The sequence below is a fragment of the Cupriavidus sp. 86D6 genome, from assembly GCF_057815095.1.
This window is the reverse complement of record NZ_JBYPSB010000002.1, coordinates 398,762-454,889: the sequence shown is the minus strand read 5'-3', so window position 1 is coordinate 454,889 and position 56,128 is coordinate 398,762. Positions and strand designations below refer to the sequence as shown.

Here is a 56,128-nt window from a genome sequence, read left to right as displayed (position 1 = left end):
TTGTCCTTGTCGGCGGTACGGATGGCGATCAGGTTGGCGTAAGGACCCTTCGGGCCTTCCATGGCGATGGCGTCACGCGTAGGCGACAGGCCGGCCGATTCGGCGTAGTTGCCGTTGATGGCAGCGGCGTCCAGGTCGTCGAGCGAACGCGGCAGCTGTGCGGCGTCCAGTTCCACGATCTTGATCTTCTTCGGGTTCTCGACGATGTCCAGCGGCGTGGCCTTCAGGCCGGCGTCCGGGCGCAGCTTGATCAGACCCTTGGCCTGCAGCAGCAGCAGACCGCGGCCACCGTTGGTGGGGTCGTTCGGCACACCCACGCGGGCGCCCTGCTTGATCTGGTCGAGCGACTTGATCTTCTTCGAGTAGACGCCCATCGGGAACGTCACCGTGAAGCCGACATGCGTGAACTTGTAGCCGCGATCCTTGATCTGGGCTTCCAGATACGGCAGATGCTGGTAGCTGTTGGCGTCGAGATCGCCGGCGGCCAGCGCCGCGTTGGGCTGGATGTAGTCGCTGAATTCCACCACCTGGATATTCAGGCCGTCCTTGGCCGCCACCTTCTTCACCTGCTCCATGATCTGGGCGTGCGGCCCCCCCGTGACGCCGATCTTGATCGGCTTGTCCTGCGCAAACGCGCCGGCCGACACCACCACACCCAGCGCGACGATGGCGCTCTTGATCACACTACGACGTTGCATTGCGATTTACCCCTGAGTTTCCCTGCGTAGAAATTGTTATGGCTCAACGATGGCTCACCGATGGCTGATCCGGCGCACCAGCCAGTCACCAAAGCTCTGCACTGCCTGGACGAACACGATCAGGATCAGCACCACGGCCACCATGATCTCGGTGATGTACCGCTGGTAGCCATAGCGAATGCCCAAATCCCCGAGTCCGCCGCCGCCGATGGCGCCGGCCATGGCCGAATAGCCAACCAGGCTCACGAACGTGATCGTCAAACCCGCCACGATGCCGGGCATGGCTTCCGGCAGCAGCACCTTCCAGACAATCTGGCCGGTGGTGGCGCCCATCGATTGCGCGGCCTCCACCAGGCCCTTGTCCACCTCGCGCAGCGCGGCTTCCACCAGGCGCGCGATGAACGGCACGGCGGCGATCGTCAGCGGCACGATGGCCGCCGTGGTGCCGATCGACGACCCGACGATAAAGCGCGTGAACGGGATCACCACCACCAGCAGGATGATGAACGGGATCGAGCGCACCGCGTTCACGACCACGCCAATCGTGCGGTTGAACAGCGGATGCGACAGCACGCCGCCACGATTGGTCAGGTGCAGCAGCACGCCCAGCGGCACGCCCAGCAGCGATCCGACCACGCCCGAGATGGCCACCATCAGCAAGGTCTCGCCGAACGACGACAGGAACAGGTCAAACATTTCAGACCACATGTTCGATCTCCTCCACGACCACGCCCTGCGTCTGCAGATAGTCCATCGCCGCGCGCACCGCGGCAGGTTCGCCCGTGGCCATGATCGCCAGCGAGCCAAATGCCTGGCCCTGGATCTCGTCGATATGGCCGTGCAGGATGTTGAAGTCCAGACCGTGCTGGCGAATGGCTTGCGCCAGCACCGGCTGGTCCACGTTGTCGCCGGTGAATGCCAGGCGGTAGACATGGTCGCGGCCATTGCCCAGGCGGCTTTCCACACGCTTGAGCACGCTGGCCGGCAATTCCTGCGCAATCACGTCGCCGATCATCGCGCGGGTGACCTCATGCTGCGGGCGCAGGAATACGTCGATCACGCGCCCCGATTCCACGACCTGCCCGGCTTCGAGCACGGCCACGCGGTCGCAGACCTGCTTGATGACCTCCATCTGGTGCGTGATCATCACGATGGTCAGGCCCAGTTCCCGGTTGATCTGCTTGAGCAGTTCCAGGATCGAGCGCGTGGTCTCCGGGTCCAGCGCCGACGTGGCTTCGTCCGACAGCAGCACCTTGGGCTTGCTGGCCAAGGCGCGGGCGATGCCCACACGCTGCTTCTGCCCGCCGCTGATCTGCGCGGGATAGCGGTCGCGCAGCTTCGACAGGCCGACCAGTTCCAGCAACGGCTCGACGGTCGCGGCGATGTCCTGCTTCGACTTGCCCGCCAGTTCGAGCGGCAGCGCCACGTTGTCATACACGGTGCGCGACGACAGCAGGTTGAAGTGCTGGAAGATCATGCCGATCTCGCGACGCGCCTCGCGCAGCGCGCCGTTGTTCAGCGCGGTGAGATCCTGGCCGTCGACGATCACGCGGCCGCTGGAAGGCCGGTTCAGCAGGTTGATGGCACGCACCAGCGTGCTCTTGCCGGCGCCGCTTCGGCCGATGATGCCGAAGATCTCGCCGGCGGCGATGGAGAGGCTGACATCGCGCAGGGCATGCACTTCCCCCGACCCGCCGGGGAACCGCTGCGAGAGTCCTTGCAGTTCGATCATGAAGAGAAAAGAAAACGGCAACAGCGCGGGGTCTCCTGCGGTGTTGCCGGGTCTTATTTTTGTGAAGCCCGCATTTTATGCGATCCGCTTCATACCTCAAACGAGATTTTTCCGATGCCTTTATGCGCTCACGTCATATAGGGCGTCATTTTGGGCCGAATAAAGCATATTCAGGCTTCCATTAGCACCTTGAGATGGGCGAAGACACTACGCGCGAGCGCGCTGAGGTTATAGCCGCCCTCCAGACAACTGACGATGCGGCCCTGCGCGTGGGTCTTGGCCACCTGCACCAGTTGCTCGGTGATCCAGGTGTAGTCCTGCTCGACCAGCCCCATCTGGCCCAGGTCGTCCTCGCGGTGCGCGTCGAAGCCCGCCGAGATGAAAATCATCTCTGGCTTGAACTCGTTCAGACGCGGCAGCCAGATGGTTTCCACCACCTCGCGCACGGCCATGCCGTTGGTGTACGCCGGCAGCGGAATATTCGACATGTTCGCCGCCAGGTGCTCGGTGCCGCTGTACGGATAGAACGGATGCTGGAAGAAGCTGCACATCATGACCTGCGGGTCGTCGCGGAAGGCCGCTTCGGTGCCGTTGCCGTGATGTACGTCAAAATCGACAACCGCCACGCGCTGCAGGCCGTGGGCCGCGATGGCGTGCCTGGCCGCAATGGCCACGTTGTTGAAGAAACAGAAACCCATCGCATGGTCGGGCTCGGCGTGATGGCCCGGTGGACGCACGCAGCAGAATGCGTTTTCGAGCTGGCCCGCGATCACCGCGTCGGTGGCGGCCACGGCTGCACCGGCCGCATGGGTGGCGGCGGTGAGGGTGTGGCAGTTCATGGACGTGTCGGGGTCGATCGGGTAGTAGCCGGTCGATGGACTGTTGGCGCTCAGGCTGGCAACGTAGTCGTGCCGATGCACGCGCTCGATCTGCTCGTCGGTGGCGGCCGGGGCATCGCGCCGGTCGAGCAGGCCGTCCATCCCGTGCGAAATCAGATGGTCTTCGATGGCCTGCAGGCGTTCCGGGCATTCGGGATGGAAAAACCCCATCTCGTGCTGCAGGAACGACGGATGCGTGTAATAACCCGTTGGCATTTTGGATTGTGGGTCAAGTTTGTCTCCAGCCATTACGTTAGCACAGGACGTACCCGGACTCGGCGACGCCCGAACTTCGTAACCAATCCCCCCGGAACGGGGCGTCGCGTGTATCGCATCCGCTATACTCGGTGCGACTTGCAAAGGACATCATGACCGACCAACAGCGTTCCTTGCGCCGCCCGCTATTGGGCGCCGCACTCACCGCTGCCGCATTGGGCCTGTGCGGCGTTTCTCCAGGACTCCTGGCCGCCGGCCGACGCGTAAGTGTCCGGGAAGAGGAAATCGAACCGGGCCGCTACCGGAATCATCCGAAGACGCAGGCATTCATCGACGAGATGGTGGCGCGCAATGGCTTTCAGCGGGCCGAACTGGAATCGTATTTCAGCCAGGCCGTGTATTCGGCCACGGTCTCGCGGCTGATCATGCCGCCGACCACGCCGGGCAAGAAGAGCTGGCGTGCGTACCGGTCGCGCTTTATCGAGCCGATCCGCATCAATGCCGGTGTCCGCTTCTGGCAACAGAACCGCGAGGCGCTGCGCCGCGCGGAGGCCGAGTTCGGCGTGCCGGCATCGGTCATCGTCGGCATCATTGGCGTGGAAACGATCTACGGCCGCGACATGGGCACATTCCGCGTGCTCGACTCGCTGTCCACCCTGGCGTTCGACTACCCCGACACGCCGAATCGCGACGCCCGCACGACGCTGTTCCGCAACCAGCTTGCCGATTACCTGGTCTGGTGCCGCGACACCAGGACCGACGTGTACTCGGTCCTGGGCTCCTACGCCGGTGCCGTGGGCATCCCGCAATTCATGCCGACCAGCCTGCGCGAATACGCCATCGACTACGACGGCGACGGCCATGTCGATCTGCGCAACAGCCCCACCGACGCCATCGGCAGCGTTGGCCGATTCCTGCAACTGCATGGCTGGGAACAGGGCCGGCCCGTGGTCTGGCGGATCGCCGGCGACGCCGGCAGCCTTGGCGTGGCCACGGCCGCGGCCGACGGCGAACCCTGGCCGACGCGCACGCTGAACCAGCTGACCAAGGCCGGGCTGCGCGTGGACGAACCGATCGACGTGCAGCGCGAAGGCGAAACAGGGGTGCTGGTCGTCGATTTGCCGACGCCGGACCAGCCGACCGAGTACATGATCGGCCTGCGCAACTTTTATGTCCTGACGCGCTACAACCGCAGCTTCTTCTATGCGCTGGCGGTGTATCAGCTGGGCGAAGCCGTCAAGGCCGCCATGGGTTGAGCGCCAAGGCCCCTGTCAGGCAAAAAGCCCCGCGGCGATGCCGGCGGGGCTTTTTGTTGGGTGGCGAGTCCCTGGGGTCAGGCGCTGGATTCAGGCCGGGAAGACCCCGGTCGACAGGTAGCGGTCGCCACGATCGCACACCACGAAGACGATCGTCGCATTCTCCACTTCCTCGGCAATGCGCAGCGCCACGCACAGGGCGCCAGCGGCCGAGATTCCACAGAAAATGCCTTCCTCGCGGGCCATCCGGCGTGCCATGTGTTCCGCATCGGCCTGCGTGACAGGCTCCTGGCGATCAATGAACTTCGGATCGTAGATCTTCGGCAGATACGCTTCGGGCCACTTGCGTATCCCCGGAATGCGCGACCCTTCAGCGGGCTGGGCACCGATGATCTGGATGGCGGGGTTCTTTTCCTTGAGGAAGCGCGAAACACCGGTGATGGTGCCGGTCGTGCCCATGGCCGAGACGAAGTGGGTAATACGGCCCTCGGTGTCCTGCCAGAGCTCCGGTCCCGTGGACTCGTAGTGTGCCAGCGGATTGTCCGGGTTGGCGAACTGGTCCAGGATCACGCCCTTGCCCTCGCGCTCCATGGCATCGGCCAGGTCGCGCGCATACTCCATGCCGCCCTTGACCGGGGTCAGGATGATTTCCGCGCCATAGGCCGCCATGCTCTGGCGACGCTCCAGGCTCAGGTCCTCGGGCATGATCAGCACCATGCGATAGCCGCGGATGGCGGCTGCCATGGCCAGTGCGATGCCCGTGTTACCCGACGTGGCTTCGATCAGCGTGTCGCCAGGCTTGATGCGGCCACGCTCTTCTGCGCGGCGGATCATCGACAGCGCGGGGCGGTCCTTGACCGAGCCGGCCGGGTTGTTGCCCTCGAGCTTGCCAAGGATCACGTTGCCGCGCGCTTCGATGGCAGCGCCGGGAATACGCTGCAGTCGTACCAGCGGCGTGTTGCCAATGGTGTCTTCAATCGTTTTGTAGGCCATGGTGCGGGGAGGTCGGTTTTCGTCGGCCATTGTAATGCACCAACCTTACCCGCACCGGCGGCCGGGCCATTCCGCCCCGTGCCGGCGCGCGCCGGTTCAGTGCGTCAGACCCTGGTCTTCCGGATGACGGCTGCCCAGCAGGTGGTACAGCAGGATCGCGCCGAACGTGGCCGTCCCGATGCCGCCCAGCGTCATGCCGCCGAATTTCAGCGTCAGGTCGCCAGCGGCCACGGTCAGCGTCGCACCGACCGTGATCAGGTTGCGCGAGCTGGAAAAATCCACGTGGTTCTGCACCCAGATGCGCCCCGCCGTGGCCGAGATCAGGCCGAACACGACGATGGTCAGCCCCCCGATGACCGGACCGGGAATCGTCAGGATCAGCGCGCCGAACTTGGGCGAGAAACCGAGCAGGATCGCCACCGCCGCGGCCACCACGAAGATCAGCGTCGAGTAGATGCGCGTGACAGCCATCACGCCCATGTTTTCGGCGTACGTGGTCACGCCGGTGCCGCCGCCGGATGCCGACAGCATCGTGGCCACGCCATCGCCGATGAATGCGCGGCCGATGTACGGATCGAGATTGCGACCCGTCATCACGCCAATGGCCTTGATATGGCCCAGGTTCTCGGCCACCAGCACGATGGCCACCGGCGCGATCAGCAGCATCGCGTTGGCCTGGAAGACCGGCGTGGTGAACGCCGGCATGCCGAACCAGCTGGCTGCGGCCACGCCGGAAAAGTCGATGGGGTGGCCCAGGCCCATCAGGTTGGTCGCCACGAAATACGCGAGGTAGCCCGCCAGGCCGCCAAGCAGGACCGGCAGGCGCCCCAGCATGCCCGGCGCCCGTACCGCGATCAGCCCCACGGCCAGCACCGTCAGCAGGCCCACCCAGGTATCGAGCGCCGCCCCGCTGACCGCCTTGACGGCCACCGGCGCCAGGTTCAGGCCGATGGCAGCGACGATGGCACCCGTCACCACCGGCGGCATCAGTTTTTCCACCCACGCATAGCCCACGGTCTGCACGATCAGTCCGATGATGGTGTACACGGCGCCCGCGGCGATGATGCCACCAAGGGCGACCGGGATATTCGCGTTCGGGCCGCTACCGCTGTAGCCGGTCGCCGCGATCACCACCGCGATGAACGCGAAGCTCGATCCCAGGTAGCTGGGCACGCGGCCGCGCACGCACAGGAAGAACAGCAAGGTGCCGATGCCGGAGAACAGGATCGCGATATTGGGAGGAAAGCCCATCAGGATCGGGGCAATCGCCGTGGAGCCGAACATCGCCACCACGTGCTGAATGCCCGCCAGAATCGTCTGACCTGCCGGCAGGCGTTCGTCGGGAGCGATCACCCCCTCGGTCTTGAGCCGCCATTTCGGCAGGAAACTCCCGTCGTCAATGCTGTCCTGGCCATTCGCCATGTTGTTCTCTCCCTGTCAGCGGCACGGCTGCGTTGCCGGTTGAATGATCGGTATGGAATCTCGGGTTGCGGGCCGGCGCCAGGCGTCGGGCCGCAACGGCGATGCGCATGATACCCCGCACCCCCGGTGGTGCAAATCGGGGCTGCGGCGCGCATGCCACGCCAGCGAAGCACAACGCATACCAGCCCCGGGCTGTTGACCCGGGGCGCGAGCGCCGGCCTCAGCGCGCTGGCGTGGTCTTCGGCGCGGCCTGCGGCGACGGCTTCGGCGCGGGCTTGCCATCCTTGCGGGCGCCCGCCGTGTTAGCGGACGGCTTGCCGAACGTCAGGCCCGCTTCCTGGAGATTGGCCGCCGATTTCGCCCCTACTCCCGGCACGCGGTCTGCAAGGTCAGCCGCGTCCTGGAACGCCCCGTTCTTGTCGCGCTCCGCCAGAATCCGCTTGGCCGTTGCCGGGCCAATGCCCTTGATCGTGGTCAGCGCCACCTCGTCGGCGCTATTCACGTCGACCTCGGCGTGCGCCGGCCCCATGCCAGCCATGGCCAGCGTGAACGCAAGGGCCAGGCTGGCGCGCCGCCACGCGCGGTGCGCGCTTCGGGATGTGCTGGTCAGAAAGTTGCCGGTCCGGGCCGCCGGCGCATTTGCCTGGGCAGCGTCGTACGTCTTGTGCATCGATGAAACTCCTTTCCTTTCGGGTTGCTGTCCGCCGCCGGATGGCAACGGAAGCGGTCAGGATAGGAGTCCGATCGGACGTCAGAAATGGCTGGACACATGAGTTCACAATATCCGCGCGTTTGTGTGTCCAAGCGCAATATTGGTGATGTACTGCCGGACTTCTACGAGTCCGGCCAGGTTGGACCGTGGCGCGGGCGCGACACGGCCATGCGCGGCCGCGCGCTTCAGCTACGGTCGAGCAACCACTTGCAGTAGCGGCTCACGCCTTCCTGCACCGTCAGGAACGGCGCCTCGTAGCCGGCCGAGCGCAGGCGCGAGACGTCGGACTGCGTGAAGCACTGGTACTTGCCGCGCAATGCATCGGGAAACTTCACGTATTCGACCAGCCCTTCCTGCACCATGTCTTCCAGCGACAGGGGTGGCTTGTCCTCGGACTCGCGCAATGCATTCACCACCGACACCGCAATATCGTTAAACGGCTGCGAGCGGCCGGTGCCAAGGTTGAAGATGCCGGACTTTTCCGGATGATCGAGGAAGTACAGGTTGACCTTGACCACGTCTTCCACCGACACGAAGTCGCGGCTTTGCGTGCCCGGCGCGTAGCCGTTGTACTCGCCGAACAGCTTGACCGAGCCTTCGGCGCGGAACTGGTTGAAATGGTGGAACGCCACCGACGCCATGCGGCCCTTGTGGAATTCGCGCGGGCCGTAGACGTTGAAGTAGCGGAAGCCGACGATCTGGGAATGCGCGGACGGCAGCCGGCGGCGCACCACCTGGTCGAACAGGAATTTCGAATAGCCGTAGACGTTCAACGGTTTTTCGTACTCGCGATCCTCGCGGAACATCGTAGAAGCGCCATAAGTGGCGGCCGACGACGCATAGAGGAACTGGGTGCCCTGCTCCAGGCAGGCTTCCATCAGCGCCAGCGTGTAGCGGTAGTTGTTCTCCATCATGTAGCGGCCGTCCGTTTCCATGGTGTCGGAGCAGGCGCCCTCATGGAATACCGCGCGCACATGGCCGAAATCGCCGCGCTTGAAACGCTCGACGAACTCGGCCTTGTCCAGGTAGTCGGCAATCTCGCAGTCCACGAGATTGTTGAATTTCTCGGCTCGCGTCAGGTTGTCGACGGCGACGATATGCGATTCGCCGCGTTCGTTCAGGCCCTTGACGATGTTGCTGCCGATAAAGCCGGCAGCGCCGGTCACGATGATGGTCATGGCGGATTCAGGCTGGCAGGCGCGCCTCAGGCAGCGCCAAACAATTCGGGATAAGTGACAACAGCGGTACCCAGCTTGCCGACGACGATGCTGCCGGCGCGGTTGGCATGCTGCACGGCTTCCTTGAGCGGCACACCGGCGCCCAGCATGGTGGCCAGCGTGGCAATTACCGTGTCGCCGGCCCCCGATACATCATAGACTTCGCGCGCCTGGGCCGAGACATGCAGCACTTCGGCCTCGGTATAGAGCGTCATGCCCTCTTCCGAGCGCGTCAGCAGCAACGCTTCGAGCTGAAGCGCGCGGCGCAGGTTCTGGGCGCGGATGGTCAGGTCGGCCTCGGTCTTCCAGGCACCGACCACGGCGCGCATTTCGGCGCGGTTCGGCGTGATCAGCGTGGCGCCGCGGTAGCGCGAGTAATCGTCGCCCTTGGGGTCGATCAGCACGGTGCGGCCGGCCGCGCGGCCCGCGTCGACCATGCGGCCGACATGGGTCAGGCCGCCCTTGCCGTAGTCCGACAGCACCAGCACCTGGTAGTCGTTGACCAGGGTCTGGTAGCGGTCCTGTACCGAAGCCAGCACTTCGCTGGCCGGCGCGTTCTCGAAATCCACCCGCAACAGCTGCTGCTGGTGTGCCACCACACGCAGCTTGATGGTGGTGTTCAGGCTGGCGTCGCGATGCAGGTACGGCTGGACGTGGCTCTCGTTGAGCAGCGCCTCCAGCGTGCGGCCGGGCTCGTCGTCGCCCACCACGCCGAGCATGCCCACGCGGGCGCCCAGCGCGGCGGCGTTGCGGGCCACGTTGGCGGCGCCGCCCAGGCGCTCGTCGCTGCGCTTGATCTGCACCACGGGCACGGGCGCTTCCGGCGAGATGCGCTCCACATCGCCGAACCAGTAGCGGTCCAGCATCATGTCGCCCACCACCAGCACCTGAGACTGGCGGATCTGGTCCTGCGGAATCGTGTTCTTGCTCATGAACTTCCCTTTGCGACGCGCCGTGCCGGGACGGTGCGGCGGGTCGGTCTGGTTACGCGGTTGAAACGAATCAGTGCGCGGCGGTGGAGCGCCCGATCGCGTGATATTCGATGCCGGCCTGCGCCATGGCATCCGGTTCATAGAGGTTACGGCCGTCGATGATGACCGGCGTCCTGAGCAACGCGCGGATCTGCGTGAAATCGGGGCTGCGGAACACTTTCCACTCCGTCACGATCACCAGCGCATCGGCGTCCTTCAGCACGTCCATCTGGGCGTCGCAGAATTGCACGCGATCCATGCCGCCGGGGATGTCGGCCAGGTCGGTCTCCAGCACGCGGCGGGCCTCGTGCATCGCCACGGGGTCGTGCACGCGCAGCGACGCGCCGCGCGATACCAGTTCACGGGCCAGCACGCGGGCCGGCGCCTCGCGCATGTCGTCGGTATTGGGCTTGAATGCCAGGCCCCAGATGCCGAAAGTCTTGCCGCTCAGATCCTCACCAAAGCGATTGACCACCTTGCGGCCCAGCACCTGCTTCTGTGCATCGTTGACGGCCTCCACGGCCTCCAGCACCCGCATCGGCTTGCCGTAGGCGCTGGCCGTGCGCATCAACGCCTGCACGTCCTTGGGAAAGCAGGAGCCACCGTAGCCGGCGCCCGCGTACAGGAAGCTGTAGCCAATGCGAGGGTCCGAGCCGATGCCCATCCGCACCAGTTCGATGTCGGCGCCCACTTCGTCGGCCAGGTTGGCCAGTTCGTTCATGAACGAGATACGCGTGGCCAGCATCGAATTGGCCGCGTACTTCGTGAACTCGGCCGAGCGCACGTCCATGTAGAACGTGCGCTCGTGGTTGCGGTTGAACGGCGAGTACAGCTGACGCATGATGGCCTGCGCGTGGCGGCCGGCGACGTCGGGCGCGCAGCCCAGCACGATGCGGTCCGGACGCATGAAGTCTTCCACGGCCGCGCCTTCCTTCAGGAACTCGGGGTTGGATACCACCGAGTACTGCAGGTCTTCCAGCCCGCGCGCCGTCAGTTCCTCGCGGATCACGGCGGCCACGCGGTCGCCGGTGCCCACGGGCACGGTCGACTTGTCCACCACCACCTTGAAACCGGTCATATGGCGGCCGATGTTGCGCGCGGCGGCCAGCACGTACTGCAGGTCGGCCGAGCCGTCCTCGTCGGGCGGGGTGCCCACGGCGATGAACTGGACGTCGGCATGTTCGACGCTGGCGGCGACATCGGTGGAAAACGTCAGCCGGCCCGCCGCGCGATTGCGGTCGATCAGTTCCTTCAGGCCCGGTTCGTAGATGGGCACGCCACCGGCGTTCAGCAGGGCGATCTTCTTTTCGTCGACATCGAGGCAGAACACGGAATTGCCGAGTTCGGCCAGACAGGCACCGGTCACCAGGCCAACATAGCCGCTGCCGATAATCGTAACTTTCATTGCGGAAGCTCCAGGGAATTCAGGGTCGCTTGAGATGGATTAGCCAAGCGCTTCGGAGCGGCGCGGCGCATAGGTCTCCCAGCGGTTGCAGCCGGGGCACTGCCAGTAGAAGAGCCGGGCGCGGAAGCCGCATTCGCGGCAGGTATAGCGCGCCAGGTTACGGGTGCGAAGTTGCAGCAGATCGCGGATCGCCTCGATTTCCTTCGTCTGGTCGTCCGGATCGGTGTCTGCATCCGCGCCATCGGCCGGCGCCGCGCCATCGGCACCGACAGGCTGCTGCGCCTTGGTCTCGGCCGCCTGCGCCTCGAAATACCGGGTCAGGGCCAGCAGCGTCGGCTGGCGGCGCAACTGGTCGCGCATCAGCGCGGTGGCGGCCACCGGGCCGTTCGCTTCGAGTTCGGTGCGATAGGCGGTATCGAGCAATTCCGGCGCCAGCTTGGTCTTGAGCAGGTCGCGCAGCCACTGCAGGGCCTTGCCCTGCTCGCCCAGCGTCGCGTAGGCCTTGACCACCCGGTCAGCCACCAGCGGCAGATAGGCCGCATCCTGGCTTTCGATGCCGAGCCAGTGCTCCAGCGCGCCGGTCTGGTCGCCGGCCGCGGCGGCCACATCGCCCAGCAGGATCGGCGCACGTACGTTGGCCGGGTTTTCCTCGCGGGCACGACGCAGCCATTCGACGGCTTCCTCGGGCTTCTTCTTCTGCAGCGCGTCCTGCGCCAGTTCACAGCAGAACTGAGCAATCTGCACGCGGTAGTCCTTCTGGTCCAGCGTCTGCAGTTCGCGTGCGGCGTCGATGGCCTTGGACCATTCCTTCTCGACTTCGTACAGTTCCAGCAGCACGCGCTTGGCCGATGCCGCGTATGGGCCCGACATCAGCCGGCGCAGCGACTCCTCGGCACGGTCCAGCAGGCCGGCACGCAGGAAGTCCTGCCCCAGTTCATAGAGTGCGTGCTCACGTTCGGGCTCGGGGAGGTCTGGCCGGGTGGCCAGGTTCTGATGCACGCGGATCGCGCGTTCGGTCTCGCCGCGTCGGCGGAACAGCGCGCCCAGCGCAAAGTGCAGCTCGGTGGTCTCGGGGTCGAGACGCGCCACCTCGACAAAGGCGTCGATGGCCTTGTCGGGTTGCTCGTTGAGCAGGAAATTAAGGCCCTTGAAATACGAACGCGGCAACGCGCCCTGTTCGCTCATCAGCTGGCGCAGGTCGAAGCGCGCAGCCATCCAGCCAAGGCCAAATACAAGTGGCAGCGCCAGCAGCCACCAGGTTTCAAACATCATGGGTCAGACTTTCGGACCGACTACGTTATAAGGTACGCCCGGCTTGGCCTCGGGCGGCACGACATCCACCGCCGGCGTGGCCCGCACCGCGCCCAGGGCACGACGCAGGCGCGACGCTTCCATGCGCTGGCGCATCAGCCCCGGCGCCACGGCAGCCAAGGCAGCCACGATGCCCAGCCCGAACGCGGCCAGCAGGATCAGGATCAGCGGGGCATGCCAGACCGCCCCGAAGAACAGCTGCAGGTCGGCATCGCCGGTATTGCGCAGTGCCAGCACGAACAGCAGCACGAACAGGACGATGCGGAAGATCCAGGTGATGAGTTTCATGCGGTGAATGCCATCGGATCAGGGGTGCACAACCGGTCACACAGCAGCGATCCGGCGCACCCGGCCAAGGATTCCCGGCATTGTAGCGGAATCACTTCTCGCAAACGGTAACGATTGGTCGCTTGGGCGCGCCGCCCACCGCGGGAGGCGGCCGTCATCCGCGCGCAAACAAAAACGCCCCCGAAGGGGCGTTTTTGCACAAACTTGCCAGTATGGCGAGCATGCATCAGGAACGGACCAGATTGAGCTGATTGTCCTCGTGCAGGCCGGCCGGAGCCGGTTGCGACGGGGCCAGCGACTGCCCTGCCTTGCCGTGCGGCGCCTGACCGTTGACGGTCGCGACGCCACCCTGTGGCGATACAGGGCGGTCTACCCGCTCCCGCAACTCCTTGCCCGCCTTGAAATGCGGCACCCGTTTTTCGGGCACCAGCACACGTTCGCCGGACTTGGGGTTGCGGCCCACGCGAGGCGGCCGCCGGTTCAGACCAAAGCTGCCGAAGCCACGGATCTCGATGCGATGGCCATCGGCCAGGGCTTCGGACATCGCGTCGAGTATCGTTTTTACCGAGATGTCCGCATCCCGCAGCAGCAACTGCGGAAAACGGGCAGCCAGTTTTTCGACGAGCTCGGACTTGGTCATGGGCGGTCTCGCTTCGCGCGGCGCTCTAAATTACTGGTTTTCCTGGCCCAGCTTGGCCTTCAGCAGCGCGCCCAGGTTGGTCGTGCCAGCCGTGCCGGTGTCAGCCTGGAACTTCTGCATCGCTTCCTGCTGCTCTGCGCTGTCCTTGGCCTTGATCGACAGGTTGATGTTGCGCGACTTGCGGTCGACGTTCACCACCAGGGCGGTGATCTGCTCGCCTTCCTTCAGCACGTTGCGGGCATCTTCCACGCGGTCAGCGGAGATTTCCGATGCGCGCAGGTAGCCTTCGACGTCGTCAGCCAGTTGCACCACGGCGCCCTTGGCATCCACAGCCTTGATCGTGCCGTTGACGAGCGAACCCTTGTCGTTGGCCGAGATGAAGTTGTTGAACGGATCGCCCGACAGCTGCTTGATACCCAGCGAGATGCGTTCCTTGTCGACGTCGATGCCCAGGACGACAGCTTCCACTTCGTCGCCCTTCTTGTACTTGCGCACGGCTTCTTCGCCCGACTCTTGCCACGACAGGTCCGACAGGTGCACCAGGCCGTCGATGCCGCCCGGCAGACCGATGAACACGCCGAAGTCGGTGATCGACTTGATCTGGCCCGTCAGCTTGTCGCCCTTCTTGTGGTTGCGGCTGAAATCGTCCCACGGATTGGCCTTGCACTGCTTCATGCCCAGGCTGATACGACGCTTGTCTTCGTCGATATCCAGAACCATGACTTCGACTTCGTCGCCCAGCTGGACAACCTTCGACGGGGCCACGTTCTTGTTGGTCCAGTCCATTTCCGACACGTGGACCAGGCCTTCGATACCGGCTTCGATTTCCACGAATGCGCCGTAGTCGGTCAGGTTCGTCACCTTGCCGAACAGACGCGTGCCTTGCGGGTAGCGGCGCGAGATGCCCACCCACGGATCTTCGCCCAGTTGCTTCACGCCCAGCGAGACGCGGTTCTTTTCCTGGTCGAACTTGAGGATCTTGGCGGTGATTTCCTGGCCAACCGACAGCACTTCGCTCGGGTGACGCACACGACGCCATGCCAGGTCGGTGATGTGCAGCAGGCCGTCGATACCACCCAGGTCCACGAACGCGCCGTAGTCGGTGATGTTCTTGACGATACCGTTGACGATCGCGCCTTCCTTCAGCGTTTCCATCAGCTTCTGACGCTCTTCGCCCAGCGTGGCTTCCACCACGGCGCGGCGCGACAGCACGACGTTGTTACGCTTGCGGTCGAGCTTGATGACCTTGAATTCGAGGGTCTTGCCTTCGTACGGCGTGGTGTCCTTGATCGGACGCACGTCGACGAGCGAACCGGGCAGGAAGGCACGGATGCCATTGACCATGACAGTCAGGCCGCCCTTGACCTTGCCGGTCACGGTACCCGAGATGATCTCGCCGTCTTCCAGCGCCTTCTCGAGGTTCAGCCACGATGCCAGGCGCTTGGCCTTGTCGCGGGACAGGATGGTGTCGCCATAGCCGTTCTCGAGCGCATCGATGGCCACGGAGACATAGTCGCCGGCCTGCACTTCGAGCTCGCCCTGGTCGTTCAGGAACTCCTCCACCGGCACAAATGCTTCGGACTTGAGGCCGGCGTTGACGACCACGAAATTGTGGTCGATGCGCACGACTTCAGCGGAAATCACTTCGCCAGCTTTCATATTGGAGCGGGCGATCGATTCCTCGAACAGTGCGGCAAAGGATTCGTTAGTTTGCAGGTCGGACATAAACGTAAAGTAGCAATCCGCAGTACGTAGGCCGGCACGCGTATCGTGCACAGTCTGCCTTACGCAGCGGGGTCAGGTTGAACAACCTGTACCGGACGGGTTGGGTTCCGATACAGGCCCGGTTCGGCGCCTCATGGTTTTACTCACCGCACCGCGGCGAACCACTCCAGCACCTGCGCCACCGCCTCGTCCACCGTCATTTCGGAGGTGTCCAGGCGTTGCGCGTCTTCCGCGGGACGCAACGGTGCGGCGGCACGGGAACGGTCCCGCGCGTCGCGCGCCTCGAGGTCACGCAAAAGGTCTTCGATATTAGCAGAAATTCCCTTATCAATCAATTGTTTATAGCGCCTGCGGGCGCGCGCCTCGACACTCGCCGTCAGGAACACCTTGAGGCGGGCCTCCGGGAAGATCACCGTGCCCATGTCGCGGCCGTCCGCCACGAGGCCAGGCAGCTTGCGAAAGCCGCGCTGAAGTGCGGTCAACGCATCACGCACGGGCTGATGGACGGCCAGCGCCGACGCCCGGTTGCCGATCGCCTCCTGGCGAATCAACTGGCTGACCTCTTCGCCTTCGAGCCAGACCCGGTCCGGGCCGAACTTCACATCGAGGCGCAAGGCGATCTTTGCAAGGGTATCGACGTCGCCGATGTCCACGTCGGCACGGTCGCTGGCCAGCGCCACCAGCCGATACAGCGCGCCGCTGTCCAGCAAATGGAAGCTCAGGGCATCTGCCACCTTGTGGGCCACCGTTCCCTTGCCGGAAGCGGTTGGTCCATCTATGGTGATGACGTCAATGATAGTCATTCTTAATTGGTTAGCTTGAAACTATTGATTTTCGACTTTGATTGAGAGTCGTTATCATTTGATCCATGGTTGCGCGGCTGCAGCGTTCCCGTTCCCCACAAAAGGCGCTGCGCGACCATCCCGACATTTTTCGAGCGAGCAATCCACCATGGCCAAAACCCTGACCTTCGGCATCATGCACCTGGGCATCGCCTTCAGCGTGACCTACGCGCTGACCGGCAGCCTGGCCATCAGCGGCGCCATCACCTTCATCGAACCGGCCGTCAACACGGTAGCCCACTATTTCTTCGACAAGTACTGGGAGCGCCGTGAACGTCGCGGAAATCCCGCAACGGCCGAAGCCAGCCATGAAGCGCCGGCGGCGCCCCACCTGGCCGCCGCCTGAACACTGCTATTGAACCGGAGTGGCCGCTTACCGCGCCACCCCGGCAAACACCGAGAAATACTCCGGGAACGTCTTCGCCACGCAGCCCGGATCGTTGATCCGCACCGGCAGCGGCCCAAAAGCGGCCAACGAGAAACACATGGCCATCCGGTGATCATCATAGGTGCCAATGCCTTCGGCCGGGGTCTGCCACGCGTTTGATGCCGGAGGCGTCACTTTGAGGTAGTCGGCGCCTTCTTCCACCGTGGCGCCCAGTTTGCGCAGCTCCGCCGCCATGGCGGTAATACGATCGGTTTCCTTGACGCGCCAGCTGGCGATATTGGTCAGCGTGGTCGTGCCTTCGGCGAACAGTGCCGCCACGGCCAGCGTCATCGCGGCGTCGGGAATATGGTTGCAGTCGAGTTCGATGCCATTGAGCCGGCCGTCGTCGCGCTCGGTGCCGCGAACCTCGATCCAGTTGTCGCCGGCCATCACGTTGGCGCCCATCCGGTTCAGCGCATCGGCAAAGCGCACATCGCCCTGGATGCTCGACAAACCCACGCCTTCGACCCGCACCGGACCGCCGCCAATCGCACCGGCAGCCAGGAAATACGATGCGGTCGAGGCATCCCCCTCGACGTAGATCTCGCCCGGCGAGCGGTACTGGGCGCCGGCCGGCAGGATGAATCGTTCCCAGCCCTGCCGCTCGACCACGATGCCGAAGCGCGCCAGCAGGTTCAGCGTGATCTCGATGTACGGCTTCGAGATCAGCTCACCCACCACTTCGATCTCGATCCGCCCGGACGGCGCCGACGCCATCGGCAGCGTCATCAGCAGCGCGGTCAGGAACTGGCTCGACACATCGCCACGCACGCGGATCGGCGTTTCGATGCGGATCTGCGCGGGCTTGATCTCCAGCGGCGGATAGCCGGGTGTGCCCAGGTATTCGATCGCGGCGCCAACCTGCCGCAGGCCGTCCACCAGATCGCCGATCGGCCGCTCGTGCATGCGCGCCACGCCGCTGAGCTTGTAGGCGCCGCCCTGCAGCGCCAGCGCCGCTGTCAGCGGACGAATCGCCGTACCGGCATTGCCCATGAACAGGTCGGCGGCCTTGTTCGGAAAATGGCCACCCACGCCGGTCACGATGCAGTCGCCGCCTTCACGGCGCCAGGTCACGCCCAGCACCTTCAGTGCTTCGAGCATGACCTGGGTGTCGTCGGAATCGAGCAGATCGCGAACGCGTGTCTCGCCGGTTGCCAGTGCGGACAGCAGCAGCACGCGGTTGGAGATGCTCTTCGAGCCGGGCAGGCGCACGGTGCCCGATGCGCGGGTCAGCGGGCCGAGGGTCAGATGTTCCATGGTCTTTGCAGCGTCGGCCTGGCGCCCGGAAAGGCGCCACGGCATCAGGGTTCTACGTTATGGGTGGCGGCGCGCGCCGCGCCCCACTTCAGGCGCGTGTCGCTGGCGCGCGCGAAGATCCGCTCCAGCGCGGCACCATCGCCCGCCTTGATCTGGGCCTTCAGGTGACCCAGCACGGCTTCGTACGTGTTGATCTCGCGCAGCAGCGCCTCCTTGTTGGCGATGCAGATGTCGCGCCACATCTCCGGCGACGACGCGGCAATGCGCGTGAAGTCGCGGAAGCCACCGCCGGCGAAATCGAGCTTCAGCGCCGCGTCCTCGGCATTGGCCACCTGCGCCACCAGCGCATACGACAGCACGTGCGGCAGATGGCTGACCGATGCGAACACGGCGTCATGCTGCACGGCCGACATCACGTGGACATCGGCACCCGTGGACTCCCACATGGCGCGCACCGCCGCCACATCGACGCGGCTGTTTTCCTGCAGCGGGCACATCACCACCTTCTTGCCCAGGTACAGGTCGTTCAGCGCGGCCTCCACGCCGTGCAGCTCGCGGCCGGCAATCGGGTGGGCGGGCACGAACTGCGCCACCTTGTCACCGAGCGCCGTCTTGGCGGCCATGATCACGTCGGACTTGGTGCTGCCGGCATCCGTCACGATGGTGCCGGGCTGCAGATGCGGCTCCAGCGCATGGAGCAGCGCAAAGTTCTGCGCCACCGGCGCGCACAGCACGATCAGGCTGGCGCCGCGCGCGGCTTCGGCCAGCGATTCGGCGGCCTCGTCGATGACGCCCAGCATCTTGGCCTTTTCGAGCGACGCCGCCGACCGGCCCACCCCCACCACGGTGCCGACCACGCCGGCACGCTTGAGCGACAACGCCAGCGATCCGCCAATCAGGCCGACGCCGACAATCACAACACGGGAAAAATGCAGAGCACTCACGGCTTCAGATCGATTCGGTTTCACATCAATGCCTGTTCGAGCGCCGCGATGCAGGCGGCGTTCTCGTCAGGCAGGCCAATCGTGATACGCAGCCACTGCGGCAGACCGTAGTTCGCCACCGGGCGCACGATCACGCCCTGCCTGAGCATGGCCAGGTTCACACGAGCGCCGGCACCGTCGTCCGTGCCCACGCGGACCATGACGAAGTTGCCCGACGACTTCACGTACTCCAGCCCCATGCGTTCGAAAGCGGCCACCAGCTGGGCCTTGCCGGCACGATTGAGTTCGGCGCTGCGCTGCAGGAATGCCGCGTCGCCCAGCGCCGCCACGGCTGCGGCCTGCGCCAGGCTGTTGACGTTGAACGGCTGCCGCACGCGGTTGAGCAGGTCCGTCAGCGGCAGCTGAGCCACGCCATACCCGACCCGCAGCCCGGCCAGCCCGTAAGCCTTCGAGAACGTGCGCGACACCATCAGGTTCGGATACTTGCGCACCCAGGCAATCGATTCGTACTGCTGGCCGGCGTCCAGATATTCGTTGTACGCCTCGTCCAGCACCACCACCACGTGCGGCGGCACCTTGGCCAGGAACGCCTCGATCTCGGCGGCCGACACGAAGGTGCCGGTCGGGTTGTTCGGATTGGCGATAAACACGAGCTTCGTGTCCGGCGCAATCGCGGCGGCCATCGCGTCGAGGTCATGGCCGTACTGGCGCGACTTCACCTCGATGGCGCGCGCGCCCACTTCCTGCGTGGCCAGCGCGTAGACCGCGAACGAGTATTCGGCGTAGACGATCGACTCGCCGGCACGCACCAGCGCATGCGCGGCCAGCTCCAGAATGTCGTTGCTGCCGTTGCCCAGTGTCAGCCACTCGGCCGGGACATCGAATTTTTCCGAAAGCTTGGCCTTCAGTTCGAAGCCGTTGCTGTCCGGATAGCGCCCCAGGTCTGCCGTGGCCGCCGCGATGGCGGCCCTGGCCGATGCCGGCATGCCGAGCGGATTCTCATTCGAGGCCAGCTTGACGATGCGTGCTTCGTCGAGCCCGAACTCGCGTGCCACTTCCGAAATTGGCTTTCCTGCGATGTACGGAGAAATCTTGCGGACGTAGGTCGGGCCGAAATAATCGGCCACATTGGCCGCCATATTCGCCGCCCCGCTTTCCTGTTGTGCCATGCGTGTCTCCTGCCTGCGTTATTTGCTCGACGGGTAGGACCCGAGCACCTTCAGGTACGCGGCGTTGGCGCGCAGCGCCTGGATTGCGCGTGCCACGGACGGGTCGTGCTGATGGCCTTCCACATCGACATAGAAGTAGTACTCCCACGCGCCGCTACGCGCCGGCCGCGACTCGAACCGGCACATCGACACGCCGTTGTCCGCCAGCGGCGCCAGCAGCTGGTACACGGCACCGGCCTTGTTCGGCACGGACAAGATCATCGACGTCTGGTCGCTGCCCGACGGCTCGGTCTCGTAGCGGCCGATCACGGCAAAGCGCGTGCGGTTGTGCGGATCGTCCTGGATGTTCGCCCGCACGATATGCAGGTGATAGCGGTTGGCGGCCGTTTCGCCGGCAATCGCCGCCACCGTGGGGTCCTCGCTGGCCATGCGCGCGGCCTCGGCATTGCTGGACACGGCCTGGCGCTCCAGATGCGGATAGTTGGCGGTCAGCCAGTGCTGGCACTGCGCCAGCGCCTGCGCATGCGCGCGCACCACGGTCACGCCCTTCATGTCGGGCGACGATGCCATCAGGTTGTGATGGACCTTCAGCGCGATCTCGCCGCTGATCTTCAGCGACGTCTGGAGGAACAGGTCCAGCGTGCGCGACACGGCGCCCTCGGTCGAATTCTCGACCGGCACCACGCCGTATTCCACCGTCCCGGATTCCACCGACCGGAACACCTCGTCGATGCTCGGGCACGGCACGCCCGAGACCTCGTGGCCGAAGTGCGCGTACAGCGCCTGCTCGGAAAACGTGCCGGCCGGGCCGAGGAAGGCAATCTCCAGCGGCTTTTCCAGCCCGCGACAGGCGGACATCACCTCGCGCCAGATCGACGCCACGCTTTCGCCAAGCAGCGGGCCCGGATTGGCGCCCTGCACCTTGCGGATTACCTGCAGCTCACGTTCGGGGCGAAACACCGGCGCGCCGTACTTCTTCTTGACCTCGCCCACGTCGAGCGCCAGCTGCGCGCGACGGTTCAGCAGGGCCAGCAGTTCGCGGTCGACGGCATCGATCTGGTCGCGCAGCGGCGCCAGGTCGGCGGACAGCGCCTGCTCCTGAGGGCTTGGTGCGGCATTGTCATGGCCGGAGGCGGCCACCCCCGGCTTGTCTTGCTGTGTCATAGGCCTGTGGGCCGCGCATCGCGCAGCCGCGAAAAGTCTGGGCTGATGCCGGGCCCCAGCGCTGCAAGGGCCGCGACAGAAAGCACCACCGTCAGGCGGCGGTGCGCTCGAACTCGCGCATGAATTCCACCAGCGCGGTCACACCTTCGAGTGGCATCGCGTTATAGATGCTGGCGCGCATGCCGCCCACGGACTTGTGGCCCTTGAGCTGTACCAGGCCATTCGCGCGCGCCTGGGTCAGGAACGCTTCGTTGCGCGATTCATCGCGCAGGAAGAACGGTACGTTCATGCGCGAGCGGCTGCCGGGATCGATTTCGTTACGGTAGTAGTCGCTTTGGTCCAGGAAGCTGTACAGCGCGCGCGCCTTGGCAATATTGCGCTGTTCGATCCCGGCCACGCCGCCCTGGGCCTTGAGCCACTGGAACACCAGCCCGGCGATGTAGATCGCATAGGTGGGCGGCGTGTTGTACATCGAGTCGTGCTCGGCCACCAGGCGCCAGTTGAACGCCGAAGGGCAAAGCGGATGCGCGAAACCGATCAGGTCTTCGCGCACGATGACGATCGTCACGCCGGCCGGGCCGATGTTCTTCTGTGCGCCGCCGTACACCACCTGCACGCGCGACCAGTCGATGGGGCGCGACAGGATATGGCTCGACGCGTCGGCCACGACGATGCGGCCCTTGTCATGCGTGCCGGTCTGGCCGATGTCGGGAATGTCCTGGAATTCCACGCCGACGATGGTCTCGTTCGTGCACAGGTGCACATAGGCGGCATCGTCCGACAGATTCCACGTCTTCACGTCGGGAATCTTGTGCCACTTCTGGTCCTTGCTGGACGCGGCGATATTCACCTCGCCATAGCGGCGCGCTTCCTGCTCGGTCTTGACCGACCACGTGCCGGTCACCACGAAGTCGGTCTTCGGCTTGGCGGCATTGACGCGATTGGCCAGGTTCAGCGGCACGATGCCGTTCTCGCCGATGGCGCCACCCTGGAGGAACAGAATCTTGAAGTTCTTCGGCACATGCAGCAGTTCGCGCAGATCCGTCATCGCTTGATGATGGATGCTCTCGAATTCCTTGCTGCGGTGGCTCATCTCCATCACCGAAACGCCAGTTCCGCGCCATGACAGCATTTCCTCGGCGGCCTGCTGCAGGACTTCGGTCGGCAACGCGGCCGGGCCAGGCGAGAAATTGAAGACGCGCTCGGCCAGGGAACGTTGCAGGCCGGCGAGGGCGGGGTTCTGGGGATCGTTCATGGAGGGAGAAAAGAAAAATGGCTGCCGGATGGAACCAGGCAGCCATTATCGCCCAAAACCCGCGCCCCTTGGACACCCAGGGCATCCGGAGCGGGTCTGGACCTGCGACCTCCCCGGCACGAAGGGCCCGAGAGGTCAGCCGTCGATCACTTCGAAGCGGCGGCGATTTCCTTCTCGGCGGCGTCGCGCATCGACTTGCCAACCTGCGGGCCGTACTTCTGCATCATCGAACCCCAGATTTCCTGGGTGGCCTTGCCCTGGTTGGCCATGAACTTCTGGCCCGTCGGCGACTTCAGGAACGTGGTCAGATCCTTGATTTCCTGAGTCGAGTAGTACTTGCCGAAGGCATCGTAGTGCGCCTTGATGGCGTCCTGACGGAAGCCGTCGGTGTTGAACGCCGTACCGGCGCCGTCGACCATGCGCTGCACGGCACCGTTCTTCTTGAGCTTGTCGACAGCGGCCTGCTTCTGCTTGTCGTTCAGCGTCTTGTTCTCGACAAGAACCTGCTCCAGCACCAGCGGCGCTTCCTGCTTGGCGCCCTGTTGCCAGTTGTCGGCCTGACCCTTGACAGCCTGGTCGGCCTGCATGACGGTCAGCAGTTCCTTGATGGCCGCGGTCTTGTCCTTGTCTTCCTGAGCGTGCGCGCCTTGCGCCAGCATCATCATCGGAGCGAAAGCAGCCAGAACAGCGATACGTCGATAGGTTTTGAGCATTATGACTCCCTGGTAAATACGTCCGGATTAGTCCGAACGGCCGTCTGGCGAGTTCCGGCCGTCGTCCCGTTGTTGCAACAAATTACGAATTCGCGTCCGCGTCGGCGGCGCCCGCTCCGGTATCGCCATCGGCATTGGCCGCGCCGCTGGCATGGTCCGCCACGTCTTCGTCTTCGCCGTTGCTGCTGTTATCAGCATCTGATTCGACGATGCGCTGCAGGCCCGACAGCTTCGTACCCTCGTCCACGTTGATCAGCGTCACGCCCTGGGTGGCCCGACCCATCTCGCGAATCTCGGCCACGCGGGTGCGGATCAGCACGCCACCCGTGGTGATCAGCATGATCTCGTCTTCGGGCGAAACCAGCGCCGCGGCCACCACCCGGCCATTGCGCTCGCTCGTCTGGATCGCAATCATGCCCTTGGTGCCACGGCCGTGTCGAGTGTACTCGGAGATCGGCGTGCGCTTGCCGTAGCCATTCTCGGTGGCGGTCAGCACGCTGCCCACCGCGCTGATCGAAACGCCGTCGGCCGCCGCGCCCTCGCCCTCTGCCGTTTCGGCCGGGGCCACGAGCATGGCGATCACAGCCTGGCCTTCGTCGAGGTTCATGCCACGCACGCCACGCGCCTGACGGCCCATCGGACGCACGTCGTTCTCGTCGAAACGCACCGCCTTGCCGGCATCGGAGAACAGCATCACGTCGTGCTGGCCATCGGTGATGGCGGCGCCGATCAGGAAGTCGCCCTCGTCGAGGTCGACCGCAATGATGCCGGCCTTGCGCGGATTCGAGAAATCGGTCAGCACCGTCTTCTTGACCGTGCCGCGAGCGGTAGCCATGAAGATGAAGTGCTCGGCGTCGAACTGGCGCACCGGCAGGATCACGTTGATCTTCTCGCCGTCGGCCAGCGGGAACATGTTCACGATCGGACGGCCACGCGAATTACGCGACCCTTGCGGCACTTCGTAGACCTTGAGCCAGTACAGGCGGCCGCGATTCGAGAAGCACAGGATGTAGTCGTGCGTGTTGGCCACGAACAGCGTGTCGATCCAGTCGTCTTCCTTGGTCGCCGTGGCCAGCTTGCCGCGGCCGCCGCGCTTCTGCGCGCGATATTCGGAAATCGGCTGGCTCTTCATGTAGCCCGAGTGAGACAGCGTCACCACCATGTCCTGCGGGGTGATCAGGTCTTCCGTGTCGAGTTCGGTCGCGTTGTGCTCGATCTGCGAGCGGCGCTCGTCGCCGAACTCGGCGCGGATGGCGCCCAGTTCCTCGGTGATGATCGTGGTGATGCGCTCCGGGCGGGCCAGGATGTCGAGCAGGTCGGCAATCAGGCCCATCACTTCGCGGTATTCCTGGACGATCTTGTCCTGCTCCAGGCCCGTGAGGCGTTGCAGGCGCATTTGCAGGATTTCCTGCGCCTGGCCGTCGGACAGGCGATACAGGCCATCGGGCTGCATGCCGAACACGGCCGGCAGGCCATCCGGGCGATACGAGGCGCGGCCGCCTGCAGTGTCGCTCTCGGCACGCGACAGCATTTCGCGCACCAGGCCCGAATCCCAGGGCTTGGCCATCAGTTCCTGCTTGGCCAGCGGCGGCGTCGGCGCAGCCTTGATGATCGCGATGAACTCGTCGATGTTCGCCAGCGCCACGGCCAGGCCTTCCAGCACGTGCCCGCGCTCGCGCGCCTTGCGCAGCTCGAACACCGTGCGGCGCGTCACCACTTCGCGGCGATGCGACAGGAAGGCATCCAGCATCTGCTTCAGGTTCAGCAGGCGCGGCTGGCCATCGACCAGCGCCACCATGTTCATGCCGAACGTGTCCTGCAGCTGGGTGTTCTTATATAGGTTGTTCAGCACAACCTCGGGCACTTCGTTGCGCTTGAGCTCGATCACCACGCGCATGCCTGACTTGTCAGACTCGTCGCGGATGTCCGAGATGCCCTCGATCTTCTTCTCGGTCACCAGCTCGGCAATGCGCTCGAGCAGGGTCCGCTTGTTCACCTGGTACGGCAGTTCGTCGACGATGATCGCCTGGCGCGCGCCACGGTCGATATCCTCAAAGTGCGTGCGCGCGCGCATGACCACGCGGCCCCGGCCCGTTCGGTAACCCTCACGTACGCCCTGGATACCATAGATAATGCCGGCCGTCGGAAAATCAGGCGCCGGTACCAGTTCGATCAGTTCGTCGATCGTGGTATCGGGATTACGGAGCAGATGCAGACAGGCGTCGACAACCTCATTGAGGTTATGCGGCGGGATATTGGTTGCCATACCCACGGCAATACCCGACGAACCATTGATCAGCAAATTCGGGATTCGCGCCGGCAAAATACCGGGCTCTTTCTCCGAACCGTCATAGTTCGGTTCGAAATCGACAGTTTCCTTGTCGATATCGTGAAGCATTTCATGGGCGATCTTCGCCAGGCGGATTTCGGTATAACGCATCGCCGCAGCGTTATCTCCATCCACCGAACCGAAGTTACCCTGGCCGTCGACCAGCATATAGCGCAGCGAGAAATTCTGCGCCATGCGGACGATCGTGTCGTAGACAGCAGTATCACCGTGCGGGTGATACTTACCAATCACATCACCGACGATACGCGCCGATTTCTTGTAGGCCCGGTTCCAGTCGTTATTCAGCTCATGCATCGCAAAGAGCACGCGCCGGTGTACCGGCTTCAGGCCGTCCCGGACGTCGGGAAGCGCGCGCCCCACGATAACGCTCATTGCGTAATCGAGGTAAGAGCGGCGCATTTCCTCTTCCAGCGAGACCGGAAGGGTTTCTTTGGCGAATTGATCCATTGCGGCGTGGTTTATGCGGCGGGTTTAAGCAAATGAAGCCCGTGAATCTGACGGCATGAAGTGACCATGCCGGCGACGGGCGAACATGGCATTCTATCACGCGCGGAACCCCTTCCCGCCCCCGCCGGAACCACCCCTCCACCGCCCCCGCCGACGCACCACCCGTCCACCCCCGATGCCCTGCAACCCATACAGGACAAGGGTTTGCAGGCGCCGCAAGACCGATGTTGCACAAACACCACAGGCCTAAAACCACGTGGTTGAATCGAATATATTTACTTCTTAGGAAACGAGCCTTGTGGCACAATTCCCCAGCGAAGAGCCAGACATTGTTCGAAGTGGAGCATCCACCACATCGAGAATGTTATACTCCGAAGAATGTATGACTTGTTTTCGTCCATTTGCTCGCAGTAACCCTGCGGTGATCTCATCCTGAGAGGAGAAATATGAAAAAATTTGCCAAGCTCGCGCTCGTTGCAGCTACCGCAGTAATGGCTGCATCCGCTCAAGCCCAGTCCGTCCCCTACGAAAAGAAGGCCGTGAACGATAACTGGGGCAACGGTACGAGCGAGTACGTGTGGAAGAATGGCACGAACGAGCTCTGCTGGCGCGACAGCTCCTGGACCCCGGCAACGGCCAATGCCCTGTGCGATGGCGCACTGGCTCCGGCTGCTGCTCCGGCTCCGGCACCGACCCCGGTCGCTCCGCCGGTTGTGTCCAGCGAGAAGGTCACTTTTGCTGCTGACACCCTGTTCGACTTCGACAAGGCTGTTCTGAAGCCCGAAGGCAAGGCCAAGCTGGACGACCTGGTCTCGAAGCTGCAAGGCATCACGCTGGAAGTCATCATCGCCGTTGGCCACACCGACTCGTTCGGTTCGGACAAGTACAACGATCGCCTGTCGATCCGTCGTGCCGAATCGGTCAAGGCTTACCTGGTGAGCAAGGGCGTCGAAGCCAACCGCGTGTACACGGAAGGCAAGGGCAAGCGTCAGCTGAAGGTGGATCCGAAGTCGTGCAAGGGCAACCGCACCGCTCAGATCGCCTGCCAGCAGCCGAACCGCCGCGTGGAAGTCGAAGTGGTCGGCACCCGCAGCGCACGTTAATCGGATCCTCTCCGATGAAGAAAAGCCCAGCGTATGCTGGGCTTTTTTTTCGCCCGGCCTCCGGCGGTTTTCGCCGGCAGCGCGTCAGACCCGCCATATTCGGCGCGGCACCGTTTTTTTGGTAAAGTTGCCGCAGCCTTCTCATCAGACCTGCCGCCTGCGCGGCGCCAACGATGTCGCATTCGACCACCCTCAACGTCTCGCCCCAAACCGGCCGCAATGCCGATCCGAAAGAGATCGACAAGTTCAGCGAGCTGGCCCACCGCTGGTGGGATCCCAACAGTGAATTCAAGCCGTTGCATGATCTGAATCCGCTCCGCCTGGGCTGGATCGACGGTATCGCGCACCTGTCGGGCAAGCAGGTCGTCGATGTGGGTTGCGGCGGCGGCATCCTGTCGGAAAGCATGGCGCGCCTTGGCGCCACGGTCAGGGGCATCGACCTGTCCAGCAAGGCCCTGAAGGTGGCCGACCTGCACAGCCTGGAATCGGGCGTGGCAGTGACCTACGAGGAAATCGCCGTGGAAGACCTGGCGGCCCGCATGCCAGCCAGCGTCGACGTGGTGACCTGTATGGAAATGCTCGAGCATGTGCCCGATCCGCAATCGATCGTTCGCGCCTGCATGACGCTGGTCAAACCGGGCGGACACGTGTTTTTCTCGACGATCAACCGCAACCTGAAAGCCTACCTGCTGGCTATCGTCGGCGCGGAGTACGTACTGAACATGCTGCCGCGCGGCACGCACGACTATCAGAAATTCATCACGCCCTCGGAGATGGCACGCTTCGCGCGCAACGTCGGCCTGGAGATGGTCGAGATGCGCGGCATGACCTTCAATCCTTTGACGCAGATCTATTCGCTTAGCCGCGATACCGACGTCAACTACATGATGGCGTTCCGGAAGGTGGCATGACGATGGCGAAGTTCGACGCGGTTTTCTTTGATCTCGACGGCACGCTGGCCGATACGGCCCCCGACCTCGCGGCAGCGGCCAACCGGCTTGTCGTGGAGCACGGCATGGCACCCGTCGCCTACGAAAAGCTTCGGCCCGTGGCCTCGCACGGCGCGCGCGGGCTGATCGGCGCGGCCTTCGGCAAGCGTCCGGAAGACCCCGAATTCCCCGCGCTGCGCGATACCTTCCTCGATTACTACGAGGCCGACATCGCGGTGCATACCCGACTGTTCGAGGGCATGGATGCGGTGCTGGCCAGGCTCGAGGCCGATGGCGTGCCCTGGGGCATCGTCACGAACAAGATCGCGCGCTTCACGGTGCCGCTGGTCCGCGCCATCGGTCTGGCACCGCGCGCCTCGGCCGTGGTCAGCGGCGACACCACGCCCCACGCCAAGCCTCACCCTGCCCCCCTGCTGCACGCCGCCGAACTGAGCGGCGTGGCCGCGGCGCGCTGCCTCTATGTCGGCGACGACCTGCGCGACATCCAGGCCGGCAAGGCCGCAGGCATGGCGACGGTCTCCGCCGCCTACGGCTACTGTGGCGACGGTGAGCCGCCCGAAACCTGGGGCGCTGACTACCTGATCCATCACCCGGCCGAACTGCTTGAATTGCTGGGATAAGCCCCCAGCTTGGCACTACGGAACCGGACGCACGCCATGGGCGTCGAAACCGGGTACAATCCGTTTTCTTCGCGTTTCACAGCGCACATTGGGGCCGACCTGGTTTCGACGTGGGTTACGAAGCAGTGAGGGCATACCGAGGACCCGTCACCTCGTTAATCAATGGGAATGCAATAACTGCTAACGACGAACGTTACGCACTGGCAGCCTAAGGGCCGCCGTCCTCGCACTGGCTCGCTGACGGGCTAGGGTTCGCAAGAACCAGCGAGGTCATTTACGTCAGATAAGCTTCGGGAGTGTCACGGGCCCGAGGACGAAAACCTAGTGACTCGCCGTCGTAGAGCGTGTTCGTCCGCGATGCGCCGGTTAAATCAAATGACAGAACTAAGTATGTAGAACTCTCTGTGGAGGGCTTGCGGACGCGGGTTCGATTCCCGCCGGCTCCACCAGTACACCGCACCGCTCCGGGCACGCAGGACGTCCGGGGGCAAAGAAAAACGGGCCTTGCGGCCCGTTTTTTTAATGCTCTGCGGTGCCGTTCAGTGCACCACCACGCCGTCGACCGGCATGCTTTCGAGTCGGGCGGCGTAGTAGCGGTCCACGGGCAGGCTGACGCCCAGGTGCAGGTACAGGCTTTTCGCGTAATCCACCGAGCCGATCATGCCTGGCATCCATAGCCGCTGCAGCCGCGCGTGCGACTCCCCCGAGTGTGCCGCGAAGGCCTCGACCCCGAATTCCTGGATGGCCTTGAACAGCACCAGCCCAACCAGGTACATGTCGCCCGTATCCAGCGCGATGGCTGCCTGGGCAGCCCAACGCTCGGCGCGATCTTCGATTTTTTCCGCCTCGGCAAACCGTTCCGTCATGGTCGGCATGAATACGTCGCCTGGCGGGAGAAAGGTAAAACTCATCAGACGGCTCCTAACCCCGTATGCCAACAATGACGGCCAATTTCGCCGAAAACTGAAGCGATCGGAACAGATTCGAACAGTTCCGGCGAAAAAACAACACTTAGCGGATCAAACGCCACAGGGCCGGTGTCACGGCAGGGGTCCATCCTGCACCGCGCCAGGCGGTATGACGTTGCAGGCAGACGTAGCGTTTGCCTTGGTACGTGACGGCCTGACCGATTTCATAGGCCGGCCCCTCGCGCCACGTATCAAGCGTGCTCCCGTCCGGCTGGCCCGTCGAAGCGGCGCCACCGCCGCCACTGCCCGAACGGCCGCTTGCGCTGGGCGCCTCCTTGTCGATCTCGAAGCGGTATCCGGGATACGACTTGCTCAGGTAGACGCGGTTGGCCGTGGTGGAACTCAGCGGCACGATACTCGACGCGCCATTGCGCGCCTGCAGCTCGCCGATGCGGAAGATCTGGGATTCGACATTGACCTTCTGCGCCAGCTGATACGCCCACGTGCGCGCCCTGGCATTGGCGGCGTTGATCGTCAGCACATGCTTGCCTGCATCGCGCCCCATGGCGTCCATGGCCCGGAACGTCAGCTTCGTGCCCACCACCAGGTCGCCCTTGGCTGCCAGCACACCTTGATCCTCCCAGCCAATCTCGCGCACCGCCAGACCGTCTCCGGGGAACTTGACGTCGGCGCACGCATAGAACGCCTCGGGGCTGTCGCCGCGCTGCCAGATGCTGTAGAGGCTGTGGCTGCCCTTCTTGCCCGCCGGCAGTTGCACTTTCATGCGGTACTTGCCGCTTTCCTGCACAGCCTGCGCGCCAGACACCGTCGCAAATTCTTCAAGATCGGCCCAGCGCAGCGGCATGCCGGGGTCCCAGTCATCGCGGGTGATGTAGTACTTGAAATACTGCGTGGCATGCGGCGCGGAAGCTCGCCAGACGAATGTGTAATCACCGCTGGCAGTGGGCACGATCGAGGTTTGCGGCCAGTCGAGCCGCGCAAGGTCCAACCCGCGGAAGCTTGCCGATCCGCCCGAGCAAAGCTCGCCATCGGCGATCAATGCGCGGTGATTGCCGGCGGCATTGCCCTGGCGCACGCCGTTCCAGTCGTAGAACTGCTGCGCACCGCCGACCGCGCGAGCCGCCTGGCAGGCTCCCGATTTCGGTTGCTCGGCACCTTCGTTGTAGCAGGTCAGCACCCGGCTGGCGGGCAGCTCCATCGTGCCGTGTGCTTGGGCGGAAAGCGGCACAGCGGTCGCGGCAAGCGCCAGACAGGCGATACCGATTGCTTTATGGGACATCGCGATTTTCCTAGAAGACGTGGTTCAACGTCCTCGCCCGGGGCGAGAACGGCTGCGCGATTTGACGCGCCACAAAACACGTTGGAAATCGGAATCGTCCTAAAATGGCCAGTGCCATGCCGACGATCAATCCGTCGGCAAAATCGAATCCATGCGGTTGCCGCCGGCATGAACGCTACAATAGGCCGTCGCTGTCCTACGCCCTGCCCTCATGTCCGACCACCCCCGTTTCACTGTCAGCCGATCCATGGTCATGCTCCTGCCCGAGCAACCCTTTCTTGACTGGATCCAGGCGGTGGACCCCGACCCCGTCCCCACGCTGACGCTCAGTGACGTGCGCGACGATGCGAGCGTTTTCCTGTTGCCCGCGGAGGTGGCCGACACGCCCGAGAATGCACTGCGCTGGGTGGAAAAGCGGTGGCGTCCGTTTTTCGAATTCATGCTGGGCGAGTGGTTCGACGATTCGGTCTGGCCCGAAGCGCTGTCGCTGGCCATGTTCCGCGACTGGTTCACGGTCCGCTTCCACTCGATGGTCTGGGACATGGCACCCGATGCGCCGCTCGAATACGAGGACTGGGACGACGAGGAAGACGACGACGCGCCCACGGTCCTGCACTGACCGCCCGCAAACAACAACGGCACGCCCAGGCGTGCCGTTGTTGTTTGCGACCGTAGGTGCGATCAGAGGAAGCGATCCAGAATCTTCCGGCTGTGCTTGTCCAGCGCGAACTGGTCGCGGATCAGGTAGTGAATGCCATGGCTGTCCGAAATCAGCAGCGTGGTACCCGTCAGCCGCCGGATGTTCTCTTCGCCGCGCAATACCAGGTCGGTCTGGCCGCGATCGGTCTGTACGGTCCACACGCTGGGCGTGGCGTAGGTCGATACACCCAGAATCTTCTGAATCTCGGGCATGAACTCGCGCGATGCCAGCTCGGCTTCGATCAGCTCACGGGTCTGCGCCGGCAGTTTGTCCAGACGAGGAATCCAAGCCAGTTCCTTGCCATCGGTGCTCATCATCCCCACGCCATCGTCGGCAGCGGAAATCGGAAACGCGCGCACGGGCACCACGCCCTCGTGCTGCGCACCGTCACCCGTTGTCAGCACGAGCTTGCCGAGGCTGTTGCGGGACAGGTGGAATTCGGGCGTTTGCATAGCCGTTTCTTTCACTGATGGATTACTGGGCACTGACGGCCTCCGCCACTTCGGCACGGTTGCCGGCGCTGGTGTCATCGGGGTCGGTATCGACATTGCGCGCCTGCGCCTGATACAGCCTGTAGTACGCACCCTCGCGCGCCAGCAGTTCGTCGTGGCTGCCCACTTCGACGATCTGGCCGCGGTCCATCACCACGAGTCGATCGGCCTTGCGCAAGGTGGAGAGCCTGTGCGCAATGGCGATGGTGGTGCGACCCTGCACGAGGTTGTCCAGCGCCTTCTGAATCTCCTTCTCCGTGGACGTATCCACCGACGACGTGGCCTCGTCCATGATCAGGATGCGCGGATCGATCAGCAGCGCGCGGGCAATCGAAATACGTTGCCGCTCGCCGCCGGACAGCGCCTGGCCGCGCTCGCCGACGAGCGAGTCATAGCCGTGCGGCAGCCGCAGGATGAACTCGTGCGCATGCGCGGCGCGTGCGGCGGCGATGATCTCCTCGCGCGTGGCCTCGGGCTTGCCGTAGGCGATGTTGTCGGCAATCGTGCCGAAGAACAGGAACGGCTCCTGCAGCACCAGGCCAATGTTCTGGCGAAAATCCGATACCGGCAGCGAACGGATATCGACACCGTCCACCCGGATCGCGCCTTCCGAGACATCGTAAAAACGGCAAATCAGGTTCACCAGCGTGCTCTTGCCCGATCCGCTGTGGCCGACCAGGCCGATCATCTCGCCTGGCTCGATGGTCAGGTTCAGGCCGCGGATCACGGCGCGATTGCCATAGCGGAAGCCGAGGTCGCGCATCTCGATGGCGCCTCGTACATTCTCCAGGCGCACGGGTTTCTGCGGCTCGGGCACGCTCGACACGTGGTCGAGGATATCGAAGATCCGCTTGGCGCCGGCGGCGGCTTTCTGGGTCACCGACACGATCCGGCTCATCGAATCGAGGCGCGTATAGAACCGGCTGATATAAGTCAGGAACGCCACCAGCACGCCGACGGTGATCGCGTTGTGGCTGACCTGCCAGATACCGAAGATCCAGACCACCAGCAGGCCCACTTCGGTGAGCAGCGTCACGGTTGGCGTGAACAGCGACCACACGGCGTTCACCCGGTCATTGATCGCAAGATTGTGACGATTGGCCTCGCGAAAGCGCACCACCTCGCGCTTTTCCTGCGCGAACGCCTTGACCACGCGGATGCCCGGAATCGTATCGGCCAGCACGTTGGTGATTTCGGACCAGATGCGGTCGATCTTCTCGAATCCGTGACGCAGGCGGTCACGCACCATGTGGATCATCCACGCGATGAACGGCAGCGGCACCAGCGTGACCAGCGCCAGCCACGGATTGATGGAAATCAGGATGATCGACGTCATGGCGATCATCAGCACATCGGTGGCGAAGTCAAGCAGATGCAGCGACAGGAACACGCTGATGCGGTCACTCTCGGACCCGATGCGGGCCATCAGGTCGCCAGTGCGCTTGCCGCCGAAGTATTCGAGCGACAGCTTGAGCAGGTGTTCGTACGTGGTGGTGCGCAGGTCGGCGCTGATGCGCTCCGACACGCGCGCCAGCAGGTAGGTACGGGCCCAGCCCAGCGCCCAGGCCACCAGCGCGGCGCCTAGCAGGCCGGCCAGATAGAGCTTGACGAGGTGGTAGTCGATCGGCACGCCGTTCTGATACGGGATCAGCACCTTGTCCATCAGAGGCATGGTCAGGTAAGGCGGCACCAGCGTGGCGGCCGTACCCAGCAGCAGCAGCGCGAAACCGCCCAGCAGTTCCCAGCGGTAGGGCCGGGCAAAACGCCACAGGCGCAGCAGCGCCCAGGTGGAGGGCGGGGTCTCCAGCTCCCGGCTGCATTGCGGGCACTGCTCTTCTCCCGGCGGGATGGGCGCCTTGCAGGTCGGGCAGATCTCGGCATCGGGCTCGGCGGAATGGCCGGTGGCCACCAGATTGCGGCGTGCATCGAACTGGTCGGCCAGCCGCAATGCGTCAGGATTGTAACCAAGCGTGTAGCGCCAGGTGGCCAGGCGCTCCCGGCCATCGCCCAGTTCCAGCGTGCCCACGCCGGCATGGTCGCCGTGGGCAAGCGTCAGGTCAGGCGTGATGTCCCAGCTTCGCAGGGCGGTTTCGCCGGGGGCGCGACAGATCAGACGACGATCCGTCACAACCAGCCACCCTTGGGTAAAATGCAGCCTTGCGTCCAGGTCCAGCATGAGCCCGGCCAGGACGATTTCCCGGGGCAGCAGGCCGGCGCCGAGTTCGGCGGCCCAGGGACCTTGCGGGCCGGGGTGGTTGGAAGCAGACGGGGAGGACTGGGTCATTATTGGCGCAAAAAGCGATAAAAGCGCGTCCGCAGACCCAAAAACAGATCAAATACGGACATAACTTGAAACAATTAAGCGGTTCGCCAGGCTGGCGGCCCGCAATTTTGCCCGCAAGTATACATAACGCAAACAGGCGGGCACCTTGGTGCGCTGCACAATGCGTTGCCGGTCTCGAAGGGTAATGACGGGTCAACCCTGAGGCTACAGTAACGTTAACGAAAGATTAGCTTTCCATTTCCCGGGCACTCGCCCACAGCCTCAAGCAAATTCAATGAAAAAGAAGGACATTGAGATTTTCGATGTCATGTCGCTACGCGGCCCGAATATGTGGACATATCGGCCAGTGCTGGAGGCATGGGTCGATATCGGCGAACTGGAGGATTTTCCCTCCAACAAGATTCCGGGGTTCTACGAGCGCCTGTCGGCGTGGCTGCCCACGCTGATCGAGCACCGCTGCAGCCCGGGCGTGCGCGGCGGCTTCCTGATGCGGTTGAAGGAAGGCACCTGGCCCGGCCATATCCTGGAACACGTCACGCTTGAGCTGCAGAACCTGGCCGGGATGCCCGGCGGCTTCGGCAAGGCGCGCGAGACCCCGGTCCGTGGCGTCTACAAGGTCATCGTGCGGGCCTGGCACGAGCAGGTGACGCGCGCCGCGCTGTTTGCCGCGCGCGACCTGGTCATGGCCGCCATCGAGGACCGCCCGTACGACGTGGACGCCGCCGTGGAAACGCTGCGCGACCTCGTCGACGAACACTGCCTCGGACCCAGCACCGCCTGCATCGTCGATGCCGCCGACGACCGCGACATTCCGTCGATCCGCCTGTCCGACGGCAACCTGGTGCAGCTTGGCTACGGTGCGCGCCAGCGCCGCATCTGGACGGCCGAGACCGACCGCACCAGCGCCATCGCCGAATCGATCTCGCGCGACAAGGACCTGACCAAGTCGCTGCTGGAATCGTGCGGCGTGCCCGTGCCGGAAGGCCGCATGGCCGATAGCGCCGAAGACGCCTGGGACGCCGCCGAAAGCATCGGCCTGCCGGTGGTGGTCAAGCCGTACGACGGCAACCATGGCCGTGGCGTGTTCACCAACCTGATGACGCGCGACGAAGTGCTGACCGCCTACGCCGTGGCCATCGAGGAAGGCAACGGTGTCATCGTCGAGCGCTTCGTGCCCGGCAACGAGCACCGCCTGCTGATCGTGGGCGGCCGCATGGTGGCCTGCGCGATGGGCGAGACCGCCTCCGTGGTGGGCGATGGCAAGCAGACCATCGACGAACTGATCGAATCGCAGATCAATTCCGACCCGCGCCGTGGCAGCACCGAGGATCATCCGCTGAACCGCGTGCGCCTGGATTCGGCTGCCCGCCTGGAACTGAAGCGCCAGGGCTATGCCGATGGCAGCGCGGTACCGCCCGAGGGCCGCACCGTGCTGATCCAGCGCAACGGCAACGTGGCCTTCGACGTGACCGACCGCGTGCACCCGAGCGTGGCCGCGCATGCCGCGCTGGCCGCGCGGATCGTTGGGCTCGACATCGCCGGCGTGGACCTGGTGGCCGAGGACATCTCGCGCCCGCTCGCCGAGCAGCGCGGTGCCATCGTCGAGGTCAATGCCGGCCCCGGACTGCTGATGCACATCAAGCCCGCCGACGGCGAACCGCGCCCCGTGGGCCCCGCCATCGTCGAGCACCTGTTCCCGACCCGCAACGGCGTGGCCGACGACGGCCGCATTCCCGTGGTGGGCATCACCGGCACCAACGGCAAGACCGTGGTGGCCAAGCTCGTGGCGCGCCTGCTGCAGTTGTCGGGCAAGCATACGGGCCTGTCGTGCAGCGATGGCCTGTTCCTGGACCGCCGCCAGGTGGAAAAGGGCGACCGTGGCGAAAAGGCTAACTGGGACGCCGGCCACCGCATCCTGATGAACCGCGCCGTGGAAGCCGCCGTGTTCGAGAACGACAGCGGCATGATCCTGTCGCAGGGCCTGCCGTACGACCGCTGCCAGGTAGGCGTGGTCACGAACTTCGGCCAGCCCGATCACCTTGGCGACTACTACGTCGAGGATGAAGACCGCATGTACAACGTGCTGCGCACGCAGATCGACGTGGTGCTCAAGACCGGCGCGGCCGTGCTCAACGCCGCCGATCCGCGCCTGGTCGAGATGGCCGAACTGTGCGATGGCGACGTGATCTTCTTCGGCCTGTCCGCCGACCTGCCCGCCATCGTCGAGCATCGCGCGGCCGGCCGCCGCGCCGTGTTCGTGCGCGATGGCAAGGTGGTGATGGCCACAGGCGCCAGCGAAAGCGCGCTGACCGACGTGTCGGCCATCCCGCTGACCTACGCCGGCCGGGTCGCCTTCCAGATCGAGAACGTGCTGGCCGCCGTGGCCACCGGCTGGGCACTGGGCATTTCCAACGACCTGATCCGCGCCGGCATCGTCACCTTCGACGTGGGCCAGGTGGATGTGCCGGGCCGCTTCACGTTGTTCGAGCGCCAGGGCGCCACGGTGATCGTGGACGACGCGCACAACGCGCCGGCGCTGGAAGCCATGGCCGCCGCGCTGGACCGCTTCCCGGCCGAGCGCCGCATGCTGGTGTTCGGTGCCGGCGTGCAGCGCCGCGACGAAGACCTGGTGCAGCAAGGCAAGGTCATCGGCAAGACGTTCGACCGCGTGTTCCTGTGCGAAGACCACAGCGTGCGCCGCGACCTGCCCGACGCCGAAGCCCGCGCGCTGCTGAAGAAGGGCCTGTACGAAGGCCGCCGCGTGACGAAGATCATCGACGAAGCCGGCCGGCGCGAAGCGGTGGAAGCCGCGTTGTCGCAACTGGTGGCCGGCGACCTGCTGGTCCTGCAGTGCGACGAGGCCTCGACCGAGAGCACCGTCGAGCAGGTACACCAGTGGATGGGCCGCAGCGGACGCCGCGCGTAATCCCGCCCGGAAGAACAACGGACAAACGATTCTATGGAAGTCTCTCGTATCCGGGCTCTGCGTGGCCCGAATCTCTGGTGCCGGCATACCGCCATCGAAGCCATCGTGGCGTGCTCGGACCAATCGCATCTGCTGGCCGAACTGCCGGGCTTCGAGGATCGGCTGCGCGCCCGCTTTCCGGCCATCCCCCCGATGCGCCCCGACGACGAGGCCGGCTCGCCGTCGATGGCCCACGCGCTGGAAGCCGCCGCGCTGGGCCTGCAGGCTGCCGCCGGCTGCCCGGTGACGTTCAGCCACGCCGCGCCGACGCTGGAACCGGGCACCTACCAGGTGGTGGTGCAGTACAGCGAGGAAGAAGTGGGCCGCCTGGCCTTCGAACTGGCCGAGCAGCTTTGCCTGGCCGCGCGCGACGACAAGCCCTTCGATCTGGACGATGCGCTGCACCGCCTGCGCGAACTCGACGAAGACGTGCGGCTGGGGCCCAGCACGGGCTCGATCGTCTACGCCGCCGTGGCGCGTGGCATTCCGTATCGCCGCCTGACGCAGGGCTCGATGGTGCAGTTCGGCTGGGGCAGCAAGCAGCGCCGCATCCAGGCCGCCGAGACCGACATGACGAGCGCGGTGTCCGAATCGATCGCGCAGGACAAGGAACTGACCAAGGCGCTGCTGCATGCGGCAGGCGTGCCTGTGCCGCTGGGCCGGTCGGTGCGCAGCGCCGAGGAAGCCTGGGCCGCCGCGCAGGAGATCAACGGCCCGGTGGTGGTGAAGCCGCGCGACGGCAACCAGGGCAAGGGCGTGGCGGTGCGCATCCGCACGCGCGAGGAAGTGATGACGGCCTACGAAGTGGCCGCCGACATTTCGTCTGACGTGCTGGTCGAACGCTATATCCCGGGCCACGACTTCCGTCTGCTGGTGGTGGGCAAGCATCTGGTGGCTGCGGCGCGCCGCGATCCGCCGCAGGTCATTGGCGATGGCACGCATACGGTGCGCCAGCTCGTGGAGGAAGTGAACCGTGACCCGCGCCGCGGCGAAGGCCACGCCACGTCGCTGACCAAGATCCGCTTCGATGACATCGCGCTGGCCACGCTGGCCAAGCAGGGCCTGAGCGCCGATGCCGTGCCGGCCAAGGGCGCGCGCGTGGTCCTGCGCAACAACGCCAACCTGTCCACTGGCGGCAGTGCCACCGATGTGACCGACGACGTCCACCCGGACATCGCCGCGCGCGCGGTGGCCGCCGCCCAGATGGTGGGGCTGGATATCTGCGGCGTGGACGCCGTGTGCGAGACGATGCTCAAGCCGTTCGAGGAACAGGCCGGCGGCATCGTGGAAGTGAACGCCGCGCCGGGCCTGCGCATGCACCTGCAGCCGTCGTACGGCAAGGGTCGCGCGGTCGGCGAAGCCATCATCTCGACCATGTTTGCCGATGGCGACGATGGCCGCATTCCCGTGGTGGCCGTATCGGGCACCAACGGCAAGACGACCACCGTGCGCCTGATCACCCATATCCTGGCCTCCAACGGCCTGCGCATGGGCATGACCGGCACCGACGGCGTGTACATCCAGGGCCAGCGTATCGACACCGGCGACTGCAGCGGCCCGCGCAGCGCGCGCAACGTGCTGCTGCATCCCGACGTGGACGCCGCCGTGTTTGAAACGGCCCGCGGCGGCTTGCTGCGCGAAGGCCTGGCCTTCGACCGCTGCGACGTGGCCGTGGTGACCAACGTGGGCGAAGGCGACCACCTGGGACTGTCGTACATCAGCACCGTGGAAGACCTGGCCGTGCTCAAGAGCGTGATCGTGCAGAACGTCGCGCCGCATGGCATGGCCGTGCTGAATGCGGCCGACCCGATGGTGGCGCGCATGGCCGATGCCTGCCCCGGTTCGATCACGTTCTTCGCGCATGATGCGGGCCTGCCGACCATGGCGTTGCACCGCGCCCAGGGCAAGCGCGTGGTGTTTGTCGAGGGCGCCGAGATCGTGGCCGCCGAGGGTGACACCAGCGTGCGGTTTGCGCTGGCCGACATCCCGCTGACGCGCAACGGCTCGATCGGCTTCCAGGTGGAAAACGCCATGTCGTCGATTGCCGCCGCCTGGGCGCTGGGCATCGACTGGAACGTGATCCGCCGGGCGCTGACCACGTTCGTCAACGACGCCGCCACCGCGCCGGGCCGCTTCAACGTGTTCGACTACAAGGGCGCCACGCTGATTGCCGACTACGGCCACAATCCCGATGCCATCCAGGCGCTGTGCAACGCCGTGGAGACCATGCCGTCGAAGAAGCGCGTGGTCGTCATCAGCGGGGCGGGCGACCGTCGCGACGAGGACATCCGCAAGCAAACCCAGATCCTGGGTGGCGTGTTCGACGACGTGCTGCTGTATCAGGACCAATGCCAGCGCGGCCGTGAAGACGGCGAAGTGCTGGCGCTGCTGCGTGAAGGCCTGGTCGGTGCGCAACGCACCAGCCATACCGAGGAAATCCGCGGCGAATTCCTGGCCATCGACACGGCGCTGGCACGCCTGCAGCCGGGCGACCTGTGCCTGATCCTGATCGACCAGGTCGAGGAAGCGCTGGACCACATCGCCAAACGCGTCGCCGGGCAGTAATCCGGCCCGCCCTCTCCGCCCTCTTCCGCCCGCCGGGAGAGGGTTTTCTCCCCCGCCTCGCCCCTTGCCGTCCACCCTCATTCGGTGCGACAGTATCCCGTACCGACTCCCCATCGCCACGCCCACGGCCGCCGCCCCGCCCGTCGAAGAGGAGACCCCATATGTCTACGCCGCAAACCGTTGTCGTCACCTATATCGCCGCGACGGCGGAACAGGTATGGCAGGCCCTGACGGACCCCGTGCTAAGCGTGAAGTACTTTTTCGGGCGCCGCGTCGAATCCGACTGGCAGGTGGGCAGCCCGTTCGTGCTGCGCATGGACGACGGCAAGGTCGATTCGCAGGGTGTTGTACTGGCCGCCGAGCCGCCCTACCGGCTGTCAGTCACGTGGCGCGTGGAATGGCTCGAAGCGTTCCGTCAGTTGCCCGAGGTGGTCGTCACCTGGCAGATCGACGCGCTTGGCGACGAAGCCGTGCGGCTGACGGTCAGCGAACGGCATCAGGAACCGGTGGACGAGCAGATCCTGCAGGGCGGGCGCAACGGCTGGCCGCTGATCCTGGCCGGGCTGAAGACGCTGCTGGAAACGGGGCGCCAGCTCAATGTCGAGGCACCCAAGCCGCCGCCGGCCCCCTCGGCGAAATCGCCGGCGATGCAGGATCAGTGACGCGTCGGCAGCGACAGGCGCCGTTCCAGCACGTGCTGGAATGCCGATAGGGCCGTACTGAGGATCCAGTAGATCGCGGCGGCCGCCAGATACAGCGGCAGCGGCTGGTAGGTGGCCGCAATGATCTCCTGCGACGTGCGCAGCAGTTCCGTCACGGTGATCACCGACACCAGCGACGTATCCTTGATCAGGCTGATAAGGCTGTTCGACAGGCTCGGCACGGCCAGCCGCAAGGCCTGCGGCCCCACCACGTGGCGCAGCGTCTGCACCGGGGTCATGCCCAGGCTGTAGGCGGCCAGCCACTGGCCGCGCGGCACGCCCAGGATGGCCCCGCGCATGCTTTCCGACAGATAGGCGCCTACGTTGAGGCTCAGCGTCAGCACGCCGGCGGGCGTGGGCTCCAGCGCAATGCCGATGCCCGGCAATCCGTAATAGACGACGAAGATCTGCACCAGCAGCGGCGTGCCGCGCATGATGCTGACGTACACGCGCGCCATCACTTTGAGAATCCGCTGATTTCCAATCCCCATCAGCGCCACCAGAATGCCGATTACCAGGCCGAAAGCCATCGACAACACGGCGAACTTCAGCGTGAGCAGCGTGCCCTGCAGCAATACGGGAAGCGAATCAATGACGAGCTGGAGGGCGGACATGGCTGGGCTGGGATCGGTCAATCTGGGGCCGGAATGCCGCGATCATACGTGAAACGCGGCGCCGGGCGACAGGTTGGCAGTTTTCGTCTTACGGGAATGATGCAGACGGAGGTGGTCATGAAGATGAAGGAAACGTACCTGCAGGTCGACGACCTGTCGGGAAACGGCGGCTACGCGCCGGGGGCAGGCGCCATGCAGGACGACGTCCCGGTGCCGCGTATCAAGGCAAGCGAAGTCGTGGCGCTGGCGCGGGACATGGGGGTATCGAAGAAGAAGCTCATCCGGGCGCTGGGGTTCGATCGGGGGGAGATCCTCCACAAGGCCTATAGCGACGGCTATCTCGATTCAACGCAGAGCGAGCTGGTGATCCACTTCCTCGGGATTATTGCCAAGGTCAATGAGCTCTACTTCGACGGGACACCTGACGCCCTGTCATTGGTGGCTCGCCGCGAGATGGCGAGATTTCTTGACTGGCGGCCATTCACTCTGGGATGTCGGCGGGCGTCAAGTTACTTCAGCTCGCTGGAAGGCCAGGCGCTTGTCAAACAGGAAATCGTTGCTGATTTTTTCGGAGTCTGCCCATGATCACGGCATGGAGAATTGCCTCGGAAACTCCGTCCTACACCGCGGACGACATCAGCGGCGCGGGTGCCTCCATGGACGGCGGGCGCTGGAATAGAACGGGATCAGCGGTGCTCTATTGCACCAGCTCTGTGGCGCTGGCCTGCCTGGAAACGCTGTCGCGTGCGGGAGAAGGACAGATTCCAGCAAATCGGTATCTCGTACAAATCGAAATACCCGACGACATCTGGCATCAGGCACACCACTTCCCGGCCGACACCATCCCGGTCGGCTGGGACGCCGTGCCGCCAGGCAAGACCAGCCACGACTTTGGCGAACAATGGATTGCCGAGGCGCGGTCGGCAATCCTGGTCGTGCCGTCGGTGATCGCGCCAGAGGAATGCAACATCCTCATCAACCCGTATCACGTTGACTGGCAGCGCATCCGGAGCCGGAAGCTCCGCAAGTGGGTCTATGACTTCCGGCTGTTGCGGCGGCTCTTTACTTGAGCGGCCTGGTCACGTCCGAGCCGAACCACTTGTTCGAGAGCTTGGCCAGCGTGCCATCCTTGCGGAGGTCGTCCAGCGCCTTGTCGATGGCTGCGGCGAACTTCGGGTTGTCCTTGCGGAACGGGATGGCCACTTCGCTGTTGGCGCCCGGCAGCACGGCACCGGGGCGCAGCGGCAGGTTGGCCTGCTTGATCAGGTAGTTGACCATCAGGCGGTCATTGAGCGCAGCGTCCACGCGCTGGGCGGCCAGATCGCGCAGGTATTCGGGGGCGCCCGGGTAGGTCTTGACGTCGATGCCCGGCACGGACTTGGCCAGGTCGTTGTAGTTGCTGCCCAGGCTCACGCCCAGCTTGTGGCCCTTGAGCGCGTCCAGCGATGCAAACTCGCGCTTGTCGTCCTTGCGCTGGATCAGTTGGGCGGCCGAATAGACGTACGGCGTCGAGAAGTCCAGCACCTGCTTGCGCTGGGGCGTGACCGAGACCTGGTTGACGATGATGTCGAACTTGCCGGCTTGCAGGCCAGCGATGATCGCGCTCCATTCGGTCGTCACGAATTCGGGCTTGACGCCGAGCTTGCCGGCCACGGCGCGCGCGACTTCGACATCGAAGCCGTCCAGTTCATTGTTGGCGCCGCGATATCCGAACGGCGGGTAGGTTCCTTCCAGGCCGACCTTGAGCACGCCCGCCTGTTTGACCGTGTCCAGCAGGTCGGCAGCTTGCGCGGCCGTCGCGGCCAGGCCAGTGGCGCCAGCTACCAGGGCGGTAGCCAGCAGGGACTTGAACCAACCCGATCGAATCGTTCGCATATGTTCTCCAGTGGGATGCGGTTTGCGTGCCGGCGCCCCTTTTGAGGGAAATCCGACGGCTCTATGAGCCTATAACGGGCTCCAAGGTACCGCAAATACTATCGATGGAGAAATAACGATTCGATATGGCTATATAACCAATTCTGCACAGCGGGCAGCCCGCCCCCCTGCGAAAGGCGGGAGGCGGGCCACCGGCTGGCTGGCGACTTACTGGAATGCCTTGTCGTTCGGCTCCGCAAACAGCTGCTTCATTTCCGGCGACAGCGCGTAGTTCATATTGATGTTGCGCGGCGGGATCGGCTGCAGGAACCACTTGGTGTAAAGCTTTTCGGCACGGCCGCTCTTCTGGATATCGCTCACCACGCCGTCCACGAGCTTCTTGAACGACGGATCGTCCTTGCGGAACATGCAGGCATAGTTCTCGGTCTGCAGCGGTGTACCGGCCACGACCCAGTCGGCGGCGTTCTTGGCCTTGGTGCGTTCGCCGTACAGCAGCGGTTCGTCCATCACGAACGCCACGGCGCGGCCCGATTCCAGGATCAGGAAGGCCTGGCCATGGTCCTTGGCGCTGGTCAGGTTCATGTTCATGCCTTCGCCGTTCATCTTCACCAGCAGGCGCTCGCCGGTGGTGCCAGCCGTGGTCACCACGTTCTTGCCCTTGAGCTGCGGGAAATCCGTCACGCCGGAGTCCTTCTTCGTCAGCATGCGGATGCCGTAGATGAACAGGCTGTTCGAGAAGGCCACCTGCTTCTGGCGCTCGGTGTTGTTGGTGGTGCTGCCGCACTCGATGTCGATCGTGCCGTTCTGCACCAGCGGGATGCGGTTCTGCGACGTGATCGGGGTCATCTTGACCTGCAGGTTCGGCATGTTCAGCGTCGATTTCACCTTGTCGACGATGGCCAGCAGGTAGTCGTGCGAATAGCCCATCACCTGGTTGCCATCCGAATACGAGAACGGAATGGACGATTCACGATATCCCAGCGAAATCACACCGCTGTCCTTGATCTTCTTGAGCGTGTCGCCATCGGCGGCGTGGGCGCCGGCGGCGGCACCGGCCAGCACGGCGGCAGCCAGCAGGCGGTGGATGGGGGTCGAACGGACAGACAGTGACTTCATGGTTCGCTCCTTCAAGGGGCTTGGTTTAATAGACTTCAGATCGAGGCAATCTCACTACCCAACGTACTGCTCAACTTCCAGCACAACCCGTGTTGCGTCCGCCTGGCCCCAGGGCCTCAGGCCGCCGCTGCACTGAAATCTTCCGCGTCGATGGCCGGCGTGCGGCCTGCCAGCCGGTCGGCCAGCAGGCCCGCGCTGCCCATGGCCAGCGTAAAGCCGAGCGCGCCATGGCCAAGGTTCAGCCACAGGCCGCGCAGGCGCGATTCGCCGATCATCGGCAGGCCGGTCGGCGTGGCCGGGCGCAAACCGGCCCAGGGCTGCAGCCCATCGAGGTCGGCGCCGTTCATCACATTGCCGAACACCGAGCGCGTCTGCGTGACCAGCGTCTGGGCCCGCTCGCGGTCGATGACCGCGCCGCCGCGCACGATATCGGCCATGCCTGCCACGCGCAGCGTATTGCCGATGCGCGCGTAGACGATCTTGTTGGCGAAGTCCGTCACGCTGATGTGGGGAGCCCGCGCGCCATCGGCAATCGGCACCGTGATGCTGTAGCCCTTGAGCGGCCACAACATCGGCCGGATGCCGGTCGGCCTCAGCAGCGGCACGCTGCCGATACCGCCGGACACGATCACCACATCGGCGACGATATCGCCATGATCGGTGCGCAGCCCTGTCACCCGGTCGCCGCTGCGCACCAGTTCGGTCACCCGCGTGCCAAACTTCAGCGTCACGGCCGGGTTGCCTTGCAACAGATGGGCCAGCGACACGCAGAACAGGTGGCAATCGCCCACTTCCTCGCTTGGCGTATAGATGGCCCCGGCGATGTCCTGACGGATGCCCGCCAGCGCCGGCTCCAGCGCCACGGTGGCATCACGGTCCAGCGCCTGCTGCTCGCAGCCCAGGCTGGCCTGGTAGTCCAGCAAACGGCATGCCGACGCGTACGCTGCCGCGTCGCGATGCACCACCAGCTTGCCGCGCCGCGCAAAATCGAATCCGCCCCCCTCCTCGCGCGCCTCGGGCCGGTTCACGAACGCCTGCATCAGGTCGCGCGAATAAAAGGCCAGCCGCAACAGCTTGCGCGTGGTGGCCTCGCTGGTCGTGGCATTGCACGCCTGCACGAAGGCCATCAGCCAGCGCCATTGGTCCGGGTCCATCGACGGCCGGAAGCGCATCGGCGAATCGCGGTCGAGCAGCCACCCCGGCACCTTCGACAGCACGCCCGGCCCGGCCAGCGGCGCCACATAGCTGTAGCTGAGCTGGCCACCGTTGGCAAAGCTGGTTTCCTCGCCGGGACCGTCGTGGCGTTCGACCACGGTCACCTCATGGCCATCATTGGCCAACCGCCACGCGGTAGTCATGCCCACCACCCCGGCACCCACGATCGCTACGCGCATCTGACTTCGCCCTTGCCTTCCCTTTCAAACGATGGGGCAGAGCGTAGAACACTGCGCACGGCTTGCCCAATGCCAATACGTGCCAGAATATGTCTCCAGGCTATAGGTAGCGCCACCCGGGTCTACCCGTAGTGCAAAGCACCATTTTTCGCACCAAACCGGTCATTTTCGGGCACTACAACGATGCGTTTGCGTCAGATCGAGGTTTTTCGCGCCGTCATGCTGACCGGCACCGTCAGCGAGGCTGCGCGCCTGCTCCATGTCTCGCAACCCGTGGTGACGCGCGTCCTGCAGCATGCCGAGGCCTCCCTGGGCTTCCGGCTGTTCGACCGGCAGCGCGGCCGGCTGCAGCCTACCCCCGAAGCCCAGGCCCTGTATGGGGATGTCGAAAGGCTATATGGCGAGATCGAACGGGTGCGGCGCGTGTCCGAAAGCCTGCGCCACAAGGGCGCGGGGCGCCTGCGCGTGGCCGCCACGCCCAGCCTGGCCAACCCGCTGCTGGTGCCCGCCGTGCGCCGCTTCTGCGCGCGGCACCCCGACACCCAGGTGCAGGTGCTGACCCACCACACCAATGAAATCGTGGCGGCGCTGCTGGCCAACCAGATCGACGTGGGTTTCGCGTTCTCGCCGCCCCGGCACGAGGCAATATCGAGCGTGCCCGTGGCCACCGGCCGTATGCTGCTGGCCGCGCCGCGCGCCCAGCCGCTGCCGGCCGGCGGCAAACGCGGCGTGGTGCCGATCCGCAAGGTGCTGGAGCGTCCGTTCATCGGCTATGACGACGACAGTTCGCTTGGCCTGCTGGTGCGCCAGACACTGGCCCGCCATGCGCTGGAGCCCCATTCGACGCTGGAGGTGCAAACCTATTCGCTGGCGCTGGCCCTGGTGGACGCCGGCCTGGGCCTGACGTTGCTGGACCAGTACACGGCGCTCAGTGCCAATCCGGCCCACGTGGCGCTGCACGATGTCCAGCCCGAGCTGGGTTTCGAGATCCAGATGCTGCGCGCCAGCCATCGTGGCGCCTCAAGCCTGGTGGACGATATGCATGCCCAGTTCGCCGCGGCGGCCCAGGCCCTGGATGCCACGCTGGATCACAGGCTGGAAGCCCCGGCCGCGCAGTTCGACGCGACGGTCCGGCAGGCGCCATGACATCGAGCAGACGCCGGACAGGCATTGCGCAGACAATTGACAGCGCACCACGGCGTACACCATCATTAATCCGCCCCGACGGGCGCGTGACCTTCCTATGTTCGTCCTGACCCTAGTCCTGCTGGTGCTGGTGAGCGCGTTCTTCTCGATCTCCGAGATCGCCCTGACCGCAGCCCGGCGTACCAAGCTCCAAGTCCTCTCCGATCGCGGCGATCGCCGCGCCACCAAGGTATTGCTGCTCAAGGAAGAGCCCGGCAACTTCTTCACCGTCGTGCAGATCGGCGTGAACAGCGTGGCGATCCTGGCCGGTATCCTGGGCGAGAAACACGTCTCCGACCTGCTCTTCGACGCCCTGCTGCCCTGGCTCAGCCCCGACATCGCCCAGCGCGTGGCCAATATCGGATCATTCCTGGTGGTGACGCTGCTGTTCATCCAGTTTGCCGACCTGATTCCCAAGCGTGTGGCCATGACCTTCCCCGAGACCTGCGCGGTCCATGTGATCGGTCCGATGCTGACGATGCTGAGGCTGTTCAAGCCCGTGGTGTGGGTGTTCAACGCGGCCGCCGACGCGATGCTGAAGCTGCTGGGCATTCCGACCAAGCCCGTGGACCAGATCACGACCGAGGACATCGCGGCCATGGTCGATGCCGGCGCCGAGGCCGGCGTGCTGCACAAGCACGAGCTGCACCTGATCGAAAACGTGTTCGAACTGGACTCCAAACCGATCACCGCGATCATGACCCCGCGCGACGACGTGGTGTTCCTGACGCTCGACGAATCGGCCGACAGCGTGCGGCGCAAGCTGGTCAAGCAGCCGCACGCGCAGTACCCGGTCTGCGGCAAGACCATCGACGACGTGCTAGGCTGCATGGATTCCAAGGACATCCTGCAATTGCTGCTGGCTAACGAAAACGCGTCGGTGCTGGACGACATCGGCAAGCACTACGACAAGAACGTGCTGGTGATCCCGGACACGCTGACGCTATCCGAGTCGCTGACGCGCTTTCGCGAGATGCACGAGAGCTTTGCCGTGGTGATGAACGAATACGGGCTGGTGGTGGGTATCGTCACGCTGGACGATATCGTCGGCGCGGTGATGGGCGACATCCTCTACTCGGCCGAGGACGAACAGATCGTCCGGCGCGACGCCACGTCGTGGCTGGTGGACGGCCTGACGCCGCTGGTGGACCTGAAGAAGGCGCTGGAACTCGATACGCTGCCCGGCGAGGACTACGTCGACACCGCGGCCGGGCTGGTCATCTATTCGCTGAAGCGCATCCCGAAGAAATCGGAGTCGATCAGCGTGGCAGGCTTCCGCTTCGAAGTGCTCGACATCGACCATCACAAGATCGACCAGTTGCTGGTGTCGCGGATCGGTGCAAAGCAGGGTCAGGCCCCAGAACTGCCGCGGGGCCTGCCCTGACCGGGCAGCCTGCCCCTTGCCGTGCCAGGCTCAGCACTGGCCGCGCAACTGCTGTTCGCGCAGCCGCCGGTACTGGTCACTGGCCTGCTCGATCGACTGCCGCGTGTGGCGCTGCTGCATGTCGGTCTCCAGCGCACGCATCTGGTCGGCAATCGCACCGCACATCAACGCTTTCGAGGCGGGCTGCTGCTGGGCGGCGGCCTGATCGGACTGCGCGGCCCTGGCCTTGTTGGCAGCCCGTGCCTGGGCGCCGCTGTCGAGAATCGACTGCTCCTGCTGAAGCACCGAGTCATCCTTGCCAATCGTGGAGAAATTGCCACCCATCGAGCTGGTGACGTTGGCATAGCCGGCCGGGCAGGCGGCCGACTCGGTATAGAGCGTGCTGGCGCCCTTCTGGCATTTGGTCGTGGCAAGCGCCTCGCCGCCGGCAAGCGCAGCCAGCATGGCGATGACCATCACGAAACGTCCCCGAACCGCGTGCATGTCGTTACCTCTGTTGTTGTTTGCACGCAAGGTAACACGGCGGATTCGAACGCACAAAAACAAAACCGACGTCTGTTTTCACAGTACGTCGGCTTGAGTTTTACTACGCTGTTTTTGTCTGCCGGTGGTCGAATCAGTCAGCAGCTTCTTGTTTGGCGGAGAGGGTGGGATTCGAACCCACGGTACCGTTGCCGGTACGCCTGATTTCGAGTCAGGTACATTCGACCACTCTGCCACCTCTCCGGTAACTTGGTCGTTGCGTTAGCAGCGAAACCAAGATTATAGGGACATTGCCATCTGCTGCGCAAGCCCCTATGCACAAATTTTTTTACGCTTCCGGCTCCAGGCGCTCGATCCCGCCCATGTACGGCTGCAGCGCCTTGGGCACGGTGAGCGAACCATCGGCGTTCTGGTAGTTCTCCAGAATGGCCACCAGCGTGCGGCCCACGGCCAGGCCGGAGCCGTTCAGCGTATGCACCAGTTCCGGCTTGCCCTGGCCGGCGCGCGCACGGGCCTGCATGCGGCGGGCCTGGAAATCGCCCATGCTGGAGCACGAGCTGATCTCGCGGTAGGTGTTCTGCGCCGGGATCCACACCTCGATGTCATAGGTCTTGGTGCTGCCGAAGCCCATGTCGCCGGTACACAGCACCACGGTGCGGAACGGCAGTTCCAGCTTCTTCAGGATCGCCTCGGCGTGGCCGGTCATCTGCTCCAGCGCGTCCATCGACTGGTCGGCCGGCACCACCTGCACCATCTCGACCTTGTCGAACTGGTGCTGGCGGATCATGCCGCGCGTGTCCTTGCCGTACGAACCGGCTTCCGAGCGGAAGCACGGCGTATGGGCCACGAAGCGCAGCGGCAGCTTTTCGGCCGCGACGATCGCATCGCGCACGATGTTGGTCAGCGGCACCTCGGCAGTCGGGATCAGGTAGAAGTTCTCGATCGTGTCCTGGCCGTCCTCGCCACCCACCTTGCGCGGCACCTTGAACAGGTCGTCCTCGAACTTCGGCAGCTGCCCCGTGCCACGCATCGACGCGGCATTGACGATGTACGGCACGTACATCTCGGTGTAGCCGTGCTCCAGCGTGTGGGTATCCACCATCAGCTGCACCAGCGCGCGATGCATGCGCGCCACGCCGCCGCGCAGGAACGAGAAGCGCGAGCCGGTCACCTTCGACGCCGTTTCGAAGTCAAGACCCAGCCGGGCGCCGACGTCGACGTGGTCCTTCACCTCGAAATCGAACGTGCGCGGCGTGCCGACGCGGCGCACTTCCACGTTCTGGGTTTCGTCCTTGCCCACCGGCACGCTCTCGTGCGGCAGGTTCGGGATCGACATCATCGCGTCGTTGAGCTGGCTCTGGATCTGCGCCAGGCGCTCGGCCGACGCCTTCAGCGTGTCACCGATGCCGGCCACTTCGGCCATCGGGGCCGAGGCGTCCTCGCCCTTGCCCTTGAGCATGCCGATCTGCTTGGACAGCGTGTTGCGGCGGGCCTGCAGGTCCTCGGTCTGGGTCTGCAGCTGCTTGCGTTCGGCCTCCAGGGCCTGGAACGTGGCCACGTCGAGTTGAAAGCCGCGCGTGGCCAGGCGCTGGGCCACGGCGTCGATGTCTTTACGGAAAAGCTGGATGTCGAGCATGTTGCAATCGGTGTGCAGTGCCGGCGACATGCCGGCGAACGCGACATTTTACTGCACCGGCATGGCCGCACAGCACCGAATCTGCCCGGATTTCCTGTGCTTTTCGGGCGTTCGGCGGCGGATCCTGCCCGTGAACGGCCCGCATCAGCCCTTGTTGCCGTCTTCCGGCTTGCCCCGGCTGTCCCGATTATCCCGGTGCCAGGCGGCGTCCAGATCGCGCAGATGGCGCAGCTTGTCGCCAATTTTGCCCTCCAGCCCGCGCGGCGTGGGCTGGTACCAGTCCTGGCGGCGCAGGTCGTCCGGCAGGTAGTGCTCGCCGGCCGCATAGGCCTCCGGTTCGTCGTGCGCGTAGCGGTAGGCGTGGCCGTAGCCCAATTCCTTCATCAGCTTGGTCGGCGCGTTGCGCAGATGCACCGGCACCGGGCGCGACTTGTCCTTCGACACAAAGGCGCGCGCCGCGTTGTAGGCGTTGTAGCCGGCATTCGACTTGGGCGCCACCGCCAGATAGATCAACGCCTGGGCCAGCGCCAGCTCGCCTTCGGGTGAGCCCAGCCGTTCGTAGGTTTCCGACGCGTCCAGCGTGATGCGGGCGGCGCGCGGATCGGCCAGGCCGATGTCTTCCCACGCCATCCGCACGATGCGGCGCGCCAGGTAGCGCGGATCGGCGCCGCCATCGAGCATGCGGCAGAACCAGTACAGCGCGCCATCGGGGTCGGAGCCACGCACCGACTTGTGCAGCGCGCTGATCTGGTCGTAGAACGCGTCGCCACCCTTGTCGAAGCGCCGCAGGTTCTCGGACAGCGCGCTGCCCAGCAGGGCCGTGTCGATCGTCTGCACGCCGGCATTGCGCGCGGCGCGCACCACGATTTCCACGTTGTTGAGCAGCTTGCGCCCGTCGCCGTCGGCCGACCCGACGATCAGGCCCATCGCCTCGTCATCCCACTGCACACCGCCCAGTTCCTCGCTGGCGCGCTGCACCAGCTGCTTCAGCTCGGCCTCGTCCAGGGTCTTGAGCACGTAGACCGCGGCCCGCGACAGCAAGGCACCGTTGACCTCGAACGACGGGTTCTCGGTGGTCGCGCCGATAAACACGAACAGCCCGCTTTCCACATGCGGCAGGAACGCGTCCTGCTGGCTCTTGTTGAAGCGATGCACTTCGTCCACGAACACCAGCGTGCGGCGGCCATGGGCGCGGTACTGTTCGGCACGCTCCACCGCCTCGCGGATGTCCTTGACGCCCGACAGCACGGCCGACAGCGCGATGAATTCCGCGTCGAACGCATTGGCCATCAGCCGCGCCAGCGTGGTCTTGCCCACGCCGGGCGGACCCCACAGGATCATCGAATGCGGTTCGCCCGAGGCAAAAGCCACGCGCAGCGGACGGCCTTCGCCCAGCAGGTGCTGCTGGCCGATGACTTCGTCGATATTGCGCGGGCGCAGGCGCTCGGCCAGCGGCTGTCGGGAACGTTCAGGAGGGTCGGAAAACAGCGAATCCGCCACGGTACGGGAGCCTTTGTCGTGTGATAGCGCCGCCACAGGCGGCACGGAACGCCACAGTGTAGACGATCGGGGCCGGCGCGATCGGATTGCGTCAGCCCCTAAAGTCGGCTCCGGATCTGCCGATAACGTCCAATGGCCCGCGTTTCATGCACGCGGGAAGGTCGACGCCGGCACAACGACCGGCGGCTCACTTCAGAACCACTCACTGTTTGCGAAATTCGGGGATTTGTATGCTGCGATACCGCATGCTGATGTTCAAGCTGAACCGGCTGGCGAACAAGAACAAGCTCAACGGCGTGGAAGAAATCTCGCTGGCTGGCCAGTTTGCCGAACTGATCGAATCGCAGGAAGAGGCCGATCAGGTCATCACCGACCTGTTCGAGCATGAAAACGCGCACGTGCGCCGCATCGGCCTTGCCGCCATCCGCCGGTCCCGGCGCTACGGCGGCCGCCTGCTGCAGGGGGCGCTGCTGCGCCGCATGATCGACGGGGAAGGCTGGATTCGCCACGACGCGGTCTGGATTGTCCAGGAAGCCGACATGGACGGCGCCGAAGTGCGCGCCTCGCTGCGCCGCATCGCCGCCAATGTCAAGCTGCCGCAGGACGCCGTGCGCGCCAAGCAGAACCCCGCCGACGGCATGCTGCACGCCGCCGTGCGCGCCCGCCAGTACCTGGATGTGCTGATCGCGCGCTCAGCCGCCGCTCACAACGAGGCGCTCGCCGCTGGCGGTGGTCTGGCCGGCGCCACCGATGGCAAGCCGTACGCCCAGGATTCGGTCGGTCATATCCGCGCCGTCCACCGCCAGTTGCAACGCAAGCTGGCCGGCCGCAAGCTAAAAAGCAGCACCAAGCTCAAGTTCCGCAAGGTGGAACCTCGTTACGACGAAAACGACAACCGGCGCTTCCTGCTGTGACGGGCTCGCGGTGGCGTCATTGCGCGGTGCAGCAATGAGCGCGCTCGTGGTCCGATCTGAATTCTTTTGAAATGGGGCGCGCCGGGATGGGGGCGCCGTACCATGGCTGGCAGCCGGGGCGACCGCACCGGCCTGACCGGATCAGGAGGACACCACTGCCATGGCCATCACCACCCGCATGCGCAAGAAGAAGCAGTACAAGAAAGCCGTGCTGAAGCTGCGCGCCGCCATCAAGCGCGGCAACGAAGAGGCGATCCGCATCCGGCGCGAACAATTGCAGGCGCTGCCCAAGCCGCGCCAGCGTTACGCCCGCGAGTCATTGTCGGCGTAGGGGCCAGCCTCACGGGCTGACCTGGCGCGTCAGCGGTGCGCGTCGCCCGTCAGCCCTTGGCCCGTTCGGTCAGGGTCTTCATCGCATCCGCGGGCAGCGGCCCGTGGCAGCTGCGCTCGCCATTGGCTTGCCCAACGATCAGCCAGACCTTGTCGGGGGAGCCCGCTGGGTGCAGCACCCATGCCGGGCCGCGCGCCGTGTTGCTGGCGGGCAGGTCTTCCAGCACGCCGTTGTGCGGAGACTGCAGCAGCGTGGCACATTCGCCCTGCCCGATGCGCGTGGCCTTCAGGAAGTCGGCATTGCCCAGCACTTCGGGCAGCGCAGTGTCCGAGCCGCGCAGGAACGCATCGACGTCGAACTTGCTGGCCTGGCTGTGCGCGCAGGCGGACAGGACCAGCGCGGCGGCCAGCGCGCCACCCGGGGCGGCCAGGCGGGATACCGGGCGCAGGCTCGGCAGTCGGGGGAAGGCGGGGGCGTCTTTCATGGCTGTCCTCTGGCGTCTTTCTGGCTCTGTTTCGCGCTGTCTCGCTTCTCGGGTGCGCGCCTTACTGCTTCATCACGTCGGCACCCTTGGGTACCGTGAAGCGGAAGGTATCCGCCGGCAGCGACGGATTCTTCTGGATGGCCGTGAACGTCAGCAACGTGGTATTGCCGAACGCGTCGCGCAGCTCCATCGCCTCGAGGTTGCCGCTCTTGAAGCCAATGCCGATACGCTCGAACTGCGTGTCCTTCGACTTCGGCGTCAATTCCAGCCATTCCACGCCATCGCGCGTGGCGCCGTTCTTCACGTCGAAGTTCTTCGACAGGTCGTTGCTGCCGAACAGGATGGCCGCCGGGCTGGAGCCCAGCGCGTTGTCCAGCTTGCGCTCGGTGACCTGGTTCAGGTCCTTGTCGTAGATATAGAGCGTCTGGCCGTCGGCCTGCAGCAGCTGGTCATAGGGCTTGGTATAGCGCCAGGTGAACTTGCCCGGGCGCGAGAAAGCGAAGGTGCCGCTCGACGTGCCGGCCACCTTGGCATCGCCCCCCTGCCCCTTGATCTGCTTCTGCGTGAATTCGCCCCGGGCGCTCTTCACACTGGTCACAAAGGTCTGCAGCTGGTCGGTGGCGGCAGCGTGCGCGACCGGCACGGCGGCCAGCAACGCCAACGACGCGCACAGCGGCGCGAGAATGCGATGTCGCATGGATCGTTCCCTTACGATTTGGCTGATGTCCGATTAGAGCACGCCCCGGACTGGCAATTCCGCGACAGGCTGTGACGGGCGTAACGGTATATTACCCGTCACTTCAGTCTGTGCGGAATGCTGCGGCGTCAGTCGTCGGCCGTGGCGCTGCTGCCGGCCGGCACCAGGATGTCGCGGTTGCCGTTGCCCGACATGGCCGAGACCAGACCGGCCTTTTCCATATCTTCCAGCAGCCGTGCGGCGCGGTTGTAGCCGATGCGCAGATGCCGCTGCACCAGCGAAATCGACGCCCGGCGGTTCTTGATCACCACTTCCACGGCCTGGTCATAGAGCGGATCGGCCTCGCCACCGCCTGCGCCGCCGATGCCGGCGCCACCGCCCAGGCTGTCGCCCGCGCCATCGCCATCGACCAGCCCGCCTTCGAGGATGCCTTCGATATAGTTGGCCTCGCCGCCCTCCTTGAGCTTCTCGACCACGCGGTGGACTTCATCGTCGGACACGAACGCGCCGTGCACCCGCACGGGCATGCCAGTGCCGGGCGCCAAATAGAGCATGTCGCCCATGCCCAGCAGCGCCTCGGCGCCCTGCTGGTCCAGGATCGTGCGGGAATCGATCTTGCTGCTGACCTGGAACGCGATACGCGTCGGCACATTGGCCTTGATCAGGCCGGTAATCACGTCCACCGACGGCCGCTGCGTCGCCAGCACCAGGTGCAGGCCGGCGGCACGGGCCTTTTGCGCGATGCGGGCGATCAGCTCCTCGACCTTCTTGCCCACCACCATCATCAGGTCGGCCAGTTCGTCGATCACAATGACGATCGTCGGCAGCTTGTCCAGCGGCTCCGGGGCGTCCGGCGTCAGGCTGAACGGGTTCGGAATCTTCTCTTCCTTTGCCGCGGCCTCGTCGATCTTCTTGTTGTAGCCGGCCAGGTTGCGCACCCCCAGCTTGCTCATGAGCTTGTAGCGGCGCTCCATCTCGCCCACCGCCCAGTTCAGCGCGTTGCCGGCCTGGCGCATGTCGGTCACCACCGGGCACAACAGGTGCGGAATGCCCTCGTAGACGCTCATTTCGAGCATCTTCGGGTCGATCAGGATCAGGCGCACCTGGTCGGCGCGGGCCTTGTAAAGCAGCGACAGGATCATCGCGTTGATGCCCACCGACTTGCCCGAGCCCGTGGTACCGGCCACCATGCAGTGCGGCATCTTGGCCAGGTCGGCCACCATCGGCTTGCCGGCAATGTCCTTGCCCAGCGCCATGGTCAGACTCGACACGCTCTCGTTGTAGACCTGCGAGCCCAGGATTTCCGCCAGGCGCACGGTCTGGCGCTTCGGATTCGGCAGTTCCAGGCCCATGTAGTTCTTGCCCGGGATCGTCTCGACCACGCGGATCGACACCAGCGACAGGCTGCGCGCCAGGTCGCGCGCCAGATTCACCACCTGGCTGCCCTTCACGCCCGTAGCCGGCTCGATCTCGTAGCGCGTGATCACGGGGCCCGGATAGGCGGCCACGACCTTGACCTCGACGCCAAAGTCCTTGAGCTTCTTCTCGATCAGGCGCGACGTGTATTCCAGCGTCTCGGCGCTCACCGTTTCCTGCTGGGTCGGCACGGCGTCCAGCAGCGACAGCGGCGGCAGGTCCGTATCCTGGATATCGGCAAACAGCGGCTGCTGTTTCTCGCGCTCCACGCGCTCGTGCTTGGGCACGGCCTGCTGGCGCACGATCTGCACCGGCGCAGCTTCTTCGTGCTTCACGCGCTGCACTTCAACAGTTTCGGTACGTTCCACCTTGGCGGCCGCGCCGATGATGCGGTCCTGCTTCTTCTCGCGGCGGGCCTTGAAGCCCATGAACAGCGTCTCGACAAAGCCGCCCACGTGCTCGGCCACCGACAGCCACGAG

At 64.8% G+C, this 56,128-nt stretch carries 51 protein-coding genes, 1 tRNA gene and 1 other RNA gene (2 of these 53 cut by a window edge); 16 read left to right on the top strand and 37 right to left on the bottom strand.

Going from position 1 to position 56,128, the window contains the following annotated elements:
• The 4 genes from AC3G88_RS07115 to AC3G88_RS07100 all read right to left on the bottom strand — a co-directional run.
• Window positions 1-698 carry the 5' portion of a MetQ/NlpA family ABC transporter substrate-binding protein gene (locus AC3G88_RS07115; protein WP_488771107.1) on the bottom strand. Its footprint begins 97 nt before the window's first position, so only the first 698 of its 795 coding nucleotides appear in the window; its start codon is at window positions 696-698; its stop codon lies off the left edge, out of view.
• 54 nt (window positions 699-752) lie between these two features.
• Window positions 753-1,406, bottom strand: a complete 654-nt coding sequence (locus AC3G88_RS07110; RefSeq protein ID WP_092594846.1) for a methionine ABC transporter permease — start codon at window positions 1,404-1,406, stop codon at window positions 753-755.
• Window positions 1,396-2,430: a methionine ABC transporter ATP-binding protein gene (locus AC3G88_RS07105; protein WP_400393254.1), complete on the bottom strand. Its 1,035-nt coding sequence runs from the start codon at window positions 2,428-2,430 to the stop codon at window positions 1,396-1,398. Before AC3G88_RS07105 ends, AC3G88_RS07110 begins: the two co-directional genes overlap by 11 nt.
• Before the next feature lie 170 nt (window positions 2,431-2,600).
• Window positions 2,601-3,524, bottom strand: a complete 924-nt coding sequence (locus AC3G88_RS07100; protein ID WP_400393256.1) for a histone deacetylase family protein — start codon at window positions 3,522-3,524, stop codon at window positions 2,601-2,603.
• A gap of 152 nt (window positions 3,525-3,676) precedes the next feature.
• On the opposite strand from AC3G88_RS07100, the gene mltB reads away from it, so the two are divergent.
• Complete coding sequence (mltB, locus tag AC3G88_RS07095) at window positions 3,677-4,780, top strand: lytic murein transglycosylase B (protein ID WP_153947444.1); 1,104 nt, start codon at window positions 3,677-3,679, stop codon at window positions 4,778-4,780.
• A 90-nt stretch (window positions 4,781-4,870) separates the two neighbouring features.
• Here the strand turns inward: mltB and cysM are convergent, their stop codons facing one another.
• The 11 genes from cysM to cmk form a co-directional block, all read right to left on the bottom strand.
• Complete coding sequence (gene cysM, locus AC3G88_RS07090; RefSeq protein ID WP_092594854.1) at window positions 4,871-5,773, bottom strand: cysteine synthase CysM; 903 nt, start codon at window positions 5,771-5,773, stop codon at window positions 4,871-4,873.
• Between the two features lie 96 nt (window positions 5,774-5,869).
• Window positions 5,870-7,195 carry a solute carrier family 23 protein gene (locus tag AC3G88_RS07085; RefSeq protein WP_488771106.1) on the bottom strand — a complete coding sequence of 442 codons (1,326 nt, stop codon included), beginning with the start codon at window positions 7,193-7,195 and terminating at the stop codon, window positions 5,870-5,872.
• Window positions 7,196-7,415: 220 nt separating this feature from the next.
• Window positions 7,416-7,865 carry a ComEA family DNA-binding protein gene (locus tag AC3G88_RS07080; protein ID WP_488771105.1) on the bottom strand — a complete coding sequence of 150 codons (450 nt, stop codon included), beginning with the start codon at window positions 7,863-7,865 and terminating at the stop codon, window positions 7,416-7,418.
• 227 nt (window positions 7,866-8,092) lie between these two features.
• Complete coding sequence (gene rfaD, locus AC3G88_RS07075; RefSeq protein ID WP_153947441.1) at window positions 8,093-9,085, bottom strand: ADP-glyceromanno-heptose 6-epimerase; 993 nt, start codon at window positions 9,083-9,085, stop codon at window positions 8,093-8,095.
• Between the two features lie 26 nt (window positions 9,086-9,111).
• Window positions 9,112-10,056: a D-glycero-beta-D-manno-heptose-7-phosphate kinase gene (gene rfaE1, locus AC3G88_RS07070; protein WP_400391713.1), complete on the bottom strand. Its 945-nt coding sequence runs from the start codon at window positions 10,054-10,056 to the stop codon at window positions 9,112-9,114.
• Between the two features lie 70 nt (window positions 10,057-10,126).
• Window positions 10,127-11,500 carry a UDP-glucose dehydrogenase family protein gene (locus tag AC3G88_RS07065; RefSeq protein ID WP_488771104.1) on the bottom strand — a complete coding sequence of 458 codons (1,374 nt, stop codon included), beginning with the start codon at window positions 11,498-11,500 and terminating at the stop codon, window positions 10,127-10,129.
• 39 nt (window positions 11,501-11,539) lie between these two features.
• On the bottom strand, window positions 11,540-12,772 hold the full coding sequence (gene lapB, locus AC3G88_RS07060) for a lipopolysaccharide assembly protein LapB (protein ID WP_488771103.1): 1,233 nt from the start codon (window positions 12,770-12,772) through the stop codon (window positions 11,540-11,542).
• Between the two features lie 3 nt (window positions 12,773-12,775).
• A complete protein-coding gene (locus tag AC3G88_RS07055; protein WP_153946793.1) occupies window positions 12,776-13,099 on the bottom strand; it encodes a LapA family protein in 324 nt (107 codons plus the stop codon).
• Window positions 13,100-13,325: 226 nt separating this feature from the next.
• Window positions 13,326-13,739, bottom strand: coding sequence for an integration host factor subunit beta (locus AC3G88_RS07050; protein ID WP_092594867.1), 414 nt, complete (start codon window positions 13,737-13,739; stop codon window positions 13,326-13,328).
• A gap of 30 nt (window positions 13,740-13,769) precedes the next feature.
• A complete protein-coding gene (gene rpsA / locus AC3G88_RS07045) occupies window positions 13,770-15,464 on the bottom strand; it encodes a 30S ribosomal protein S1 (RefSeq protein ID WP_092594869.1) in 1,695 nt (564 codons plus the stop codon).
• Between the two features lie 143 nt (window positions 15,465-15,607).
• The gene (gene cmk / locus AC3G88_RS07040; protein WP_400391700.1) at window positions 15,608-16,267 is read right to left on the bottom strand and encodes a (d)CMP kinase; all 660 of its coding nucleotides are present in this window, start codon (window positions 16,265-16,267) and stop codon (window positions 15,608-15,610) included.
• 148 nt (window positions 16,268-16,415) lie between these two features.
• On the opposite strand from cmk, the gene AC3G88_RS07035 reads away from it, so the two are divergent.
• Window positions 16,416-16,652: a DUF2061 domain-containing protein gene (locus tag AC3G88_RS07035; RefSeq protein WP_488771102.1), complete on the top strand. Its 237-nt coding sequence runs from the start codon at window positions 16,416-16,418 to the stop codon at window positions 16,650-16,652.
• A gap of 27 nt (window positions 16,653-16,679) precedes the next feature.
• Here AC3G88_RS07035 and aroA read toward each other — a convergent pair whose 3' ends face one another.
• From aroA to gyrA, 7 genes are all read right to left on the bottom strand, one after another.
• The gene (aroA, locus tag AC3G88_RS07030; protein WP_488771101.1) at window positions 16,680-17,990 is read right to left on the bottom strand and encodes a 3-phosphoshikimate 1-carboxyvinyltransferase; all 1,311 of its coding nucleotides are present in this window, start codon (window positions 17,988-17,990) and stop codon (window positions 16,680-16,682) included.
• 44 nt (window positions 17,991-18,034) lie between these two features.
• Window positions 18,035-18,934: a prephenate dehydrogenase gene (locus AC3G88_RS07025; RefSeq protein WP_092595513.1), complete on the bottom strand. Its 900-nt coding sequence runs from the start codon at window positions 18,932-18,934 to the stop codon at window positions 18,035-18,037.
• A 20-nt stretch (window positions 18,935-18,954) separates the two neighbouring features.
• Window positions 18,955-20,103, bottom strand: coding sequence for a histidinol-phosphate transaminase (hisC, locus tag AC3G88_RS07020; RefSeq protein WP_488771100.1), 1,149 nt, complete (start codon window positions 20,101-20,103; stop codon window positions 18,955-18,957).
• 18 nt (window positions 20,104-20,121) lie between these two features.
• The gene (gene pheA, locus AC3G88_RS07015; protein WP_153946789.1) at window positions 20,122-21,267 is read right to left on the bottom strand and encodes a prephenate dehydratase; all 1,146 of its coding nucleotides are present in this window, start codon (window positions 21,265-21,267) and stop codon (window positions 20,122-20,124) included.
• 91 nt (window positions 21,268-21,358) lie between these two features.
• Window positions 21,359-22,522: a 3-phosphoserine/phosphohydroxythreonine transaminase gene (gene serC / locus AC3G88_RS07010; protein ID WP_153946788.1), complete on the bottom strand. Its 1,164-nt coding sequence runs from the start codon at window positions 22,520-22,522 to the stop codon at window positions 21,359-21,361.
• 146 nt (window positions 22,523-22,668) lie between these two features.
• Window positions 22,669-23,235 (bottom strand): DUF2059 domain-containing protein, encoded by a 567-nt coding sequence (locus tag AC3G88_RS07005; protein WP_092594880.1) that lies wholly within the window; start codon window positions 23,233-23,235, stop codon window positions 22,669-22,671.
• An 82-nt stretch (window positions 23,236-23,317) separates the two neighbouring features.
• Window positions 23,318-26,032 carry a DNA gyrase subunit A gene (gyrA, locus tag AC3G88_RS07000; RefSeq protein WP_488771098.1) on the bottom strand — a complete coding sequence of 905 codons (2,715 nt, stop codon included), beginning with the start codon at window positions 26,030-26,032 and terminating at the stop codon, window positions 23,318-23,320.
• A 446-nt stretch (window positions 26,033-26,478) separates the two neighbouring features.
• On the opposite strand from gyrA, the gene ompA reads away from it, so the two are divergent.
• The 4 genes from ompA (at window position 26,479) to ssrA (ending at window position 29,154) form a co-directional block, all read left to right on the top strand.
• The gene (ompA, locus tag AC3G88_RS06995) at window positions 26,479-27,135 is read left to right on the top strand and encodes an outer membrane protein OmpA (protein WP_066739225.1); all 657 of its coding nucleotides are present in this window, start codon (window positions 26,479-26,481) and stop codon (window positions 27,133-27,135) included.
• 173 nt (window positions 27,136-27,308) lie between these two features.
• Window positions 27,309-28,046 (top strand): bifunctional 2-polyprenyl-6-hydroxyphenol methylase/3-demethylubiquinol 3-O-methyltransferase UbiG, encoded by a 738-nt coding sequence (gene ubiG, locus AC3G88_RS06990; RefSeq protein ID WP_488771097.1) that lies wholly within the window; start codon window positions 27,309-27,311, stop codon window positions 28,044-28,046.
• A gap of 2 nt (window positions 28,047-28,048) precedes the next feature.
• On the top strand, window positions 28,049-28,705 hold the full coding sequence (gene gph / locus AC3G88_RS06985; protein WP_400391719.1) for a phosphoglycolate phosphatase: 657 nt from the start codon (window positions 28,049-28,051) through the stop codon (window positions 28,703-28,705).
• 90 nt (window positions 28,706-28,795) lie between these two features.
• Window positions 28,796-29,154: a transfer-messenger RNA gene (gene ssrA, locus AC3G88_RS06980) on the top strand.
• Window positions 29,155-29,244: 90 nt separating this feature from the next.
• Here the strand turns inward: ssrA and AC3G88_RS06975 are convergent.
• A complete protein-coding gene (locus AC3G88_RS06975) occupies window positions 29,245-29,616 on the bottom strand; it encodes a hypothetical protein (RefSeq protein WP_488893253.1) in 372 nt (123 codons plus the stop codon).
• Window positions 29,617-29,716: 100 nt separating this feature from the next.
• Window positions 29,717-30,913, bottom strand: coding sequence for a lytic polysaccharide monooxygenase (locus AC3G88_RS06970; protein WP_488893252.1), 1,197 nt, complete (start codon window positions 30,911-30,913; stop codon window positions 29,717-29,719).
• A gap of 211 nt (window positions 30,914-31,124) precedes the next feature.
• Here AC3G88_RS06970 and AC3G88_RS06965 point away from each other — a divergent pair, with 211 nt between their 5' ends.
• Window positions 31,125-31,532 (top strand): hypothetical protein, encoded by a 408-nt coding sequence (locus AC3G88_RS06965; RefSeq protein WP_153946783.1) that lies wholly within the window; start codon window positions 31,125-31,127, stop codon window positions 31,530-31,532.
• Window positions 31,533-31,594: 62 nt separating this feature from the next.
• Here the strand turns inward: AC3G88_RS06965 and AC3G88_RS06960 are convergent, their stop codons facing one another.
• Window positions 31,595-32,065, bottom strand: a complete 471-nt coding sequence (locus AC3G88_RS06960; RefSeq protein ID WP_488771094.1) for a cyanophycin metabolism-associated DUF1854 family protein — start codon at window positions 32,063-32,065, stop codon at window positions 31,595-31,597.
• A 22-nt stretch (window positions 32,066-32,087) separates the two neighbouring features.
• Window positions 32,088-34,388, bottom strand: coding sequence for a cyanophycin metabolism-associated ABC transporter (locus AC3G88_RS06955; protein ID WP_488771093.1), 2,301 nt, complete (start codon window positions 34,386-34,388; stop codon window positions 32,088-32,090).
• Window positions 34,389-34,662: 274 nt separating this feature from the next.
• On the opposite strand from AC3G88_RS06955, the gene cphA (AC3G88_RS06950) reads away from it, so the two are divergent.
• The 3 genes from cphA (AC3G88_RS06950) (at window position 34,663) to AC3G88_RS06940 (ending at window position 40,580) form a co-directional block, all read left to right on the top strand.
• Window positions 34,663-37,314: a cyanophycin synthetase gene (gene cphA, locus AC3G88_RS06950; RefSeq protein WP_488771092.1), complete on the top strand. Its 2,652-nt coding sequence runs from the start codon at window positions 34,663-34,665 to the stop codon at window positions 37,312-37,314.
• A 33-nt stretch (window positions 37,315-37,347) separates the two neighbouring features.
• On the top strand, window positions 37,348-39,918 hold the full coding sequence (gene cphA, locus AC3G88_RS06945) for a cyanophycin synthetase (RefSeq protein ID WP_400393485.1): 2,571 nt from the start codon (window positions 37,348-37,350) through the stop codon (window positions 39,916-39,918).
• A gap of 161 nt (window positions 39,919-40,079) precedes the next feature.
• The gene (locus tag AC3G88_RS06940) at window positions 40,080-40,580 is read left to right on the top strand and encodes an SRPBCC family protein (protein WP_488771091.1); all 501 of its coding nucleotides are present in this window, start codon (window positions 40,080-40,082) and stop codon (window positions 40,578-40,580) included.
• Here AC3G88_RS06940 and AC3G88_RS06935 read toward each other — a convergent pair.
• Window positions 40,574-41,233, bottom strand: coding sequence for an amino acid ABC transporter permease (locus tag AC3G88_RS06935; protein WP_092594902.1), 660 nt, complete (start codon window positions 41,231-41,233; stop codon window positions 40,574-40,576). The genes AC3G88_RS06940 and AC3G88_RS06935 overlap by 7 nt on opposite strands.
• Before the next feature lie 117 nt (window positions 41,234-41,350).
• Between AC3G88_RS06935 and AC3G88_RS06930 the strand changes: the two genes are divergently transcribed.
• Complete coding sequence (locus tag AC3G88_RS06930; protein ID WP_488771090.1) at window positions 41,351-41,818, top strand: hypothetical protein; 468 nt, start codon at window positions 41,351-41,353, stop codon at window positions 41,816-41,818.
• Window positions 41,815-42,303: an RES family NAD+ phosphorylase gene (locus AC3G88_RS06925; RefSeq protein WP_488771089.1), complete on the top strand. Its 489-nt coding sequence runs from the start codon at window positions 41,815-41,817 to the stop codon at window positions 42,301-42,303. The genes AC3G88_RS06930 and AC3G88_RS06925 overlap by 4 nt, the downstream gene beginning before the upstream one ends.
• Here AC3G88_RS06925 and AC3G88_RS06920 read toward each other — a convergent pair.
• The 3 genes from AC3G88_RS06920 to AC3G88_RS06910 form a co-directional block, all read right to left on the bottom strand.
• Window positions 42,296-43,108, bottom strand: a complete 813-nt coding sequence (locus AC3G88_RS06920; protein WP_488771088.1) for a transporter substrate-binding domain-containing protein — start codon at window positions 43,106-43,108, stop codon at window positions 42,296-42,298. The genes AC3G88_RS06925 and AC3G88_RS06920 overlap by 8 nt on opposite strands.
• Before the next feature lie 207 nt (window positions 43,109-43,315).
• Window positions 43,316-44,224, bottom strand: coding sequence for a glutamate/aspartate ABC transporter substrate-binding protein (locus AC3G88_RS06915; protein ID WP_153946775.1), 909 nt, complete (start codon window positions 44,222-44,224; stop codon window positions 43,316-43,318).
• Between the two features lie 116 nt (window positions 44,225-44,340).
• On the bottom strand, window positions 44,341-45,618 hold the full coding sequence (locus tag AC3G88_RS06910) for a D-amino acid dehydrogenase (RefSeq protein ID WP_488771087.1): 1,278 nt from the start codon (window positions 45,616-45,618) through the stop codon (window positions 44,341-44,343).
• 183 nt (window positions 45,619-45,801) lie between these two features.
• Between AC3G88_RS06910 and AC3G88_RS06905 the strand changes: the two genes are divergently transcribed.
• Entirely contained in the window at window positions 45,802-46,764 is a 963-nt protein-coding gene (locus AC3G88_RS06905) for a LysR substrate-binding domain-containing protein (protein ID WP_488771086.1), read from the top strand.
• A 97-nt stretch (window positions 46,765-46,861) separates the two neighbouring features.
• Entirely contained in the window at window positions 46,862-48,187 is a 1,326-nt protein-coding gene (paeA, locus tag AC3G88_RS06900) for a polyamine export protein PaeA (protein ID WP_488771085.1), read from the top strand.
• 30 nt (window positions 48,188-48,217) lie between these two features.
• Here the strand turns inward: paeA and AC3G88_RS06895 are convergent, their stop codons facing one another.
• The 4 genes from AC3G88_RS06895 to AC3G88_RS06880 all read right to left on the bottom strand — a co-directional run bounded on the left by AC3G88_RS06895 (window position 48,218) and on the right by AC3G88_RS06880 (window position 51,806).
• Entirely contained in the window at window positions 48,218-48,670 is a 453-nt protein-coding gene (locus AC3G88_RS06895) for a hypothetical protein (protein ID WP_488771084.1), read from the bottom strand.
• Window positions 48,671-48,823: 153 nt separating this feature from the next.
• Window positions 48,824-48,913 (bottom strand) — tRNA-Ser (locus tag AC3G88_RS06890).
• Between the two features lie 85 nt (window positions 48,914-48,998).
• Window positions 48,999-50,306: a serine--tRNA ligase gene (gene serS, locus AC3G88_RS06885; RefSeq protein ID WP_153946823.1), complete on the bottom strand. Its 1,308-nt coding sequence runs from the start codon at window positions 50,304-50,306 to the stop codon at window positions 48,999-49,001.
• Between the two features lie 144 nt (window positions 50,307-50,450).
• A complete protein-coding gene (locus tag AC3G88_RS06880; protein WP_488771083.1) occupies window positions 50,451-51,806 on the bottom strand; it encodes a replication-associated recombination protein A in 1,356 nt (451 codons plus the stop codon).
• Between the two features lie 230 nt (window positions 51,807-52,036).
• Here AC3G88_RS06880 and AC3G88_RS06875 point away from each other — a divergent pair, with 230 nt between their 5' ends.
• Together AC3G88_RS06875 and AC3G88_RS06870 are read left to right on the top strand one after the other, a co-directional pair.
• Window positions 52,037-52,720 carry a hypothetical protein gene (locus AC3G88_RS06875; RefSeq protein WP_488893251.1) on the top strand — a complete coding sequence of 228 codons (684 nt, stop codon included), beginning with the start codon at window positions 52,037-52,039 and terminating at the stop codon, window positions 52,718-52,720.
• A 160-nt stretch (window positions 52,721-52,880) separates the two neighbouring features.
• Window positions 52,881-53,051: a hypothetical protein gene (locus tag AC3G88_RS06870; RefSeq protein WP_194946480.1), complete on the top strand. Its 171-nt coding sequence runs from the start codon at window positions 52,881-52,883 to the stop codon at window positions 53,049-53,051.
• Window positions 53,052-53,100: 49 nt separating this feature from the next.
• Here AC3G88_RS06870 and AC3G88_RS06865 read toward each other — a convergent pair whose 3' ends face one another.
• The 3 genes from AC3G88_RS06865 to AC3G88_RS06855 form a co-directional block, all read right to left on the bottom strand.
• On the bottom strand, window positions 53,101-53,535 hold the full coding sequence (locus tag AC3G88_RS06865) for a hypothetical protein (RefSeq protein ID WP_488771081.1): 435 nt from the start codon (window positions 53,533-53,535) through the stop codon (window positions 53,101-53,103).
• Between the two features lie 61 nt (window positions 53,536-53,596).
• Window positions 53,597-54,232, bottom strand: a complete 636-nt coding sequence (gene lolA / locus AC3G88_RS06860) for an outer membrane lipoprotein chaperone LolA (RefSeq protein WP_488771080.1) — start codon at window positions 54,230-54,232, stop codon at window positions 53,597-53,599.
• A gap of 128 nt (window positions 54,233-54,360) precedes the next feature.
• A protein-coding gene (locus AC3G88_RS06855) for a DNA translocase FtsK (RefSeq protein WP_488771079.1) crosses the window boundary here: on the bottom strand, window positions 54,361-56,128 show its 3' portion. 566 nt of this gene lie beyond the right edge of the window; the window shows 1,768 of its 2,334 coding nt (coding positions 567-2,334); the start codon falls outside the window, past its right edge; its stop codon occupies window positions 54,361-54,363.

Excerpts from the sequence above, each read along its gene's own strand:
- AC3G88_RS06940 (WP_488771091.1), top strand. The coding sequence starts at position 40,080 with ATGTCTACGCCGCAAACCGTTGTCGTCACCTATATCGCCGCGACGGCG.
- ompA (WP_066739225.1), top strand. The coding sequence starts at position 26,479 with ATGAAAAAATTTGCCAAGCTCGCGCTCGTTGCAGCTACCGCAGTAATG.
- AC3G88_RS06905 (WP_488771086.1), top strand. The coding sequence starts at position 45,802 with ATGCGTTTGCGTCAGATCGAGGTTTTTCGCGCCGTCATGCTGACCGGC.
- AC3G88_RS07055 (WP_153946793.1), bottom strand. The coding sequence starts at position 13,099 with ATGAAACTCATCACCTGGATCTTCCGCATCGTCCTGTTCGTGCTGCTG.
- AC3G88_RS07085 (WP_488771106.1), bottom strand. The coding sequence starts at position 7,195 with ATGGCGAATGGCCAGGACAGCATTGACGACGGGAGTTTCCTGCCGAAA.
- AC3G88_RS07005 (WP_092594880.1), bottom strand. The coding sequence starts at position 23,235 with ATGCTCAAAACCTATCGACGTATCGCTGTTCTGGCTGCTTTCGCTCCG.
- mltB (WP_153947444.1), top strand. The coding sequence starts at position 3,677 with ATGACCGACCAACAGCGTTCCTTGCGCCGCCCGCTATTGGGCGCCGCA.
- AC3G88_RS06935 (WP_092594902.1), bottom strand. The coding sequence starts at position 41,233 with ATGTCCGCCCTCCAGCTCGTCATTGATTCGCTTCCCGTATTGCTGCAG.
- AC3G88_RS07050 (WP_092594867.1), bottom strand. The coding sequence starts at position 13,739 with ATGACCAAGTCCGAGCTCGTCGAAAAACTGGCTGCCCGTTTTCCGCAG.
- lolA (WP_488771080.1), bottom strand. The coding sequence starts at position 54,232 with ATGCGACATCGCATTCTCGCGCCGCTGTGCGCGTCGTTGGCGTTGCTG.
- AC3G88_RS06875 (WP_488893251.1), top strand. The coding sequence starts at position 52,037 with ATGCTGCGATACCGCATGCTGATGTTCAAGCTGAACCGGCTGGCGAAC.
- hisC (WP_488771100.1), bottom strand. The coding sequence starts at position 20,103 with ATGGCACAACAGGAAAGCGGGGCGGCGAATATGGCGGCCAATGTGGCC.
- serC (WP_153946788.1), bottom strand. The coding sequence starts at position 22,522 with ATGAACGATCCCCAGAACCCCGCCCTCGCCGGCCTGCAACGTTCCCTG.
- AC3G88_RS06925 (WP_488771089.1), top strand. The coding sequence starts at position 41,815 with ATGATCACGGCATGGAGAATTGCCTCGGAAACTCCGTCCTACACCGCG.
- AC3G88_RS06960 (WP_488771094.1), bottom strand. The coding sequence starts at position 32,065 with ATGCAAACGCCCGAATTCCACCTGTCCCGCAACAGCCTCGGCAAGCTC.
- AC3G88_RS06915 (WP_153946775.1), bottom strand. The coding sequence starts at position 44,224 with ATGAAGTCACTGTCTGTCCGTTCGACCCCCATCCACCGCCTGCTGGCT.
- AC3G88_RS07065 (WP_488771104.1), bottom strand. The coding sequence starts at position 11,500 with ATGAAAGTTACGATTATCGGCAGCGGCTATGTTGGCCTGGTGACCGGT.
- cmk (WP_400391700.1), bottom strand. The coding sequence starts at position 16,267 with ATGACTATCATTGACGTCATCACCATAGATGGACCAACCGCTTCCGGC.
- AC3G88_RS07100 (WP_400393256.1), bottom strand. The coding sequence starts at position 3,524 with ATGCCAACGGGTTATTACACGCATCCGTCGTTCCTGCAGCACGAGATG.
- ubiG (WP_488771097.1), top strand. The coding sequence starts at position 27,309 with ATGTCGCATTCGACCACCCTCAACGTCTCGCCCCAAACCGGCCGCAAT.
- AC3G88_RS06870 (WP_194946480.1), top strand. The coding sequence starts at position 52,881 with ATGGCCATCACCACCCGCATGCGCAAGAAGAAGCAGTACAAGAAAGCC.
- cphA (WP_400393485.1), top strand. The coding sequence starts at position 37,348 with ATGGAAGTCTCTCGTATCCGGGCTCTGCGTGGCCCGAATCTCTGGTGC.
- AC3G88_RS06965 (WP_153946783.1), top strand. The coding sequence starts at position 31,125 with ATGTCCGACCACCCCCGTTTCACTGTCAGCCGATCCATGGTCATGCTC.
- rfaE1 (WP_400391713.1), bottom strand. The coding sequence starts at position 10,056 with ATGAGCAAGAACACGATTCCGCAGGACCAGATCCGCCAGTCTCAGGTG.
- AC3G88_RS06955 (WP_488771093.1), bottom strand. The coding sequence starts at position 34,388 with ATGACCCAGTCCTCCCCGTCTGCTTCCAACCACCCCGGCCCGCAAGGT.
- AC3G88_RS06895 (WP_488771084.1), bottom strand. The coding sequence starts at position 48,670 with ATGCACGCGGTTCGGGGACGTTTCGTGATGGTCATCGCCATGCTGGCT.
- rfaD (WP_153947441.1), bottom strand. The coding sequence starts at position 9,085 with ATGACCATCATCGTGACCGGCGCTGCCGGCTTTATCGGCAGCAACATC.
- gph (WP_400391719.1), top strand. The coding sequence starts at position 28,049 with ATGGCGAAGTTCGACGCGGTTTTCTTTGATCTCGACGGCACGCTGGCC.
- AC3G88_RS06865 (WP_488771081.1), bottom strand. The coding sequence starts at position 53,535 with ATGAAAGACGCCCCCGCCTTCCCCCGACTGCCGAGCCTGCGCCCGGTA.
- AC3G88_RS06930 (WP_488771090.1), top strand. The coding sequence starts at position 41,351 with ATGAAGATGAAGGAAACGTACCTGCAGGTCGACGACCTGTCGGGAAAC.
- AC3G88_RS07105 (WP_400393254.1), bottom strand. The coding sequence starts at position 2,430 with ATGATCGAACTGCAAGGACTCTCGCAGCGGTTCCCCGGCGGGTCGGGG.
- aroA (WP_488771101.1), bottom strand. The coding sequence starts at position 17,990 with ATGGAACATCTGACCCTCGGCCCGCTGACCCGCGCATCGGGCACCGTG.
- AC3G88_RS06920 (WP_488771088.1), bottom strand. The coding sequence starts at position 43,108 with ATGCGAACGATTCGATCGGGTTGGTTCAAGTCCCTGCTGGCTACCGCC.
- AC3G88_RS06975 (WP_488893253.1), bottom strand. The coding sequence starts at position 29,616 with ATGAGTTTTACCTTTCTCCCGCCAGGCGACGTATTCATGCCGACCATG.
- rpsA (WP_092594869.1), bottom strand. The coding sequence starts at position 15,464 with ATGTCCGACCTGCAAACTAACGAATCCTTTGCCGCACTGTTCGAGGAA.
- AC3G88_RS06910 (WP_488771087.1), bottom strand. The coding sequence starts at position 45,618 with ATGCGCGTAGCGATCGTGGGTGCCGGGGTGGTGGGCATGACTACCGCG.
- cphA (WP_488771092.1), top strand. The coding sequence starts at position 34,663 with ATGAAAAAGAAGGACATTGAGATTTTCGATGTCATGTCGCTACGCGGC.
- cysM (WP_092594854.1), bottom strand. The coding sequence starts at position 5,773 with ATGGCCTACAAAACGATTGAAGACACCATTGGCAACACGCCGCTGGTA.
- paeA (WP_488771085.1), top strand. The coding sequence starts at position 46,862 with ATGTTCGTCCTGACCCTAGTCCTGCTGGTGCTGGTGAGCGCGTTCTTC.
- gyrA (WP_488771098.1), bottom strand. The coding sequence starts at position 26,032 with ATGGATCAATTCGCCAAAGAAACCCTTCCGGTCTCGCTGGAAGAGGAA.
- pheA (WP_153946789.1), bottom strand. The coding sequence starts at position 21,267 with ATGACACAGCAAGACAAGCCGGGGGTGGCCGCCTCCGGCCATGACAAT.
- AC3G88_RS07035 (WP_488771102.1), top strand. The coding sequence starts at position 16,416 with ATGGCCAAAACCCTGACCTTCGGCATCATGCACCTGGGCATCGCCTTC.
- AC3G88_RS07110 (WP_092594846.1), bottom strand. The coding sequence starts at position 1,406 with ATGTGGTCTGAAATGTTTGACCTGTTCCTGTCGTCGTTCGGCGAGACC.
- AC3G88_RS07080 (WP_488771105.1), bottom strand. The coding sequence starts at position 7,865 with ATGCACAAGACGTACGACGCTGCCCAGGCAAATGCGCCGGCGGCCCGG.
- lapB (WP_488771103.1), bottom strand. The coding sequence starts at position 12,772 with ATGATGTTTGAAACCTGGTGGCTGCTGGCGCTGCCACTTGTATTTGGC.
- serS (WP_153946823.1), bottom strand. The coding sequence starts at position 50,306 with ATGCTCGACATCCAGCTTTTCCGTAAAGACATCGACGCCGTGGCCCAG.
- AC3G88_RS06970 (WP_488893252.1), bottom strand. The coding sequence starts at position 30,913 with ATGTCCCATAAAGCAATCGGTATCGCCTGTCTGGCGCTTGCCGCGACC.